General features: G+C 39.2%; 47 protein-coding genes and 1 CRISPR repeat array (2 of these 48 running past the window's edge). Of the genes, 20 read left to right on the forward strand and 27 right to left on the reverse strand.

Features of this window, described 5'->3' with window-relative positions; genetic code table 11:
* Together ACJJVX_RS01485 and ACJJVX_RS01490 are read right to left on the reverse strand one after the other, a co-directional pair.
* A protein-coding gene (locus ACJJVX_RS01485; protein ID WP_405629710.1) for an ATP-binding protein crosses the window boundary here: on the reverse strand, positions 1-707 show its 5' portion. The gene continues 1,711 nt to the left of window position 1, outside the view; only the first 707 of its 2,418 coding nucleotides appear in the window; it begins with the start codon at positions 705-707; the stop codon falls past the left edge of the window.
* 442 nt (positions 708-1,149) lie between these two features.
* Positions 1,150-2,037, reverse strand: a complete 888-nt coding sequence (locus ACJJVX_RS01490; RefSeq protein ID WP_054205008.1) for a cation diffusion facilitator family transporter — start codon at positions 2,035-2,037, stop codon at positions 1,150-1,152.
* 241 nt (positions 2,038-2,278) lie between these two features.
* Between ACJJVX_RS01490 and ACJJVX_RS01495 the strand changes: the two genes are divergently transcribed.
* Positions 2,279-3,694: a diguanylate cyclase domain-containing protein gene (locus ACJJVX_RS01495; RefSeq protein ID WP_405629714.1), complete on the forward strand. Its 1,416-nt coding sequence runs from the start codon at positions 2,279-2,281 to the stop codon at positions 3,692-3,694.
* 1,304 nt (positions 3,695-4,998) lie between these two features.
* Positions 4,999-7,268: a CRISPR direct-repeat array (repeat unit 32 nt; unit sequence GTTTCAATCCACGCGCCTGCGTGAGGCGCGAC).
* 181 nt (positions 7,269-7,449) lie between these two features.
* Here the strand turns inward: ACJJVX_RS01495 and cas2 are convergent.
* From cas2 to ACJJVX_RS01535, 8 genes are all read right to left on the reverse strand, one after another.
* On the reverse strand, positions 7,450-7,743 hold the full coding sequence (gene cas2 / locus ACJJVX_RS01500; protein ID WP_170174487.1) for a CRISPR-associated endonuclease Cas2: 294 nt from the start codon (positions 7,741-7,743) through the stop codon (positions 7,450-7,452).
* 36 nt (positions 7,744-7,779) lie between these two features.
* Positions 7,780-8,811 carry a type I-C CRISPR-associated endonuclease Cas1c gene (cas1c, locus tag ACJJVX_RS01505; RefSeq protein WP_405629716.1) on the reverse strand — a complete coding sequence of 344 codons (1,032 nt, stop codon included), beginning with the start codon at positions 8,809-8,811 and terminating at the stop codon, positions 7,780-7,782.
* Positions 8,808-9,431: a CRISPR-associated protein Cas4 gene (gene cas4 / locus ACJJVX_RS01510; RefSeq protein WP_405629719.1), complete on the reverse strand. Its 624-nt coding sequence runs from the start codon at positions 9,429-9,431 to the stop codon at positions 8,808-8,810. Before cas4 ends, cas1c begins: the two co-directional genes overlap by 4 nt.
* Positions 9,432-9,434: 3 nt before the next feature.
* Positions 9,435-10,304, reverse strand: a complete 870-nt coding sequence (gene cas7c, locus ACJJVX_RS01515; protein ID WP_170174484.1) for a type I-C CRISPR-associated protein Cas7/Csd2 — start codon at positions 10,302-10,304, stop codon at positions 9,435-9,437.
* Between the two features lie 12 nt (positions 10,305-10,316).
* Positions 10,317-12,293, reverse strand: a complete 1,977-nt coding sequence (gene cas8c / locus ACJJVX_RS01520; RefSeq protein WP_170174483.1) for a type I-C CRISPR-associated protein Cas8c/Csd1 — start codon at positions 12,291-12,293, stop codon at positions 10,317-10,319.
* Positions 12,290-12,994, reverse strand: coding sequence for a type I-C CRISPR-associated protein Cas5c (cas5c, locus tag ACJJVX_RS01525; protein WP_405629723.1), 705 nt, complete (start codon positions 12,992-12,994; stop codon positions 12,290-12,292). The genes cas8c and cas5c overlap by 4 nt, the downstream gene beginning before the upstream one ends.
* Positions 12,995-13,033: 39 nt before the next feature.
* The gene (gene cas3 / locus ACJJVX_RS01530; RefSeq protein WP_405629725.1) at positions 13,034-15,538 is read right to left on the reverse strand and encodes a CRISPR-associated helicase Cas3'; all 2,505 of its coding nucleotides are present in this window, start codon (positions 15,536-15,538) and stop codon (positions 13,034-13,036) included.
* 497 nt (positions 15,539-16,035) lie between these two features.
* The gene (locus ACJJVX_RS01535; RefSeq protein ID WP_054205018.1) at positions 16,036-17,241 is read right to left on the reverse strand and encodes a J domain-containing protein; all 1,206 of its coding nucleotides are present in this window, start codon (positions 17,239-17,241) and stop codon (positions 16,036-16,038) included.
* 74 nt (positions 17,242-17,315) lie between these two features.
* On the opposite strand from ACJJVX_RS01535, the gene ACJJVX_RS01540 reads away from it, so the two are divergent.
* The 8 genes from ACJJVX_RS01540 to ACJJVX_RS01575 all read left to right on the forward strand — a co-directional run bounded on the left by ACJJVX_RS01540 (position 17,316) and on the right by ACJJVX_RS01575 (position 25,211).
* The gene (locus ACJJVX_RS01540; RefSeq protein WP_054205019.1) at positions 17,316-18,269 is read left to right on the forward strand and encodes a slipin family protein; all 954 of its coding nucleotides are present in this window, start codon (positions 17,316-17,318) and stop codon (positions 18,267-18,269) included.
* A gap of 18 nt (positions 18,270-18,287) precedes the next feature.
* Positions 18,288-18,740 carry an NfeD family protein gene (locus ACJJVX_RS01545; protein ID WP_405629727.1) on the forward strand — a complete coding sequence of 151 codons (453 nt, stop codon included), beginning with the start codon at positions 18,288-18,290 and terminating at the stop codon, positions 18,738-18,740.
* Between the two features lie 314 nt (positions 18,741-19,054).
* Entirely contained in the window at positions 19,055-19,729 is a 675-nt protein-coding gene (locus tag ACJJVX_RS01550) for an ABC transporter ATP-binding protein (protein ID WP_054205021.1), read from the forward strand.
* Positions 19,723-20,694, forward strand: coding sequence for an HlyD family secretion protein (locus ACJJVX_RS01555; RefSeq protein ID WP_405629730.1), 972 nt, complete (start codon positions 19,723-19,725; stop codon positions 20,692-20,694). The genes ACJJVX_RS01550 and ACJJVX_RS01555 overlap by 7 nt, the downstream gene beginning before the upstream one ends.
* Positions 20,684-21,853 (forward strand): efflux RND transporter periplasmic adaptor subunit, encoded by a 1,170-nt coding sequence (locus ACJJVX_RS01560; protein ID WP_054205023.1) that lies wholly within the window; start codon positions 20,684-20,686, stop codon positions 21,851-21,853. Before ACJJVX_RS01555 ends, ACJJVX_RS01560 begins: the two co-directional genes overlap by 11 nt.
* Positions 21,850-23,049 carry an efflux RND transporter periplasmic adaptor subunit gene (locus tag ACJJVX_RS01565; RefSeq protein ID WP_054205024.1) on the forward strand — a complete coding sequence of 400 codons (1,200 nt, stop codon included), beginning with the start codon at positions 21,850-21,852 and terminating at the stop codon, positions 23,047-23,049. Before ACJJVX_RS01560 ends, ACJJVX_RS01565 begins: the two co-directional genes overlap by 4 nt.
* Complete coding sequence (locus ACJJVX_RS01570) at positions 23,046-24,281, forward strand: ABC transporter permease (RefSeq protein WP_054205025.1); 1,236 nt, start codon at positions 23,046-23,048, stop codon at positions 24,279-24,281. The genes ACJJVX_RS01565 and ACJJVX_RS01570 overlap by 4 nt, the downstream gene beginning before the upstream one ends.
* An 84-nt stretch (positions 24,282-24,365) precedes the next feature.
* Positions 24,366-25,211 carry a patatin family protein gene (locus ACJJVX_RS01575; protein WP_054205026.1) on the forward strand — a complete coding sequence of 282 codons (846 nt, stop codon included), beginning with the start codon at positions 24,366-24,368 and terminating at the stop codon, positions 25,209-25,211.
* Positions 25,212-25,354: 143 nt separating this feature from the next.
* On the opposite strand, the gene ACJJVX_RS01580 is transcribed toward ACJJVX_RS01575, so the two are convergent.
* Positions 25,355-26,980 (reverse strand): methyl-accepting chemotaxis protein, encoded by a 1,626-nt coding sequence (locus ACJJVX_RS01580; protein WP_054205027.1) that lies wholly within the window; start codon positions 26,978-26,980, stop codon positions 25,355-25,357.
* A 466-nt stretch (positions 26,981-27,446) separates the two neighbouring features.
* On the opposite strand from ACJJVX_RS01580, the gene ACJJVX_RS01585 reads away from it, so the two are divergent.
* Positions 27,447-28,253: a transporter substrate-binding domain-containing protein gene (locus ACJJVX_RS01585; protein WP_054205028.1), complete on the forward strand. Its 807-nt coding sequence runs from the start codon at positions 27,447-27,449 to the stop codon at positions 28,251-28,253.
* Between the two features lie 11 nt (positions 28,254-28,264).
* Complete coding sequence (locus ACJJVX_RS01590; protein WP_054205029.1) at positions 28,265-28,735, forward strand: DM13 domain-containing protein; 471 nt, start codon at positions 28,265-28,267, stop codon at positions 28,733-28,735.
* 11 nt (positions 28,736-28,746) lie between these two features.
* Here ACJJVX_RS01590 and ACJJVX_RS01595 read toward each other — a convergent pair whose 3' ends face one another.
* The 3 genes from ACJJVX_RS01595 to ahpC all read right to left on the reverse strand — a co-directional run bounded on the left by ACJJVX_RS01595 (position 28,747) and on the right by ahpC (position 31,531).
* Positions 28,747-29,151, reverse strand: coding sequence for a GFA family protein (locus ACJJVX_RS01595; protein WP_054453980.1), 405 nt, complete (start codon positions 29,149-29,151; stop codon positions 28,747-28,749).
* Positions 29,152-29,280: 129 nt separating this feature from the next.
* A complete protein-coding gene (gene ahpF / locus ACJJVX_RS01600; protein ID WP_405629735.1) occupies positions 29,281-30,852 on the reverse strand; it encodes an alkyl hydroperoxide reductase subunit F in 1,572 nt (523 codons plus the stop codon).
* A 109-nt stretch (positions 30,853-30,961) separates the two neighbouring features.
* Complete coding sequence (ahpC, locus tag ACJJVX_RS01605; protein WP_054205032.1) at positions 30,962-31,531, reverse strand: alkyl hydroperoxide reductase subunit C; 570 nt, start codon at positions 31,529-31,531, stop codon at positions 30,962-30,964.
* A gap of 251 nt (positions 31,532-31,782) precedes the next feature.
* Between ahpC and ACJJVX_RS01610 the strand changes: the two genes are divergently transcribed.
* The 7 genes from ACJJVX_RS01610 to ACJJVX_RS01640 all read left to right on the forward strand — a co-directional run bounded on the left by ACJJVX_RS01610 (position 31,783) and on the right by ACJJVX_RS01640 (position 37,188).
* Positions 31,783-32,202, forward strand: coding sequence for a DUF3429 domain-containing protein (locus ACJJVX_RS01610; protein ID WP_054205033.1), 420 nt, complete (start codon positions 31,783-31,785; stop codon positions 32,200-32,202).
* 56 nt (positions 32,203-32,258) lie between these two features.
* Positions 32,259-32,609 carry a hypothetical protein gene (locus tag ACJJVX_RS01615; RefSeq protein WP_054205034.1) on the forward strand — a complete coding sequence of 117 codons (351 nt, stop codon included), beginning with the start codon at positions 32,259-32,261 and terminating at the stop codon, positions 32,607-32,609.
* A gap of 77 nt (positions 32,610-32,686) precedes the next feature.
* On the forward strand, positions 32,687-33,535 hold the full coding sequence (locus ACJJVX_RS01620; protein ID WP_054205035.1) for a GGDEF domain-containing protein: 849 nt from the start codon (positions 32,687-32,689) through the stop codon (positions 33,533-33,535).
* Between the two features lie 304 nt (positions 33,536-33,839).
* Entirely contained in the window at positions 33,840-34,649 is an 810-nt protein-coding gene (locus tag ACJJVX_RS01625) for a class I SAM-dependent methyltransferase (protein ID WP_170174473.1), read from the forward strand.
* Positions 34,646-35,641 (forward strand): Gfo/Idh/MocA family protein, encoded by a 996-nt coding sequence (locus tag ACJJVX_RS01630; protein ID WP_405629740.1) that lies wholly within the window; start codon positions 34,646-34,648, stop codon positions 35,639-35,641. The genes ACJJVX_RS01625 and ACJJVX_RS01630 overlap by 4 nt, the downstream gene beginning before the upstream one ends.
* Before the next feature lie 197 nt (positions 35,642-35,838).
* Positions 35,839-36,717 carry a DMT family transporter gene (locus tag ACJJVX_RS01635; protein ID WP_054205070.1) on the forward strand — a complete coding sequence of 293 codons (879 nt, stop codon included), beginning with the start codon at positions 35,839-35,841 and terminating at the stop codon, positions 36,715-36,717.
* A 90-nt stretch (positions 36,718-36,807) separates the two neighbouring features.
* On the forward strand, positions 36,808-37,188 hold the full coding sequence (locus ACJJVX_RS01640) for a hypothetical protein (protein WP_054205038.1): 381 nt from the start codon (positions 36,808-36,810) through the stop codon (positions 37,186-37,188).
* 214 nt (positions 37,189-37,402) lie between these two features.
* Here ACJJVX_RS01640 and ACJJVX_RS01645 read toward each other — a convergent pair whose 3' ends face one another.
* Both ACJJVX_RS01645 and ACJJVX_RS01650 read right to left on the reverse strand, forming a co-directional pair.
* Positions 37,403-38,269, reverse strand: a complete 867-nt coding sequence (locus tag ACJJVX_RS01645) for a sensor domain-containing diguanylate cyclase (protein WP_054205039.1) — start codon at positions 38,267-38,269, stop codon at positions 37,403-37,405.
* Between the two features lie 578 nt (positions 38,270-38,847).
* Complete coding sequence (locus ACJJVX_RS01650) at positions 38,848-41,094, reverse strand: DUF5916 domain-containing protein (RefSeq protein ID WP_405629743.1); 2,247 nt, start codon at positions 41,092-41,094, stop codon at positions 38,848-38,850.
* A gap of 155 nt (positions 41,095-41,249) precedes the next feature.
* On the opposite strand from ACJJVX_RS01650, the gene ACJJVX_RS01655 reads away from it, so the two are divergent.
* Positions 41,250-43,301, forward strand: a complete 2,052-nt coding sequence (locus tag ACJJVX_RS01655; protein ID WP_405629745.1) for a transcriptional regulator — start codon at positions 41,250-41,252, stop codon at positions 43,299-43,301.
* A gap of 22 nt (positions 43,302-43,323) precedes the next feature.
* Here ACJJVX_RS01655 and ACJJVX_RS01660 read toward each other — a convergent pair whose 3' ends face one another.
* From ACJJVX_RS01660 to ACJJVX_RS01680, 5 genes are all read right to left on the reverse strand, one after another.
* The gene (locus ACJJVX_RS01660) at positions 43,324-44,628 is read right to left on the reverse strand and encodes an ABC1 kinase family protein (RefSeq protein WP_405629748.1); all 1,305 of its coding nucleotides are present in this window, start codon (positions 44,626-44,628) and stop codon (positions 43,324-43,326) included.
* Positions 44,629-44,729: 101 nt separating this feature from the next.
* On the reverse strand, positions 44,730-45,149 hold the full coding sequence (locus tag ACJJVX_RS01665; protein WP_054453966.1) for a hypothetical protein: 420 nt from the start codon (positions 45,147-45,149) through the stop codon (positions 44,730-44,732).
* A gap of 15 nt (positions 45,150-45,164) precedes the next feature.
* Positions 45,165-46,235: a lipocalin-like domain-containing protein gene (locus ACJJVX_RS01670; RefSeq protein ID WP_405629750.1), complete on the reverse strand. Its 1,071-nt coding sequence runs from the start codon at positions 46,233-46,235 to the stop codon at positions 45,165-45,167.
* Positions 46,236-46,238: 3 nt separating this feature from the next.
* The gene (locus ACJJVX_RS01675) at positions 46,239-48,638 is read right to left on the reverse strand and encodes an FtsX-like permease family protein (protein WP_405629753.1); all 2,400 of its coding nucleotides are present in this window, start codon (positions 48,636-48,638) and stop codon (positions 46,239-46,241) included.
* Positions 48,622-49,275 carry an ABC transporter ATP-binding protein gene (locus tag ACJJVX_RS01680; RefSeq protein ID WP_054453960.1) on the reverse strand — a complete coding sequence of 218 codons (654 nt, stop codon included), beginning with the start codon at positions 49,273-49,275 and terminating at the stop codon, positions 48,622-48,624. The genes ACJJVX_RS01675 and ACJJVX_RS01680 overlap by 17 nt, the downstream gene beginning before the upstream one ends.
* A gap of 520 nt (positions 49,276-49,795) precedes the next feature.
* On the opposite strand from ACJJVX_RS01680, the gene ACJJVX_RS01685 reads away from it, so the two are divergent.
* Positions 49,796-50,749, forward strand: a complete 954-nt coding sequence (locus tag ACJJVX_RS01685) for a hypothetical protein (protein WP_152960599.1) — start codon at positions 49,796-49,798, stop codon at positions 50,747-50,749.
* A gap of 27 nt (positions 50,750-50,776) precedes the next feature.
* Here the strand turns inward: ACJJVX_RS01685 and yidD are convergent, their stop codons facing one another.
* The 6 genes from yidD to ACJJVX_RS01715 form a co-directional block, all read right to left on the reverse strand.
* Positions 50,777-51,148, reverse strand: a complete 372-nt coding sequence (gene yidD / locus ACJJVX_RS01690) for a membrane protein insertion efficiency factor YidD (protein ID WP_054205047.1) — start codon at positions 51,146-51,148, stop codon at positions 50,777-50,779.
* A gap of 155 nt (positions 51,149-51,303) precedes the next feature.
* Complete coding sequence (locus ACJJVX_RS01695) at positions 51,304-52,311, reverse strand: RDD family protein (RefSeq protein WP_405629757.1); 1,008 nt, start codon at positions 52,309-52,311, stop codon at positions 51,304-51,306.
* 243 nt (positions 52,312-52,554) lie between these two features.
* Positions 52,555-53,331 carry an SDR family NAD(P)-dependent oxidoreductase gene (locus ACJJVX_RS01700; protein WP_405629758.1) on the reverse strand — a complete coding sequence of 259 codons (777 nt, stop codon included), beginning with the start codon at positions 53,329-53,331 and terminating at the stop codon, positions 52,555-52,557.
* Between the two features lie 68 nt (positions 53,332-53,399).
* A complete protein-coding gene (locus ACJJVX_RS01705) occupies positions 53,400-53,771 on the reverse strand; it encodes a MerR family transcriptional regulator (RefSeq protein ID WP_054205050.1) in 372 nt (123 codons plus the stop codon).
* A gap of 127 nt (positions 53,772-53,898) precedes the next feature.
* Positions 53,899-55,911: an ATP-binding protein gene (locus ACJJVX_RS01710; protein ID WP_054205051.1), complete on the reverse strand. Its 2,013-nt coding sequence runs from the start codon at positions 55,909-55,911 to the stop codon at positions 53,899-53,901.
* A 640-nt stretch (positions 55,912-56,551) separates the two neighbouring features.
* Positions 56,552-57,671, reverse strand: the final stretch of a protein-coding gene (locus ACJJVX_RS01715) for a methyl-accepting chemotaxis protein (RefSeq protein WP_405629761.1). It continues 1,628 nt past the right edge of the window; 1,120 of the gene's 2,748 nt are visible here — the last part of the coding sequence; its start codon lies beyond the right edge, outside the window; its stop codon occupies positions 56,552-56,554.

Consider the following 57,671-nt stretch of genomic DNA (forward strand, 5'->3'; position numbering starts at 1 on the left):
ATCAACTCACCGTCGTTTTCAAATATTATGGGTCTAAAACGAAAGAAAAAATCAAAAACAAGTGAGCCTTCAACAATACCTTGAAACTCGCTATTTTTGTAAATAGGAGCAGACACACCAACAATAGGCACATTGCCTAATCCCCGACTTTTAAATATATTTGAAATATACCCTTTAGGTGAGTCTTTGCCTTTTATATAGTAATCGCGATCGGCAATAGAGGGGGCATCATCTTTTAAGCTTTCTTTTAAACTCATTGGATTAAAAATACGTGCAATAGCCTTATTATCACTCACAATTGAAGAACGTAAGTTTGGGTACAGCCCCATTAAATGCTTCAGCGCAAGCTCCTCATCAATTCCTTGCTCAATTGCTTTTGCGGTAAGCACTACGCCTCGACGATAGTCATTCAGATACAAATCGATTTTGGCCGCAATATCTTTCGATTTTTCTCCTAATTGCGATTTAACTTCATATTCAATACGCGAGTAGTGATTATTCGTAAGCACGATAGTTGTTAAAATCACCACCAATATAATAAGTAAGCTAACGATATAATTAAGAATTTTGTACAGGGATAGGTCGCGAGTTTGCCAAGATTTTTTTAAAAAGAAGAAGCTAAGTAAATCAATCACACTTAAAACAATGGCAGCATTTAAAAAATATTTAACTAAAGCTGTGGCAATTTCTAAGGCTGGGAGCTTCACAAAAAAATAGCCAAAAACAGCTAAAAGGGGTGTACCTATTAGTAACCAGTATACAAGGCCCCTAACAAATAAAGGTTTAGCGCTGCGACAACAAAAAAAGTAAAGCCATATTACCTCGCCAGTAAAGACAAGTGATGGCCAACAATGCCCCCAACGATAAAATATAAATGCGGCACTAAATACACATGTGAGCAAGGCATAACGTAAGCCAAAGCACAATAATGTAAGAACAACAAAAAATTGACCAAACAAAAATTCAGAGCTGTCTAAAAACCAAAAAGGTAATAAGTTAACAGCCCCTGCAAGTAAACCCAGTACTACTGAACAACTAAAAGCAAAATATCGTTGCTGAAAAATCGGCAAAGGCTTACCCTATCAAAGATCCATACTAATAAAAGTAAAAGAAAAAACCCGTTTTGCCAAGCAAATAAGTCCATTTAATTTAGTGCGTACAACCATTACTTTCAATTTGCAGTACACTGGTAACCACATTAAATTGTTGCGCAAGCAATTGCTCCACCTTTAATCGGCACGCCTCGTCGTGTTTTTCTTTTGTACAATGTTGTTTTAAGACAACGTGCGCACCAACAACAAGCTCTTTTTCGCGCCTAATGACAGTTACATTGTGTACATTTTCAACGTGCTCAACTTTGCTTATCGCACTTTCAATATCGCCTACATCAGGCAATTTAGCCTTATTGAGCCATAACCCTTTAACACAGCTAATAATCACTTTTACACCGGTAAACATCACAAACAAAGCGATTAACATGCTTGAAAGTATATCAATCACTGTCCAGCCAGTAAGGTAAATCAATACGCCGGCAATAAAAGTAGACACCGTCGAAATTAAATCAAAGAACGAATGTAAGAAAACGGCATAAACATTAATACTTGCTTTGCGCCCTTTATATAAAACCCACGCAGCAGCGCCATGAAAAAGAAAGCCCGTTGCGGCTATTACAGACATCAAATAACTATTTACAGGTGCGCCTTGGCCCTCATGATGATGTAAAAAACGCTCCCCCCCTTCAAACAAAATAACCATGCTAATTGCTAAATAAAGACACCCATTTAACAAGCCACCACTTAACTCTGCTTTTTGATATCCATCATTATAGTTTTTTGCTAAATGAATAGCTAAACTCGAGGCGATAAGCGCGATAAATAACGAACTATTATGTACAAATAAGTGCCCTGCATCAGCCATAACAGCGAGAGAATTAGCATAGTAAGCCCCTATAACTTGAATGACCATAAAAGAACATGTGATAGCTAATGCTATTAGTAATCGACGTCTGGAAGCTTTGTGAGTTGTAATATCGGTCATGAAAAGCGGTTTTTACCTATGCTTAATGGTGCTAAGAGTCATCATTTTTAAAGATGCAGGAAAGAGTAATGATATACAATATCAATTGTAATACTTCCTATGACTAAACGCACTAAAAACTTAGTACTAACCCACAGCAATCTCGCAGCAATTTAAGTAACTATGCTATTTAAACAAAAAAGTACCATTCTCATTCAATTCACGTTAAGCTAAAAGTGTTAACAAGACGTTAGGGAAACCAGTGAACAACGCTTCTACAGGTACAATAGATTCAGTAAAAGACATATGGCATGCACTCCAGGCTTTGCCCATAACAATAGCGTTATTTGATCAGCGCACTGATTCTGTTTTTGCCAACCCATCAGCGCAAACACTACTAGGGATCCCCGCTTTAGTTACTTCTGCACATGATGCCTTATCCCATTTACATCTTTTTGAGACACTAGATACCAGCTTACCTTCAAGCGTTAAGCCACCAATCCATCTTGAAAACGGACAAAATATAAACGTTCGTTACAGCTATATTGCACAAAACCTTATCGCACTTATTTTTGAAGTGCAGTATGAACCTGATAATCAAGCTGATTTTGATGAGGTCATCGCGAAAATATCAGCTCAATTAATTGATATTCAAACTGAAAACCTAGATCAACAAATTGAAAGCGCTTTAGAGGCCATAGGCACATTCTGTCATGCTGATCGCAGCTACCTGTTTCAATTTAGTAACGATGGCAAAGAAATGAGTAATACCCATGAATGGGTTAATAACAACATCAATCCCTTTAAAGATGAATTACAAAATATTCCACAAAACTCATTGCCTTACTTTTTTAAAACTATGAACGAAAAACACGTATTTAACGTGCCTAACGTAAGCCTGTTACCCGTTCAGGCGGCCGCAGAAAGAGAAGAGTTTGAATCTGAAGGCATTAAATCGGTTTTATGCATTGGCCTACGGTCAGACAATACACTATTTGGCTTTATAGGCTGTGATTGCGTTAGCAAAGCACATAATTGGACTAATACTGATTTAATACGCATAAAGTTAGTAGGCGAAATAATTGCAAATGCACTTAAAAATGTTGTTTATAAACAACGTTTAGAACAAACCCAACATCAGCTGTTAATTGCAAACCAAGAACTTAAACTTCAAGCAAACATCGATAGCCTGACCGGCATAGCCAACCGACGCTGTTTTGATCAAACTTTAACGAATGAAATACAAAGAGCAACACGCACCTTGCAGCCCGTCAGTTTAATCATCTGCGATATAGATTACTTTAAGTTATACAACGATAATAACGGCCACCAAAAAGGTGACGACGTATTAAGGCAAGTAGCCCAAGCACTGCAAGCACAATGTAAACGCCAAGGTGATTTAGCAACCCGTTATGGCGGTGAAGAATTCGCCATTATTCTCCCGAGTATTGATACACAGCACTGCCTACAGTTTGCTGACTTATTACAGCAAAGAATACATGAGTTGAATATCCCGCACTTATACTCTGACATTTCACCACAACTTACTTTAAGTATTGGTTGCCATACCTGCTTTGTAAGTAAAGATACAACACCACAAACCATGATTAGCGCCGCAGACAAAGCACTCTACAACGCCAAAAATGCAGGCCGAAACCAAGTTCAGCAGATAGATTGAATCAAAAGTAAATCATCAACAATGATATTAATTCACAACCTAAACCATGTATATTGCGGGTCGTACTTTAGCGCGAAAAACCCCGAATAATCACGCTAAGCTAGCGATTTATAATCCATCCATGGAGCTTGGTTACATCGGTCACTCATCACCTAAATACCAGTAGCGTAGGTCGTGCTTTAGCGCGAGAAACCCCGAATAATCACGCTAAGCTAGCGATTTATATCCATCCAAGGGTTTGGTTACATCGGTCACTCATCACCTAAATACCAGTAGCGTTGGTCGTGCTTTAGCGCGAGAAACCCCGAATAATCACGCTAAGCTAGCGATTTATAATCCATCCATGGAGCTTGGTTACATCGATCACTCATCACCTAAATACCAGTACCGTAGGTCGTGCTTTAGCGCGAGAAACCCCGAATAATCACGCTAAGCTAGCGATTTACAATCCATCCAAGGGCTTGGTAACACAGGTCACTCATCACCTACCAGTACCGTAGGTCGTGCTTTAGCGCGAGAAACCCCGAATAATCACGCTAAGCTAACGATTTATAATCCATCCATGGAGCTTGGTTACATCGGTCATCCATGACCTCACTTCCTCAGGCTGCACTGTTTATTCGGTAAATCGTTTCGGTCCATCGTCACCTAAGCTGCCTGCGTGGCAGTGAACTAACGTTGAACCAACATTAGCGTGTAAATCCATCCATGGAGCTTGGTTACATCGATCACTCATCACCTAAATACCAGTACCGTAGGTCGTGCTTTAGCGCGAAAAACCCCGAATAATCACGCTAAGCTAACGATTTATATCCATCCAAGGGCTTGGTTACATCGGTCACTCATCACCTAAATACCAGTAGCGTAGGTCGTGCTTTAGCGCGAGAAACCCCGAATGATCACGCTAAGCTAACGATTTATAATCCATCCATGGAGTTTGGTTACATCGATCACTCATCACCTAAATACCAGTAGCGTAGGTCGTGCTTTAGCGCGAGAAACCCCGAATAATCACGCTAAGCTAACGATTTATAATCCATCCATGGAGCTTGGTTACATCGGTCATCCATGACCTCACTTCCTCAGGCTGCACTGTTTATTCGGTAAATCGTTTCGGTCCATTGTCACCTAAGCGGCCTGTGCGGCAGTGAACTAACGTTGAACCAACATTAGCGTGTAAATCCATCCATGGAGCTTGGTTACATCGGTCATCCATGACCTCACCTCCTCAGGCTGCACTGTTTATTCGGTAAATCGTTTCGGTCCATCGTCACCTAAGCTGCCTGTGCGGCAGTGAACGAAAAGCATCAATCCACGCGCCTGCGTGAGGCGCGACACTCAAAGATAATGACATTGCTTACTTATTATTCGTTTCAATCCACGCGCCTGCGTGAGGCGCGACTGATGAAGGCTTAAAAGGTAAAGAGCTAAAAGAAGTTTCAATCCACGCGCCTGCGTGAGGCGCGACGTAAAAGCGCCCCCAATTTCGAGAGCTGTTATCTGTTTCAATCCACGCGCCTGCGTGAGGCGCGACATCTTCAAATTGTAGATAATGTTCTTTTTTAGAGTTTCAATCCACGCGCCTGCGTGAGGCGCGACATAGCTATAATTCAGGCTCTTGCTCAAGCTCTGGTTTCAATCCACGCGCCTGCGTGAGTCGCGACCTGACCAAGCTGTTACTACAACGGCTGCAAGTGAGTTTCAATCCACGCGCCTGCGTGAGGCGCGACCTCAATTTTTTTTCCAGTGTCAAAAAAGCTATTGAGTTTCAATCCACGCGCCTGCGTGAGGCGCGACTTTTCAAAATCAACATTTACAAAACGGATGAGAGGTTTCAATCCATGCGCCTGCGTGAGGCGCGACAATTATCTAATATAGATTTAGCAACAGACCAAGCGTTTCAATCCACGCGCCTGCGTGAGGCGCGACATCACATACTAAATCCAAATGATGTAATACTACTTGTTTCAATCCACGCGCCTGCGTGAGGCGCGACATAGACGCATGTCTGACATTGCAGAATCTTACATGTTTCAATCCACGCGCCTGCGTGAGGCGCGACAAACTCAAGCAAAGTAACAACGCTAGGCTTCAGTGTTTCAATCCACGCGCCTGCGTGAGGCGCGACCGGCGATTTAGATGCAAATATGTATCAAGTTATCGTTTCAATCCACGCGCCTGCGTGAGGCGCGACCGACTTTTAAAACATTGTAATTTCAAATTCTTAGTTTCAATCCACGCGCCTGCGTGAGGCGCGACTTGTACAATCATATTCGTGAGCAACCCAAGCACGGTTTCAATCCACGCGCCTGCGTGAGGCGCGACAACAGTACATATTTCAACACTTTCAGAGAGTCAGTTTCAATCCACGCGCCTGCGTGAGGCGCGACTGGGTTTAAGTCGCGGCATGAATCAACGCTATAGTTTCAATCCACGCGCCTGCGTGAGGCGCGACATCTGATGCGTACTGCTTCTTTCCCCCGAAATAGTTTCAATCCACGCGCCTGCGTGAGGCGCGACGCTAAAGCCAGTTTACCACCCGTTATTAAATGCGGTTTCAATCCACGCGCCTGCGTGAGGCGCGACCTGGTAAAGCCATAATTTAATCCTTATTTCCACGTTTCAATCCACGCGCCTGCGTGAGGCGCGACTCTCATCTGCCCGTACCGCAATAGATTTGTCTAGTTTCAATCCACGCGCCTGCGTGAGGCGCGACCTTGGAGATTAACAGATGATGTTGATATATCAAGTTTCAATCCACGCGCCTGCGTGAGGCGCGACTGTCGATAATGTCAAGTTTAAGAGCTATTCTAATGTTTCAATCCACGCGCCTGCGTGAGGCGCGACCACAGTAATGACGCAACTCATCAAGCTTTTGCAGTTTCAATCCACGCGCCTGCGTGAGGCGCGACTTGATTCATGCCGCGACTCAAGCCTACGCTCTTGGTTTCAATCCACGCGCCTGCGTGAGGCGCGACGAAAAACCCCAAACAAAGCAAGCACGATCGTCTGGTTTCAATCCACGCGCCTGCGTGAGGCGCGACTTTTACCTGTGACTTTTGAAAGTAGATCCCACACCGGTTTCAATCCACGCGCCTGCGTGAGGCGCGACAAGTTATCTTTAAGTGATTGGTTTATAGAGTGAGGTTTCAATCCACGCGCCTGCGTGAGGCGCGACCTTATCATTGATGTAACAATCGGTGAACCATTTATGTTTCAATCCACGCGCCTGCGTGAGGCGCGACTTTTCAAAGTCAACATTTACAAAACGTATGAGCGGTTTCAATCCACGCGCCTGCGTGAGGCGCGACAAATATCAGTTGCACCGTAAGGTAAACCTACAGGTTTCAATCCACGCGCCTGCGTGAGGCGCGACCACTTGCAGCACTGGCGATTTTAGATGCAACTTGTTTCAATCCACGCGCCTGCGTGAGGCGCGACCAAAGGTGATCAATTAATAAAATCATCAACTCATAGTTTCAATCCACGCGCCTGCGTGAGGCGCGACTAAATAGCGCGCTCGGATTTGCAGGAATAAAAAAGTTTCAATCCACGCGCCTGCGTGAGGCGCGACTGCCTTAAATAAAAGGCATAGCTAGCCTAGCATAATTAATAATATGTCGCTAACCGCATAGGTAACATAGTAATAAAACAATCATTACTATGTTACTTATAATAAATTCCTTGTTTTCAAAGAGCTTAAATAATCGCTAAGGTCCCCACTTTTTAATGAGAACAAAGGGGGTAGCGCAGGTTTATAAAATTAATGTATCTCTAAAAATATCTATAGCTACTTTTGCACCATAATGCTCGACTTTATTTTGCCAACTTTTACCTAATTTATAAAACCTTAGGCTGTCAACATCAGGATCGTAGATTGAAAGTAGCTTTTCTTTGAAAATAAGCCATTGCGTTGAGTCAACCTCACATTCAAAAACAGAGTATTGAACTCGCATACCATAGTCTAAGCACACTTTAGCTAAATTACGTAAGCGCTTTTCTCCGCCTTCATTTTCAAAAGAAACATCGTAAGTTACTAATATCATCATTGTACTATTTCCTTATAAATGAATTTATCTGAGTGATTATTTTTGCACATAATAAGCTGGGTACTTAGCCAAATCACCACGAATATGACGTGCAAGCAACATAGCTTGTACGTGAGGTAGGAGCCCAACTTGTATTTTTTCGCCTAAAAAAGGGTGCGTTATTTCTTCTTGCTTTTTTTCTTGATAAGCCTGAAAGACCAATCGCCTTGCATCATCTTTGAGTGTAAAACCGCCTACGGCATCTTGAGTAAAATCTTTGCTACTAAGTTGCTTATTGTTGAATAACTTAATGGTGATGCTATCGACAATGCTCGCTCGAAATTCTTCAAGTAAGTCTAATGCTAAACTGTTGCGTCCAGGTCGTTCTTTATGTAAAAAGCCAATTTGAGGATCAAGACCTACACCTTGTAATGCGCCACTTATTTCCTGCCCAAGTACTGAGTAAAGTAGTGAAAGTACGGCATTAACTGGATCTTTGGGAGGCCTACGGCTGCGGCTTTTAAATAGTACATTCTCTTTATTTGACTTTATTAGTTCGCCAAACACTGCAAAATAATGCGATGCGGCTTCGCCTTCTAGCCCTAATACCGTTTGGTATTCATTTGTGTGGGGTAACTGAGCAATGATTTGTTTAAGTCGGTCTATTGCTTTGGTTAATTTTACTGAGTCACCATGATTTCGCCTATGTCGCATTAATAATACCCGAGATGAGCGAATTTTAGCCCCTACACAAGTTTTAGCAATATAGAGCGCCGGTTCATTTTGAATACTAAATTGTTGGCGTCTGAGTAATACATTTCCCATTTGTTTGCCGACAACATTTGCCAAAAACTTTCCATGCATATCAAAAAAAGCTAAGTGTGTACCACTCTCACCACAAAACCCAAGTAGTTGTGGTGATACCATGATATTGCCAAAGCAAAATATACTACCGATAGAGTGGATGGGGATTTGTAATAATTTCTCTTTTTTACCGGCGATTTTTTGCTCTATCAACAAGGTGTCTCGTTGCTTATGCAAATAAGCCCCATCCTTTGTGATGTATAAACAATTTTGTAATTTTTTCATTCATCATCCATGTTAAATAAACCCGTAATATAACGCGATGAGCTGTCTTTAGTTATGAGCTCGGGTTGGCAGATTTCATTTAAAGAACATGCTTTGCAATGCTTGCCAAATATTGGGGGTGGTGTTTTAGCACTATAAAACATGGTTTGAATATCTGAAATCAGCGTTTTGGTTTGCAAACGTAATGCTTCATCAATGTCTACAGTAAGACGTTTACGTGTTTGCCAATACCACAGCGCACCGTGTTGAACTTCTACACTTTGCATTTCTTCTATACATAATGCCTGTGCACACAGCTGTACTTTGTCGATGTTACTGGCTTTAGGCTTGCCGCGTTTATATTCAACGGGTGTAAATTGATTATTTGACGCTTGGTATTCTAATAAATCAAGTTTTCCCGTTAACCCCAATTTCGGTGCATTGACCGTTACTCCTCTTTCAAATCTTATGCCTTTGCGTGTTTCAGGCCCACCGTGATCTACCCTTTCGTGTAATTGGCGACCATGCGCCGTTAAAAAGTTTTCTTGCCATACTTGCTCTAAATGGATCAGCGCACATTGACGCTGACAAAATAGATAATGTTGTAGGGCCGAAATAGAAATCAAGCGGGCCTCATGCATATTTTAGAACCCTTCTATTACCTGAGTATCAAGGTCAGGTAGCGCTGGTTTTAATGAGTCATTTAATGCTGATGTATCCAGCGGTAAACCTTGTTGAATATGGTCGCGTAATGTTTGATGTACTTTAGCAGATGAGTATTGCCCTGACTTAGAGTTATGTTGCCACCATATTAAATGTGAAACTGCCATAGAACCTTCTGGACGTGCTGATGATGCATCACCTTCAAACAGCTTAGTAAGTACTTCTTTTATTTTTGTAGCATCTTCATCACTGAATGTTGTTTTTTCTGCGAGCTGTGGCGTCATTGCGCCAAAAGTAACGTATATTGCACTATCAACGCGGTGTTTCATTCCCATGGTATCTGATGATTTTTTACTGCCATCGCCTTCACCACTCACACTTTTGGTGATTTGAGTACTCGTGATACTTACAGGCTCTAAACTAAATGCACTTTGAATCGTCACAGGCCCACGGATAGGAATAGAAACGCCGTCTTTGTTAGCACCTTTAAACGCGAACACTTGTCCGAAAGCACGTACATCAAGCCACTTTTCACAGCACTTTTTGGCAGCTTCATCCACTGGCGTTTTTTTGCTATTAAAGGTGTCTTTACCAAGTCCAAAATCATCTGATTCAGCTCGATTACGAAGACTTGTCATGCCATCGTTTTTTTTCTCATCTGATTGAACAAAAATGCTTTCATCTGATTCTTGTAAGCGATCACGGATTTTACGCTTTAAACACACATCGGTAATTTCACCAAAGCCATCGTAATCTGTGCGTGGGCGATTGCCATTTAAAGGATCGCCATTGGGATTAGCATTTTGTACTTTAAAAATAATTGCGAAGTCGATTTTATTAGATAAACTCATTAGATAATCCTTTTATAAAATTTGTGTTGGTTGTTCTTCTGCTAATAATTCAGAGTCAGCTTTATTTACCCACTGTCCTTCAACTACTTTATGCTGTTCTAACCACAACATTTGGCTGTGAAAACCAAGTAAAAATTCCGGTGATAGTTTTTTATCTGATGTGAATTCATCGATTTCAAACATATCGGTGATCTTTGCAATTAATTGTTTTGTTGCAATATCGTAACCACGATAACGACTATGTAATCGTTGCTGATATGGCTGTAAAGCAGTTGAAATAGTTAACCATGTAGCAGCTGGTTTACTTACAAAACGGTTCATATAACGCTCTGCTGTGGTAAGCCTATTACCTTCGCCAATCGAAAGTGCCACTTGTTCAATTTTATTTGCTGTCGCTAACAATCTGCCAAATAAATAATCACGTGAGGCATAAGTCTCTTGTAATGCCATGTTATAGTCCTTTTTATGTATTAGATTTGCTGTACGCTTGCAATACCCTTTGTACAACGCGCACGCAATACCTAGGTTTTGTAACCACAGCCAAGTTTGATCTGATTTATAAGCAACACGATTAGTTGCCCGCTGAAAAGCATTATTTACAATGTCGATAGGAATGGGTTGCCCTTCAACAATACAGGGGTAAAGCCGTGCGACAAGATTCTTTTTTAGTGTGTCAGATGACTTTAAAACATCGCCATATACGCCATCGAGTACTTTGTATAAACTCGGTGCACACGGCAACCACGTGGCCTTTTCATTCTTTTTCACACGCTGCCACCAGCCTAAGTCCAATTGCCAATTATGGAGCTGATCAATAAATTCTTGAGCAATGGTTTCTCGGTAATAAATAATGCCCATTCGCCCTGGTGTTGCTGAATCTAAACCTAGTAATGCAATTTGCTCGTTGGCTTCCAATTTTTCATCGGCTCCTGATTTATTATGGCCAATCATGCCTGAGAAATAGCGGTTTAACTGGTCGGCGTAACTCTCTCCTAAGTTTTTTTGATGATCAACTTCCTCTGAATTGGCAAATAAATTCATAAAGTCTAATTCTGTAGGAGCAGGCGTTTCTTTTCCTGATACAGCCCATGCAAGGTAAACCTGTTCGCCTGTTCTATAGCCTTGCTTGGCTAACAGCCAACGCAATGCATTATGTGCTTTTTGGGTCACTTCAAAACTAACATTAGCAGCATCATTAACGGTTAAAAATTTTCCTCTAAACGTAAAACCGCTGGTATCATTTGCTGAAATTAGCTTTGCTTTATCACCACTGTGGCGAATTTTCGCAGGGTGATTAGTCGCAATAACTTGTTCATTTCCAGTAACAAAACACAATGCTTTTTCATCACTTTTTTGACTCTCATAGTCAATCCAGGATTGTTGGATTGTCTCATCCAACCATGTTTTGCTTTGCGCGATGCCTTTGGTTTCAACACTCCAACATACAAGCGCTGAGCCTTGATCGAGTTGACCTTTTTCTTTTGGTAGCACTTTAAATAATGCAGGTGCTTCCCCATCATCCAGCCACATTGTTAAAAGTTGATTATCATGAGCATACATTATTTTTGCAGTAATCAAATCTTTAACTAATTGGCCTTTTTCAACATAATTAAGTATTGCTTGCACTGCGCTATGTTTAAAATCGGATGCAACCCAATTACGTAACTGGGTTAAATACAAATCAAAACCCGGCTTTTTTATGCCACCAAATGCAGCGTAATCCCCAGCTACATATTGTATCTTGTCGGCTAAAGCATGTGCACATAAGCCGCTACTTCTACCTGCTGATTGCTCTGTGGCAGGTAATACTACTTGCGTTTTTTCTAACACTTGTGCTCTTAAAAATTCACCTTTATCGTTAATTACTACATGCACATGTGCATTTTGCAGTGTATGGCTGATTGGCATTACTTGCTGATCAATAGGTAAATCATCGTAGCGTATTTTTGCCTGTTCATAGGTTTCATAGAGTTTTGTAAGCCAACTCATAATTGTGCCTCCAGCTGCATGACTGGTTGCAAGTTCTGATCTAAGTCAAACTGCTTTGCTTGCATTTCTTTGACAAACCGCGTTATAGGGCACGCCTGCGTTTTAGGGTATTCGATTACGCCATATTTCATGTGTGCATGCCAAAACCGACTAATTAACTCATTGTTTCCCGTTTCATCTGGGTAACCAAAACTATGAAACATTAAGCCAAAGCCAAGTTCGTCAATCTGATCGTATGCACCTTCCCCATCACCAAATACACAGGGTTCAACATATCCCTGGCAATCTCGAGTACCTAAAAATATATCTTGGCGACCACCTTTTTCGATCATACGTTTTGCTATTGAAAAATGCTTACCGTCAACTCTATCCGCTGCAAGTTCTGGGCGATGTTCGTTCCACTCAAAATGTGCTTCAATTTGGTATTCCACCTCATGTAAAAAGGTATAGAATGCGAGCGTATTGCCGCCGCCCCAATTTAGTGGCTTGGTGCCCTTTGTGTGTGTTCGTAACGGTTTTATTACCCTTACTTTATCAACATGCCATATTAAGGTGGGTTTCCAATAAATGGATTTAAGTACACCTTTTATAGCCTCGTAAGTGGGTATATGGTATGAGCACTTTTCACCACCCACTTTAGTGATTGGATCGGTAAATAATGCATACCTTCCCCATAATCGAAAGCTAATGCTATTTTTCACTCAGTTCTCCTTGTTGTTACAAGCAGCTTTGCTTGTCCCTTATAAAATAAAATGTTCTTGTGTGTTACTTGTTTCTGTACTTAAACCAAAGTCATTACTATAAAACTCGTCTAACAGATAATACACTTGCTCATCATTACCTATTGTATAAACAGCCTGTATATCCACCAGCTTAGCCCATACATTTGGAAATAAATTAACGCTGTATTTTTGACTGCGTTTTAATAGTACTCGGTATTCAGCAGCATTAAAGCGGGTATCGAGCGCGCACAATTCGGTAATGATGGTTTTAGCTTCGTCGTTATAAGGTACGATAACTGAATTACTTGGTGCATCAATTGCTTTGAATGCTTTTGCGGCATCCATAAACGCATGTTTTAAAGGAAATGGTGAGTCACTAATATTGTTTTTATTACGGCTTAAAAGGTCTAACAATGTTTGTGTGCCTTTGGTAAACCCTGATTTTGTGATGTTGTATGGCATCTCACCTGCACGTTCATAAAAGTAATATTCAAAGTAACGAGTCATTGCTTGAGGAGAAAGTAATTGTGTCTCGTCAAACTCATCAAATATACGTTTCGTTGCGCCAATCCCGAGTTTAATATCGTGTAGCATGCCGATATTCTCTTTATCCGGATTTACCACAATCATTTTGGCGTTTTCGCGTAAGCCATGACGATTACAGCGTCCTGCAGCTTGAGCGATTGAATCAAGCCCAGCCATAAAGCGCACCACAGAGGAAAAGTCGACATCAACACCGGCTTCAATTAATTGGGTGCTGATGCATAGCGTTGGTAAACCATTTGCCAGCCTTGCTTTGACATCAGCTAGCATAGTTTTTCTATGTGCGGCACACATGCCGGTGCTCAAGTGATACACACTGACTTGCTCATCGACTTGCATTTGTAATGCTATAAAAAGGCGTTTTGCCCAGTCTTTAGTATTAACAATAACAAGGCAACTTGGCACGGAGTGAAGTTGTTCAATTATTAACTCTGTTAAGTCGCTCTCACACCAGCCATCATCACGGATTAAGTTTTTTACTTGTACACGTTCAAGTAAATTATAAAGTGATGTAATATCTGGGGTTAATTCGTTGGACAGCGTTAACGCTAATTGCCCTAACATTGCTTTCTCATTTGGGAGCTGGTGAAGTAAAGGCTGAGTAGCCGTACACATCACTGCAGTTGTTTTACAAAAACGAGTTAAGTAATTTATGGTGTTATTAAATAAGTGCACACAGCGAATAGGTAAAGTTTGTATTTCATCAAATACCAAGACTGCATTACTCATTTGGTGAAGTCTCCTTGCCCCTCGTGTACCACTGCCAAATGTACTTTCTAAAAACTGCACCATGGTCGTTAGCACAATTGGACGATCCCAATTTTGGGCAGCTAACTTTGAGCGCCAAGTTTGTAATTCAGGCTCTAAGTTTGAGTGATGCTCTAATACCCAACTTTGCTTATTTTCATCATCAAGCACCTTGCGTATTGCATCGGCATTTTGTTCGATGATAGAGGTAAAAGGAATAATGTATATAATGCGATCAAGGTTATGTTTTTTAGCATGGTGTAAAGCAAAGCGAAGGCTGGCATATGTTTTACCGCCCCCAGTAGGCACTGTTAGGCTATATATACCTTGTGGTTCACATGCACGGGCATAACAATTATTTGATATATCTGCACGTACACCATCAATGGGCCCTTTGGATGAAAATTGTGCTATAAAACCCTCAATTTTTTTGCAAGCATTTCCCCAATCAGCAACTTGATTACGTTCAGGTTTATTAGCTGGGTTTTCAAAATCAGCACTATCAATTCTGTCTGCGTCTATCAAACTGCTAAACAGCAATTTAGTGTACATCCCTAAATAAAAATCATGCTCTACAGCGCTTAAACTATAAGCGCCAAGTAATGTTTTTAAGTGGATGCTGCTGTTAAGCAAAAATTGCTTTGTTGCTATTTGCTGCGCTTTTTCAATAACAGTTACATCTGCATTTTTTACGCACTCAGTAAAATGCGCTTCATCTTCACTTTTCAACATTCTTTTTGTAAAGCCGCCTGTCGGCTCAGGCAAATTATTTATTAAACCACTATGATGCGAAACTACGCATAAACTAAGTATTTGCAAAATAGCCAATGCATATATTTGTATACTAGGATCATCTTTACAAACCGGTAGTAAATGCCCTTGTAACTCCTTAGTGATCCACTGTGCTCCCGCCGTTGAATGGTCAATAGAACCTTTTAATTGTTTTGCGCTTGCACCATCTAAATCAGGGTCATAATGGCCTAACAGTTCATTAATGATGATCTGCATATAGCGCTGAAATGCACCACTGTATTTGCCAAAATCATGTAATAGACCAATTAATGCAGCAGCATCTTCGCAATTAAACTTTTTAGCGATATTTTCCGCGATTTTACTGACGGAAAATAAATGCGTGCACACTGACTGATGGGCAAGATCAGTAAAGCTTGGGTGGGCAATCGCAACCTGCAGTGTTGCTTTTGTATTTAAATTACAGAGATTGAAGTCATCCATTCAAACCGACTCCGAAAGTAAGAGAAAATGCCGCTGCAAATGATTTGTGGTTAACCGCCCTTCCCAATGAATAATAAGTTCAATAAAATTAAAGCGTCTACGGGTTATATAGTCGAATTGTGGGGTCATGCATTCCCTGCACTTTTATTGTGACTAATTTAAGTTATCAGAAAAATTATTGATTACAAGCAGAATTCCTTTTCTGCTTGTAAGGGCGTGTTGACCTTTCAGGATTAAAATTTGTTCCAACAAGGGGCGATTTAATCGCGGCGCGAGATTTGTAACCTAGTGGGCTAAGTAAAAGTCGAGCAAAGCTTCCGCGTCCTGCTCACGCCCCTAGGAAGAACCCCGAAGGGCAGCGTGTGTTTGGCATTTATGCTGCGTTATCGCCTATTTATGGGGAACAACCACACACCATAGGCTCTGCCTTGCCTAAATACCAAACATACTGCTGCAAATTTAACCTCGAAAGATAAACATGCCCTAGCTTGTTTAAATCAAAAATTAAACATGCTTTCTAGCGCATCGTCAAAAGACATAGGCATATGGCGTTTATTATTAATCCGATCATTTAGCTCTTCTTTAAGTAGTTTTACTGTGGTGCAGTATCCTAAACGCTCGGATATTTCTTCACACTCACTATTTAAAGCAGCGATATGATTAGTAAAATTATGTTTAATTTGCGCTTTACTACGACCATTAAATTTACGCCATACGAGTGAATGCGGATCATTGCCTTCTTTTTGCTGGCGGTGCAGTTTATTTAACTCAACTATTTTATTTTGCAGTAGCGGAATTAAGTTAGCTTTAGTTTCTTCATCAAAATCTACGTCGTCATCAAAATGAGTTATGTATAACTGCAATAAGGTAAAGCCATCTTTTGCTTTACGGGCCTGCCCTAGTTGCTGCATAAGTTCGTGCTTTTCAGCCTTTTTGGTTGGATCAGGCTCTTTGTCCGGGTGAAGTTTTGCTGCTAAACGTTTATACATTTTGTTTAGTTGCGAGCTTTTAAATAGCTTTTCTAATTTTGCATCCGTCTTTTGTTGTTTAATTTCATCGCGGTCGAATCGTTCGAATTGATCAAAAAAATCATCCCAGTCTTCATCTTGTTCTGCATGTGCATTGCCTGGATTAAATGCATCGTCGTCGCTTTCTTCATCCTCACCAAAGCCTTGTTCATCAAGATGCTGATAAAGTTTTTGGGGATTGACGGCAATTTCTCTCAAGTCTTCATCTGTTAACTCTAAACCGGGGAAATCTTGTTGGAGCATAGTTCGTAAAAGATTCAACTGGGATGAATCAATTGCATTAACTGTATCGTGATTGTGCTTGCTTAAATGCGATTGAAAGATTTGCGTTACTTTTTCAATTTCCAACTCACCAATAAATGGGTGCCCTGATAAGTATTCTAAATCTTCGTTTATCCAATCTACAAGCTCATTGCGCTGCTCAATCGTCAGGCTTTTACGCTGAATAAATTTACTCAGATGAATAATTTGCTCTGCCATCATACGGGCTTGGTGGTGCTCGTGAGGCTCCACTTGCTCTTTAAACTGATTGAATAGCGTACTTTTTTTAATCTCAAAGTTTGCGTTACGCTTGGTGTGCTTATCTATTCGCTGCCATAAACGTTCTAATTCTGATGCAGGTTTCGCTGTCGCTTGCTGTTTTACATTTTGTAAAAAAGTTGTGTTTGTTTTCATTAAAGCTCGTATCTCATCATCTTTACACGCATAATCATTACTCTAGTCTAATAAAAAATCTAAGGAGAGTATACATGGACCCAATTGCGCAAATATTCAACATGCTGTTTACTGTTGAAGCGTTTTTACTCATTTTTGTATTAGTGCTGCTTAAAAGCAGTGTTAAGTTTGTACCACAAAACCGTGCTTGGTTAATCGAACGTTTTGGTAAATATCAATCAACTAAAGAAGCCGGATTAAACTTTATTATCCCATTTATTGATCGTATTGCCGCAGATCGCAGCTTAAAAGAACAAGCACAAGATGTGCCTTCTCAATCGGCCATCACTAAAGACAACATTTCATTGATTGTTGATGGTGTTTTATACTTTAGGGTACTTGACCCATACCGCGCCACTTACGGTGTTGACGATTATGTATTTGCTGTCACTCAACTTTCGCAAACAACCATGCGTTCAGAGCTTGGTAAAATGGAACTTGATAAAACCTTTGAAGAACGTGATCTACTCAATACCAATATCGTAAGCGCAATTAACCAAGCGGCTGAGCCGTGGGGTATTCAAGTATTACGGTACGAGATTAAAGACATTGTGCCACCGCAATCTGTAATGGAAGCGATGGAAGCGCAAATGAAGGCCGAGCGTGTTAAACGTGCACAGATTTTAGAATCAGAAGGTGATCGCCAAGCTAACATCAATGTTGCCGAAGGTAAAAAGCAAGCCCAAGTATTAGCTGCCGAAGCTGAAAAAGCAGAACAAATACTGCGCGCTGAAGGTGAAGCTAAAGCGATTATTGCCGTTGCAGAAGCACAAGCTGATGCATTACGTAAAGTCGGTGAAGCTGCTGATACTGAACAAGGGCAAAAAGCAATTCAATTAGATCTTGCGTCAAAAGCAATTGCCGCTAAACAAGCTATTGCTAAAGAATCTTCAGTTGTTTTACTACCAGATAACGGGACTGATGCCAGCTCAATGGTGGCACAAGCAATGTCGATTATTAATACGTTAAATACTAAACAAAAAAGCTAAACGACTAAGGGGATAATCATGGATCTCATTACTAATAATTTACCTGAAGTGCTGATGATTTTAGGCGTTGCAGCTCTCATTATTGAGGTTGCTGTATTAGGAATGTCGACTTTTATATTATTATTTTTAGGCATGTCGTTGTTTGCAACCGGTTTGATGATGAATTTTTCAATATTGGATAATTCATTAACGACTGCATTGTGGAGTAATACCCTTGTAACAGCGGCACTGGCTGCTTTACTGTGGAAACCTCTTAAGCGTATGCAAGACAATGTAGACACTAAAGAAGTTAAAAGTGATTTTGCTGAGCTCGATTTTATACTCAATAGCCATGTTGATGAGCAGGGTCTTAGTACACATTCATACTCTGGGATCAGCTGGAAGCTAAAAAGTCACCAACCACTATCCGCTGGTACGCATGTTAAAGTAGTAAAAAAAGAAGTTGGTGTAATGTGGGTTGAAACGCTTTAATTATCTCAATAAAAATCAAATAACGTGAAGCTATTTCACGTTATTTGCCTCTCATGTCTTATATATTTTTTGTTACAAAAAACATTTCTTTTTATTTCAAAAATCAAAGCAATTAAGTGCTTTAATCCATCAAAAATCAATTAAACCTACTCAGGGTTAATATAATAAATATAAAAAGATACAAATTTGTTAACCAGCTTTTATCTTTAACGGTAGCTTAATTTTATTCAATAAAGCAAAAAATCTTTTGCTTGTTCCTGTTACCTTTTCCCGTTAGTTTAATTAGCCATAATTATAAAAATAAAAGTCAGTATATGATCAGGGTCGAAAATCTTTGCCGTACTTATGGTGCAGGTGAAACGCAAGTAATTGCATTAGATAACGTATCGTTACATATTAAAGAAGGTGAATTTGTCGCGGTGATGGGCGCATCCGGCTCAGGAAAGTCTACTTTAATGAATATTTTAGGGTGTCTCGACACGCCAACTTCTGGCAATTATTTACTTTCTGATGAAAGTATAAAAGAGGTACATGACGAGAGCCTTTCTGCTATTCGCAATAAGAAAATTGGCTTTATATTTCAAACCTTTCACTTGTTAACACGACTAAGCGCACAAGAAAATGTTGCCCTACCACTGCGCTATACCGATATGCCAAAACAACAAGCTAGTGATCGCGCAATGGCGATGCTTGATAAGGTTGGTTTACAAAATCGTGCGCACCATAAACCATTTGAAATGTCAGGGGGGCAACGTCAGCGCGTTGCCATTGCCAGAGCATTAGTGAATAACCCGCAAGTAATTTTTGCAGATGAACCTACCGGTAACCTCGATAGCAAAACATCCCATGAAATAATGGAGTTACTGTGCTCGCTCCACCAGCAAGGACACACCTTAGTCATGGTGACACATGAAGAAGATATTGCAGCTTACGCTAAACGCGTAATTCGAATGAAAGATGGTGTAGTGATTGAGGACAGCGGATGTTAAAAAATAAATTGATTAAAACCAGCCTTATCTTACTTTTTAGTAGTTTGTCATTTTCAACTTTTGCCCAAAGCTTATTGCTCAGTGGCGAACTAAAAGCTAGTGAAAATCAAATATTCTACGCTCCCAAGTCAGATACATGGCGTGTGCAAGTCCAATGGATGATGGAGGAAGGCGAAATAGCGCAAAAAGGTGATACCGTTGTAGTATTTGATAGCGGCACAATTGCAACTGAAATAGAGCAAGATGAAGTTAACCTTGAAGCCGCACAAGAAGAGCTTATTAGGATCACCACCAGTAATAAAGAAAATCAAATTGAAGCTGAATTTAACTTTAAGCGCTCTGAGCTTTTATTAGAACGTGCGCGTATTGATGCTGCTATTCCTCAAATTAATTTAAGTACTTATGACTATCAAAAAAATCAGCTTGAATTTGAGAAAGCTTTAATTAATAAACAAAAAGCATCTGAAGAACTGTTGCAAGTAAAAACAGAGAATAGCGTTGCTTATAACAAACAATTACTAACTATTGAACAATTAAAAACTAATCTTGAATATAACAAAAATCAGCTTGCTAGTATGAGTATTCAAGCTCTGCGAACGGGGCCCGTATTATATGCCAACCACCCGTGGAATGGCGAAAAAGCGTTTGTAGGTATGACTGCGCAACCGGGTTGGAAAATTGCCGAAATACCAGCCATGAGTGAGCTTTATATTGAAGCATGGGTACATGAAATTGATTACCATCAGTTAAAGCTCGGACAACAGGCACAGTTACTATTTGACGCCTATTTACAACAGCCACTAAGCGCTACGCTAAGCGAAGTCTCAACTCAACCAGAAGAACGCTTACAATGGGGAAAAGACGCTTATTTTAGAACTCGTTTTAATTTTAGCGCTGTTGCATTAAATCTGTTGCCAGGTATGAGCGCAAAGCTAACAATAGGAGCAGATACAGATGAGGAATAAAGCCTTATTAGTATGTACAGTAATCATGTTTGTGTGTGTATTAAGCGCATGCAATGACGAGAGCCAACAAACCCATGTTGTTAAAAGCAGTGACATTGCTATTACCGTCAATGCTAACGGCGAGTTGGAATCTTCAACAACAGCAATCATTGCCCCGCCGTCTGTCGCCCGTATGTGGCAATACCAAATTAAAACGATGAAACCTGAAAATACACACGTTAAGCAAGGTGAAGTCATTGTCTCGTTCGACGACAAACAAGTTCGAGATAAACTAATTGAAAAACAATCAGAGTTACTACGGGCAAAAAAACAGCTAGAAAATGCCCAAAATAAAGAACTCATCAAAGAACAAGAGTTAACACTCTCCGTGGCTGAGATGAAAATGAATTACGATAAAGCTAAACGCAAAGCAGATATTGTCGATCATTCTCGTTCTGAAGTTGACCGTAAAAAATCACAAATTGATTTTACAATTGCAAACAATGACTTAACCCTTGCTAAAAGTAAACAAACCTTTCAACAACAAAGCAAAGAGTTAAATCTAAAAATGGCAAAGAGCAAGGTTGCTCGGCTACAGAGCGAAGTGGACGGATATTTACAAGATATTGATCGCCTTAAAGTAAAAGCCCCGATAGATGGCCTAGTAATTTACAAAACCAATTATCAAGGTGAAAAATCATCCATAGGTGAAAGCGTACAATTTGGCCAACCGGTTATGGAACTTGCTGTGCTGGAGAATATGCAAGTAAAAGCACAAATCGATGAGCCCGATAGCGGTAAAATAACGCCCGGGCAAACGGTTAAAATTACCATTGATGGTAGTACTGAGTTAGTTGTTTCAGGAAAGGTAAAAAGCTTAGGCCGTGTGTTTAGAGAAAAATCATACCAAGATAAACGCCGTATTGTAGATGCAATTATCAGTATTGATAACCTTGATATTAGCGCAATAAGACCAGGCCTAACAGCACGCTTAGAGATAACCACCGCATTACTTGCACAGGCTTTAAGTATCCCTTTAGCTAGCTTACAGTATGATTTACAAGGACCCTTTGTTGAGACTACGGAGAATAATAAACAATTGATAGAGATTAGCCATTTCACTGATAATCTCGCCGTGATTAAAAGCGGTTTACAACAAGGTGATGAGGTGAAATTATGAAAATCCGTTTTGTATTGAGCTTAATTACCACTGCGCTTATATTAAGTGGTTGTTCTAAAGAAAATAAAGTTCAAAATGCCCTGACTTATACCGTCAGCACACATAGCTTTAAAACCGAAGTTGAAGCCAAGGGCCATTTAGTTGCTGCAAACGAAACCCTTATAGTTGCCCCTGCATCAAGTCAAGGACCGCAAACTTTAGCGTGGTTAATGCCTGAGTATAGCCAAGTCAAAAAAGGCGAAGTGATTGCGCGTTTTGATGGGGAGAAAATGCGCCGTCAAAGTCAAAAAATTACAAATCAAACCGCCATGGCTGATGAAGACTTAACGCAAAAATCAGGCGCAATAGAAAAAGATAAAACAATTTTAAATCATGACATTGTATTGGTTAGTGAAGAAAAACAGTTTGCCGAAGACTATTCAATCGAAGATGAACGCATTATCTCCAAGCTAGAGATCTTAGAGTCACAACAAAATGTTGAGTTTTTAAATGCAAAACATAATTACTATGACTGGCAGGTCGAACGCTTTGAACAAGGCGCAACTGGCGAATTAATGCTGTTAAAAATGAGAAAAGATCAACATCAACAAAAATTAGCATCTTTAAATACTAACTTATCACAACTTGAAATAGTTGCCCCCCATGATGGCTTACTAACCCATGACACTAATTGGCGTGGTGAAAAACCCCGAGCTGGTGAAACGCTATGGCCAGGGCAAAAGATTGCAGCGTTACCCGATGTCAGCCAAATGCAACTAATCCTTTATGTATCTGAGCGTGAGGCCATTGATTTAGCAGTGGGTCAAACTCTAACGTTTAAGCTTATCGCTTTACCTGATCAACAATTTAGCGGTGAATTAATTGAAGTGTCTCCTTTTCCAAAGTCTATTAAACGTGGCGATCCACAAAAATATTACGAATTAAAAGCAAATATTAATGAACAAAGCGCTGCATTACGACCAGGTTTGAAACTCAATGCACATATTTTGGTTACCCCAGAAAGCGAACGCTTAATAGTACCAAAACAAAGCGTATTTACTGAACAAAATGCCCATTATGTTTACACCGAAGTACACAATGAGTTTATTAAAACCACTGTAAAATTAGGCAAACATAATTTAAGCCACGTTGAAATAGTTGAAGGTGTCGCCTCTGGTAATGTGATCTCCTTAATTAATATGAAGGACGCCCAATGAAATATTTGAGTTTATTTATCGACACCACGTTAGAGCTTGCGCAGCATAAATTACGTACCTTGCTGACTCTATTAGGAATGATTTTTGGTGTGGGTGCCGTTATTGCGATGCTCAATATTGGTGAAGGTGCAGAGCAAGAAGCAATGAAAATGATTGACTCTATGGGCTTGTATAACTTAATTGTTAATGCAAAAGAATTTGATGAAAAGGAATTAAAAGAACAACGTAAACACTCTGCAGGTTTGAACCTTCGAGATGCTCAAGTCGCTCATGCGTCACTGCCTTTCATCACTGATTATGCGGCGCAAAAAACAATTGAGACATACCATATCTTTAGTCAATACAATAAAAGCGATGCGTCCGCTGTTGGTGTTAGTGCAAACTTTTTTGAATTATCACACTTCCAAATTTTTTCCGGTCGTGTTTTAAATCAAAACGATCAACAACAGTTTGCACAAGTGGCTATGTTAGGCGCAAATACCGCCAAACAACTTTTTCCATTAGGTGACGCCCTTGGGCAACAAATTAAAATCAATCACCTCTGGTTTAAAGTCATTGGCATTTTACAATCTCCCTATTTAAAAAAGAAAGAGTTTCAAGGTGTGAAACTAGGCAATGAACAAAATCAAGTGTTTATCCCTCTAAGTACGGCGCTACACCGCTTTAAAAGCGGTTTACTCGATAGTGAAGTAACCAGCTTAAAACTGGCGATTGATAAGTCTGTAGACCCCATTATCGCAGCCCAAGCATTAGAACATCTGCTGCAAAATCGTCACAGTGATATTGATGATTTTGAATTAGTCATTCCAGCCGCTTTATTAGCACAGCAAAAACAAACCCAACAAATATTTAATATCGTTATGTCGTGCGTTGCAGGTATTTCATTGCTCGTTGGAGGGATTGGTATTATGAATATTATGCTTGCCACTGTGCTTGAGCGTACCAAAGAAATTGGTTTATTACGTGCTATCGGCGCGACACAAAAAGATATCCGCATACAATTTATTGCTGAAAGCTTCACTATTTCTATTTTGGGTGGTTTATTAGGCGTTGTCTTTGGTATTGGTTTATCTGAAATTATTTCAATCTATTCTCAGTGGGCTGTATCTTGGTCCATGACCGCTATTGTATTGTCTTTTAGTATTTGTGCATTAGTAGGGCTTATATTTGGCGTATACCCTGCAATTAAAGCGTCACAGCTTGATCCTATCGAAGCCCTACAAAGTGATTAATTACTGCAGGTAAACTCACATTCTCCCTCGCGAATTAACAATGAAATTGTTAGCATAGCGTTATTCTAAAAAGAGAGTAACGCTATGAATCATTCATCTCATGCTTTAGTTGTTGAAGGTGGCGCTATGCGTGGGATATTTGCCACGGGTGTACTTGATGCTTTTTTGACTGCCCAATATCAACCTTTTAACCGCTGTTTTGGTGTGTCTGCAGGCGCAACCAACATCGCCGCTTATTTGTGTAAACAACCCAAGCGAAATCATAAAGTAATTACCGATTACTCTTGCAGGCCTGAATTTATAAATTTATCACGATTTATTCGTGGCGGGCACTTGTTCGATTTAGATTGGTTATGGCAACAGACTATTAAAGATATTCGCCTTGATTTAACAACGTTTCATAATCAATCATGTGATTTTTACATTGTCGCCACTGCAATTGAAAATGGCGAAGCCCAATATTTAAAAGCCACAGCTAAGCAATTAGAACAACAACTTAAAGCATCATGCGCTATTCCAATTGCCTATCGAGATTTTCCGTCTATTGGTGGATTAAAGATGACCGACGGTGGAGTTGCCGATTCAATTCCTATTCGTAAAGCGTATGAAATGGGTGCTAATGAAGTAACCGTGATACTTTCTCAACCGCTTGGCTATCGAAAAAAACCAAATAAAACACCTTGGCTTACAAAACATATTTACAAAGATTACCCTGCACTTATTCGCGCTACGTTAGCACGCACTGAAAACTACAATGCCAGTATCGACTTTATTCACAACCCGCCAGCTAACTGTAAAATAAACATCATTGCACCACCTAAAAACTTCAAAGTTGGTCGTACAACCACTAACACAAAGAAATTAGCTGATGGTTATTTGATGGGCTTTAATGCTGGTCAAAATTACTTAAGCCGTATTTTAGTCACTTAAAAACCAAACTCTTTGTTAGCAACAAAATCCGGGGAATATTATCAATTAAGTGACGTTCTAAGTAGTTTTAGTACCAAATACACAACCGTGTACTTGGTACTCTATCGAGGTAATATTAGATTTTATGTTTAAGTTTAGGTCTACTATATTTTAAATTCATTTACTTGCTGCTGTAACGTCGCTGCCAATATTGCTAACTCCTGAGATGCTTGCGCATTTTGCTGTGAACTTTCACTAACAGACAAAATACTTGCGCTGAACTCATTAATATTACTACTTAGCTCATGCGCAACCATTTTTTGCTCTTCTGTCGCTGTTGACACTTGGGTATTCATATCTGCAATTTGAGTGACCTCTTGATTTATCTCACTTAATACTTGAGACGAATACTGCGCATGGTCAACACTTTCTTGGGCACTGCTTTCAGCATTTCCCATCGACGCAGCGGCTTGTTGCGCCATTTCCTGTAATTTAGTGATCATTTCATTGATACTTGCTGTTGCCTTTTGGGTGTTATGGGCAAGCTGCCTTACTTCATCCGCAACAACAGCAAAGCCTCGTCCTGAATCCCCAGCTCGTGCAGCTTCAATTGCTGCGTTAAGGGCTAATAAATTAGTTTGTTCTGCAACGCCTTGAATCATCATAACAACTTGATTAATATCGTTTGTTTGCGTATTTAATTCATTTATAAGTTGAGTATTATCATTGACTAAATGTGACAACGTTTTTATTGATTCTATGTTATCTGCAACTGCTTGTTGTCCTTGTTGTGCTTTAGTGTCTGCGTTTGTAGCTTTATCAGATGTTGCAAGTGCATTTTGAGCCACCTGCTCAATCGCACTACTCATTTGCGTGATCGCGGTTGCTATCATCGCTGATTGTTGCTCTTGCTCTGTTGCTGTCGTCGCTACTTGATCGCTAATCGAGTTCATTTGTTCAGCAGCAGACGATAAAGTCATTGTCGCGCCCGAAACGTCCGTTACTAACGTATGAATTCTTGCCACCATGTTATTAAAATGTGTTGCTGTTTCAGCAATTTCATCTTCACCCTGAACATTAGCTCGTAATCTCAGATCTGCATCATTTGCAATTTCAGATATTGTGTTACGTAATGACATAAGTGGATTATGAATTGATCGGTATATAAAATAGGCAATCGTCAATAAAATCAATACAAGTAATACAACTGACACTTCCATTATTAAGCTCGTCACTTCATAGCTGTCATTTGCTTGATCTTTGAAGCTATTGGCCTCGTGTAATTGTAATTCTATTAAGGCTTGATAACTTGTACTCAAAGGGTCAAATACATTATAGAGATCACTCACAAATTGTTGCTGAGACACAGATTGGAATTCTTCGTTTGTAATACTATCGAGTAGGTTTTTCAGGTGTGCTTGAACAGGCAAAAGTTTGTTTTCTACGACACTCACTAAGCGCCGCTCTTCATCCGTTAAGTTAGTACTAAGATATGCTTGCCATTCGCTATCTGCAGTATTTTTTGCATCGTTCACTGCACTCAAAAAGTCAGGCTTTGGAATATTTCCTGCTCTATACTTATGAAATAAGTCAACAATATTCACAGCATAATTATCTGACACATTCTTTATTTGCTTAAGTGGAACAACCCTGTCTTCGTATAAATCATCGATTCCTACAACTAAGCTTCCCATTGTATTTATAGAAAATACAGCCGTTAAAATAAATATCAGTACTGGCAGTATTGCCAGTACTCCTAATCGGGTTCGTACTGAGTAATTATTAAGCATAGCGTTCCAAATTTACTTCTATTATTAGAAAAGTATAATACTAATTTTAAAACACACTGGTTTTTTTGCTAATTAAATTATAATAAATTCAACACTAGGGCGTGTTGACCTTTCGTGATTGATTTTGCAGCAGGCTGTTTGGTATTTAGACAAGGCAGCGCCTATGCAGTGTGGTTGTTCCCCATAAATAGGCGATAACGCAGTATAAATACCAAACATGCGCTGCCCAAAGGGTTCTTCCTAGGGGCGATTAACTCTTTGTTACTCGATTTTTACTTATTCTCACATGGATGTGAGCCAGTAGAATAACGCAGGAGCAGTTATCGAGCCCGCTAGGTTACAAACCTCGCGCCGCGATTAAATCCCCCCTAGATTGAACAAATTTCAATCCACAAAGGTCAACACGCCCTAAACCTACGAATATTTTGCTATAGTATGTTAACTATTATTGACTTACGACTGAACTATGGCTTTCTCATCTTTATTACGCTATACGCTTTATTTATTGTTATTGCTCCCTTTCGCCGCGCAAGCTAATAATGCAGTTGTTAATCTTCATTTAGCCCGACCGAGTATTGTAGAATCACCCACAAATCAATACATTCATGCTTTACTAACACAAAGCTTTGCTAAGGTAGGCAAAGAAGTTAACTTTATTTACTCAATTAAGCCCATGAATAAAAAAAGGATCACTGGAGAGCTTTATAAGCCCGGTGGAATTAATTTAGCCTGGTTATCTATAGAGCCTAGCGCACACAATGATCTACTTCACACATCCTCCCCCTTGTATAAAGGGATACATGGCAAACGCCTATTGATGATTAATAAAAACCAGCAGGCAATCTTCAAAAGGATTTCGTCGCTTAATCAATTAAAGCCGCTCGTAGGGTTACAAAAACAAAGCTGGTCCGACTATAAAGTACTCAAACGAAGTGGCTTAACCGTCAATGGTGAACTAAGTTATAAAAGCATGATAAAAGCATTAGACACAAACCTTGGTGATTATTTCCCTCGCTCTGTGTCCGCAATTGAAGCCGAACTTGCAAAACAAAAACATGTAGATTTAATGATTGAACCAACAATTATGTTGCAATACCCCAGTCATTATTACTTTTATACACACAATAGAAATAAAGATTTATTAATATTACTTGAATCAGGCTTAACTCAGTTACAACAAAGTGGTGAGTTTGAGTTGCTTTATCAACGCTTTTTTGGCGAAAAGGAAAAACGCTTAAATTTATCATCAAGGAAAGTATTTAACTTAGAATAAAAGGCTTAGTTATGGTTACTACTTTGATACGTACGCTTTCCTATCTCGTTGTTTTTATATTAGGTTTTGGTTCTGGTATGTATGCTCTACCCATTATCACTGCGCCGACCTCTCCTAGTAAACTGGAACTAGCAACACATGCTCAAAAGGCAATTTATAGCGGTGAATTTAAAGAAGACCTAGAAGGATCTGATGCATTGCATTTTGGTACGGGTGAAGTTCGTTTAACTAAGCGGATGATTTCGTTTGCGGGCAAATTAAGTCCCGGACCTGACTACCAGCTTTACCTCGCTAATAAATTTATTGATAATGAAACTGAATTTTTAGCACACAAGGGAAGCTTCACACGGGTAGGCAGCGTCAAAACATTTGATGGTTTTATGGTCAAAGTGCCACAAGGCATTAATATTGCTGACTTTAATACCGTTATTATTTGGTGCGAAAGCTTCAATGAATTTATTACAGCTACGCAATATCAATAAGCTGCTAAAAATTAGCGGCTTGGTTCAAAGCCGTCGTAGTGAGGTAATTGTGCATCAAACTCCTCCCAATTAGCTTTAGAACTACAAAAATTGTGGCTAATAGGTCGCTGTGTTATGTCACTATCGAGAATACCTAAGCGTAGTCTTAGACGCGTTATATCGGCTAAGTTTTCACTGTAAACAGGTGAGCCACATTTACTACAAAAATACCGATTTCGACCCGGTTTAAACTCAAACATGCTCAGAGAGTCTTGCCCTTTAGTAATGGTAAAATCGCTTCGCGCTACAAACCCATTAGTTGCATATGCTGTTCCGCTTGATTTTCGACACAAAGAGCAATGACAATGAATAATGCTGCTGATAGGGCCATCGATTTTAATCGCTATTTTTTTACACAAGCAACTTCCTTTGTACATTTACTTTCCCCTATATTTTTTAAAAAATATAACATAAGTAATTATTTTAATGTACAAAAAAAGCCGCCTTTGGAGAGGGCGGCTTTGGAAAATAGCAGTCATGGGTGGAAACTGCTAAATCAAGAGCTTTTATGCCACAGCAGCGTCGTTATCACTGTGGCGAATTAAATAATCAAACGCGCCAAGACTCGCGGTTGCACCGCAGCCCATTGCGATGATTATTTGTTTAAAAGGTGTCGTGGTTACATCACCGGCACCAAACACACCGGGTAAAGATGTTGATCCCTTTGCGTCGATTTCTATCTCACCAAATCGTGTTAACGACACATCACTGTTTTTAAGCCACTCTGTATTTGGTATAAGCCCTATTTGCACAAAAATACCTGCAAGACTTATCATTTTGCTCTCACCCGATTCGCGATCAGTGTAGCTAAGCCCCGTTACACGCTTGCCGTCACCTAGCACCGCAGTAGTTTGTGCATTTTTTATAATCGTAATATTCTTTAAACTATTCGCTTTTCGTATGAGTACTTCATCAGCACGTAATGTGTTAGCAAATTCTAAAACTGTGACATGTTCTACGATATTCGCTAAATCAATTGCCGCTTCAATACCTGAGTTACCACCACCGATCACCGCAACCGATTTACCTTTAAATAGCGGTCCATCACAGTGCGGGCAATAAGCAACGCCATGTCCACGATATTGGCTCTCCCCAGGCACATTCATTTCGCGCCAACGCGCACCTGTTGCAAGTACTAAAGATTTAGCACTTAACACTGCGCCGTTTGCCAAAGTGATGTCATAGCCATTGTTATAACTTAGCCCTACAGCACGTTGATTATTCATTACATCCACATTATATTCTTTAACGTGTTCTTCAAGTTGGGCAACAAGTTTGGGGCCTTCTGTTGCTTTGATCGATATAAAATTCTCTATACTTAATGTATCCGCCACTTGACCACCAAAACGTTCAGCAACAATACCGGTATTCAAGCCTTTGCGCGCGGCATAGATGGCTGCAGATGCACCTGCAGGGCCACCACCGACCACTAATACATCAAATTGCTCTTTTTCGTTCAGCGATTGAGCTTGACGGACGCCTGCCTTACTATCAACTTTATTTAAAATCGTACTAAGCGTCATTGCCCCTTGACTAAATAGTTGTCCATTTAAGTACACTGCGGGCACGGCGAGGATATTTCGTTGCTCCACTTCGTCTTGAAATAATGCACCGTCGACCATAGTGGCGGTGATCAGAGGATTAAGAGCTGCCATTAAATTAAGTGCTTGCACGACTTGCGGGCATGTCTGGCAACTCAATGAAATATATACTTCAAAATTCAGTGGTTCACTCAACGAGCTTATCTGCGCACGCTGCTCATCAGAGACCTTACTGGGATGGCCGCCACTGTGAAGTAAAGCCAGCACTAAACTTGTAAACTCATGCCCCATAGGTACACCCGCAAAGGTTATTTGGGTTTCTTTTATGGGTGAGTACACCGTCATTGAAGGACGACGTACATCGTTATCTGGGTTATTTCGTACTAAAAATTGATTACTTAATGATGCGATGTCATTCGCTAGGTTTTCTAATTCTGTTGACTTTTTGCTGTCATCCAAAGCGATAAGCAGCTCAACAGGATCTGTTATAGATTCAAAGTGGCTTTTTAATTGATTTTTTATGTTTGTGTCTAACATGGCTTAGCCTTCGTTTTCAGCAAAAGGGTGCCCATCATCACGCTAATGTGCTTAATAAAGTTGTGATGATGGACGTTTTGGAACACATTAATTATGTGCAACCATATATTTAGATTTTGCCAACTAAATCAAGAGACGGCGCAAGAGTCTCTTCACCTGGCTGCCATGATGCAGGACAAACTTCGCCATCATGTGTTGCAATATATTGCGCTGCTTGTACTTTGCGTACGAGTTCTTTTGCACTGCGGCCAATGCCTAAATCATGAGTTTCGATGATTTTTATTTCACCTTCAGGGTTCATTACAAACGTACCACGTAACGCCAAACCTTCTTCTTCAATCATCACACCAAAACTGCGTGTAATACGCCCTGTTGGATCGCCAATCATTGGATAAGTGATTTTGCCGATAGTGTCTGACGTATCGTGCCACGCTTTGTGCGTAAAATGTGTATCTGTAGAAACAGAATAAACTTCAACACCCATTTCTTGTAATTGTGCGTAATGATCTGCTACATCGCCTAATTCTGTTGGGCATACAAATGTAAAATCGGCCGGGTAAAAGAAGAAAATTGACCATTTACCTAATACATCTTTCTCGCTTAGTTCAACAAAATCACCATTGTGATAAGCCGTAGCGTTGAATGGTTGTAGTTTTGTATTAATCAATGAAGTGCTCATAGTATTCCTCATGGGTATTTAAATAAAAAATAACAACACACTGTGTGTTGGCTTGAGACATACAATAGAGCGTTTGCTTAAATTAATAAAATTGATTGTTTGGATTGATGTAATCGAATATACAGATTGAACTTCCTGCTTATAACGATCGTATACGGGATATGGGCATGCTTTTAAGTTAGCGTTTTTCAATTTCTAAATGGTACAATGGTGTGTTAAATTTGTATTAATAACTCCGTGTAAGGTAAGCCATGAACAAATTCGTTAATCATATTCAGTTAGGTTATTTAGGCCTCGTGCCATTTTTAGGCTGTGTTGGATGGCCTTTACTCGTTGGTAGTAACCAATTTAACATGCAATTTTTTACCTTTTACAGTATTGCAATATTAGCGTTTATGGCGGGGAATTTATGGCATGCAGGAAATCAACGTTACAGCGATGCTTTAAAAGCCGTGATACCCGTTATACCACTTGGGTTTTTAGCTTTCGTACCACAAACAGTCACTTTAATATGGTTAGCTGTTAGTTTTTGGCTAGTGTTCTTTTTTGAGAAGTCGAACCCACAATGGCAAACCTACCATGCAGATTATCAAAAAATGCGTTTTGTGTTAACTTCTGTGGTTTTTGTCTGTCACACTTTTGTGATCGGAATAAGTTTATATCCTAACTAACTCGCCCTTCAAAGCGGTTTCATGTACCATCCTCGCACTGCTTTTTAGGATAACTTATGATAGATAAACTTCGTCAACAACTTGATCAACTCGGTGAAAACTACGTTGAAAAAAACGCCAATTTCAAAATTAAAGTAATCCCTTTCTTTTGTGCCATACACATAAAAAAAGACCATAAGAGTGAAGGCCGACTATCATTTTATTCTAATCAATGGCTTGAAATTGCTTTAGTGGTAATGTTTTTACTGTTTGGTTTGATGATTTTTGATACAGAATCCGGTTTTACAGACGGGCCAATCCAGATTGCGTTTGCTGTATTAATCACTTTTAACTTGATCATAAAACAAATTGCTATTGAAGGCTTAAAAACCCGACTCGCTTTATGCCCTATTAGAGAAAAACCATAATATTTGCTAAAGAGGCTTCGCGAAACAGACATTTTAGTACTATATATAATGTATAAAAATAACTTTTTTGGCTTTAAATGAAGCATACCAATTGGCTTATCTGTATTTGGGTTGTGGTGTTCATTTGCACATATTTTTTACTTTCTCATGAGCAATCACAATTCGACACGATTGAAGAGTTATTCTGGGCGGGTATCTCTGTTTCACTCACGTTGCAAGTTTATTCCTCTTTAGGTAATAGGGTCTTAATAGGCGCATGGATTTTATATTGCTCAGGACTGATATTTGATTTACTAGATGACTTGTTAGATGCGCAGATGTTTCCTTTTCTGATCTTTGATACTACGTTCAAGCATGTTGGTTTCCTATTAACGTGTGCAGGATTGTTTTCGTTAATCACAGAAAAACGCGCAACAATAAAAAAGCTCAATATTGAAATTCAAACCCGTCAAACTTTGCAAGAACAACTGGAATTTGAAGCAAGTCACGACAAACTTACCGCCTTGGGTAACCGACGCGCCTGCTTTGCACGCTTTGATGAACTTAAAGAACACTTTCATCTCATCTATTACTTTGATTTAGATAACTTTAAGTTTGCTAATGATAATTATGGTCATCAATGTGGTGATGAAATTTTAGTTGATTTTGCACAACGCCTTAGTAAGCACTTTACTAAACAAAATTGCTTTCGCCTTGGTGGCGACGAGTTTATCGCTTTTTGTGATGATGAAAATCCTAACATAGATGAACTAAGAATATACTTAACGGCTTTTATGCAACAATATAAAGTTGGTGTGAGTATTGGTTTCGCAGAGCTAAATAACGACGATAACCCCGATCATCTTCTGCATATAGCAGATCAAAATATGTATCGAGATAAAACCAGTAAATCAATGCGTCAGCGCTGTCGAGAAAACGACAGCTAACTTTGTTATATACCAAGCCACCTCAAAATGCAGAATTCAGCGTTTCACAGAGGCTTAATATCAAGGCGTTACTTTGTAGGAATGGCCGCCCCTTTTAAGAAGGAACAACGATGAGAGTAAGTCGCTGTGAAAAGCCCAACGGGTTGGTTTAAAAGCGATTTATACTGCGTTATTGATTTTAACAATAGAACCACTATTACTTGTAATCAATGCCTTGCCTAAATCGCTTTTAATTCCAACGACGCTCGCATCTTGAGGTGGTTTGGGTATACTGGCGCAATCTTGTGTTAAAAAACCATAATTCATGTATTTAAACCCTAACTGGCGTATTCTCACTGTAGGTGATGGTGACCTTTCTTTTTCACATGCGTTATATCGTGCAATTAAACCTAAGAAACTCATTGCCTCAACTTATGATGATGAGCATACAATTAAAACCAAATACACTGACAATGCATTCAGTGACCTTACTGATAATAAAGTAACCGTATTAACTCATTTTGATGTAACGAATAAAGATACATGGCGTCGTTTGAATAATGACACGTTTGACGTCATTATTTTTCAATTTCCGCTGATCCCAGCATTTGCAGGAAAAACTGCTTTTGTTGAAAATACTCAAAAAAATAGCCTAAACACATTAAACCGTGCGTTGTTACACCAATTTATTAAATACGCTTGCGAACTTGCTCTGGATAAATCAGGGCCGATGCTTTGCTATATTACCTCTAAAGATGTGAAGCCCTACTTACATTGGAATATTGAGGGCAGCTTAGTTGCTGGGCTAGATGCGAGTTACTTAGGTAAAATACCTTTTGATATTTCCAAATTCCCTGGCTATAAAATTCGCAATGTTGATAGAGATAAACACGTTAAAGATACCAGTGGTATCACTTATATTTTTAGCCCAAAAAGCAATGCAGATCTTAAGTCAATACTGACCTACCCTGACTACTTAACAGATAATCACTGTGATCTATGTCGAGCGGGCCCTTTTCATGGCAACGAAGATCACCAAAAACATATCAATGCAAAAAAACATCAGCAAATGCTAGCTTTAGAGCATGAATGGAAAAACTGGTTAACTCATTTTAATAACAAGGAAGAGCTATGAACTTTGTCATCGTCGGAACCAATTTTATCAGCGATACGCTACTGAGAGCGGCACAAACCCTACCTGAATTTAACTTATATGGCGTATGCTCAAGAGCAACAAGCAGCGGTGAAGCATTTTTAATAAAGCATAACCACCATAATGCAAAAGTGTTTACCACTATAGAGCAGGTTTGTAATGATGAAAATGTCGATGTAGTTTATATAGCTGCGCCAAATAGCCTGCATAAATCCTATGCCATTAGCTGCTTAGAATCGCAGAAGCACGTACTTGGCGAAAAACCTTCTGCGGCGAATAGTCATGAGTTAAAAGATATTATTTGCGCCGCTAAAAAACACAACCGCCTCTATATGGAAGCAATGATGACGACGCATCTGCCTAATTTTGAAATCATTAAAAATGCTTTACACAAAATTGGCACCCCTCGTAAATACATTGGTCAATACAGTCAATATTCGTCTCGTTACGATAGGTATAAAAGTGGTGAACGCCCAAATACATTTTTACCTGAATTCGCCAACGGCGCGCTTGTCGATTTAGGTATTTATCCGCTGTATATTTTAATTGCACTGTGGGGCGCACCCAAGAGTGTACAGGCTAGTGGGGTATTACTGGAGACTGGTGTTGATGGCGCTGGCGATCTATTACTCAATTACGATGATAGACAAGCGGTGATCAGTTATTCAAAGATCTCCCAAGGAGATAACTTTACCGAAATTCAAGGTGAAAAAGGCAGGCTACGCATTGAAGCCGTGTCGCAGCTTAAACGCGTTCAGTTTATAGCGAATGACGGTACTGTTGAGGAACTATCAAAACCATTTGATACACACTTTATGCGCTATGAAGTTGCCCACTTTATTAAAACGGTTAATTCGCAGTTGTGTGAGTCACCAATTAATACGCATCAATTATCGCTCGATGTAATGACCGTGCTCGATAATGCACGTAAGCAATTAGGTGTGAGCTACCCAAATGATAAATCAAAAGTGTAATCTAATCGGTTATCTTTTAAAGAGTTTATTGTTTGCTAGCGGTTTAAATTAACGCCGGGGCTAGCAGTACTGTGCCCCTTTCCTAGCCCCATTAATTACCGCCAAAACGGTCACCATTTTTAATCGCAAAACCTTACTACCACTAGTAAAAAAAAGGTAAAATGACTAAAACATTACTCTTTGGTTTAAGGATTGCAATGCCGCGTACAATCTCCCCTTTTTTTCTCGCTATTATTTGTGTATTACTGGCAATGGTCACTTTGCAATCTGGTATTTCTATTGCTAAAAACCTTTTTCCTATTATTGGCCCAGAAGGCACTACAGCTCTGCGCCTCGGTTTTTCTGCCATCATTTTATGCTTAGTGTTTAAACCATGGAAAGCATTTCCTCGTCTAGGTCAACGCCTTCCTATTGTTATTTATGGTTTAAGTTTAGGCGGGATGAACATACTATTTTTTCATGCTATTGAGCGTATTCCGCTTGGAATTGGTGTCGCATTGGAATTTACAGGGCCTTTAGCTGTCGCGCTATTATCATCGAGACGAAAACGCGACCTGTTTTGGGTTGGCTGTGCTATTGCCGGGATTTTTATGCTTCTTCCTGATATGACCGGTGAAGAAAGCCTTGATCCTATAGGTGTTTTACTCGCTCTTGGTGCAGGAGCATGTTGGGCGGGTTATATTTTATTTGGTAAAAAAACAGGTAATCAAGGCTCTGGAGGCATGACAGTAGCACTTGGAATGAGTGTAGCCGCCATTGTATTAGTCCCCTATGGTGCAATATCACAAGGTGCTGCATTACTCACCTGGGAAGTGATACCGTTAGGTTTATTAGTCGCAGTGATGTCGAGCGCCTTGCCTTATACGCTTGAGATGGTGGCATTACGTAACATGCCTGCACAGGGTTTTAGTATTATGATGAGTTTAGAGCCTGCAATTGCTGCAATGGCAGGGTTTATGATTTTAAGTGAACTCTTAAGCATTTGGCAATGGTTAGCTATTTTACTTGTCATTATTGCATCTGTGGGTAGCTCATTATCCGTTAAGCAAGAACCTGCACCTAAAGAGCAAGTATGATTGGCTAATCTGATACTATAATTTCTACTAATAGCACGATAATCTATCTGGAACAGGCACATACGACCAATTACATACAAGGATGTTAAAATGTTGAACTGGTTAAAAAACACATTATCCAAGAGTATCTGGCACACATTAGCTATGATAATCATAATGCTTGTTGCAGGCCCTGAAATCATGATTAGTATGGAGTTAATGGCTATAGTTGAAGTGTTAGGCGCCTCAACATTCGTTGCAATGTATTTTAGCGGGTTAAAATTATTTATTTGTAATTGTTGGAATAGGTTTAAGACATTTGAATCCCATTCTTTTTTCTTTATCCCGTCATTTGATGCTTTAAAACAAATGCCCTCTCTTTTTATTCACGCAATACCCGAGCGCACTATTGTAATTGCTTATCTCTGTGTTCTTATTGGCTGCACATTATGCCTTTATATTAATATTGCTTTCCCGACAACCACAGGCTAACCACATAAAAAGGCTCTAAGTGAGCCTTGATTAGGGTCTGTTGAACTTTGCGGATTAAAATTTGTTAAACCGCGAGGCGATTTGATCACGGTGCAAGGTTTGGAATCGAGTGGGCTAAGTAAAAACCGAGCAAAGCGTGTGCGTCCTGCTCACGCCCCTTACCTAAATACCAGACAGGCTGTCTGCAAATTTAACCTTGAAAGGTCAACAGACCCTAATAAACAATACGGTTTCCCCCTGCATTTTTAGCTCGATACATCGCCTGATCCGCATATTGAATTAGCTGCATATCGCTCGTTCCATTCTCAGGGTAGCTTGCAATGCCAATACTACTTGATAGATCTAAAATTAAGCTTTCAATTTTAAATGGGTGCTTACATTGCACACAGATTTTTTCAGCAATATTATAAATATACTCCCGTTCACTTATACCATTGAGTAACACAACAAATTCGTCACCGCCTAGGCGTCCAACGGTGTCAGAGCTTCTAACACAACTCAATAATCGCTGCGAAATACTTTGTAATAACTTATCGCCAATGAGATGGCCATGGGTATCATTAACATCCTTAAAACCGTCTATATCAATAAATAACAACGATAACTCTACTGCGCTGCGATCGGCCTTTGTTAAGGCATGTTGGATACGATCAAGTAATAACATTCTATTTGGCAGGCCTGTAAGTTGGTCGTGCCCAACCATATATTGAAGCTGCTTTTCAAACTCTTTACGCTCAGTAATATCATGCGCAACTGCAATTCTAACTTGGTGTAGCTCAGACCATCTAACAGACCACAGTATATGTAATACTTGCCCATCTTTACGCACCCAGCGATTTTCAAATCGTGGCCTTGACTCCCCCGATAATAAAACTTCAACCGTGTCGTGGGTGATATCATGATCATCTTTATAAACAAAATCGATCATTGGCTTACCTATCACTTCACTTGGAAGGTAACCAAAGATATTTTCAAATGCAGCACTAACAAAAACAAAATGACCTTTTTTATCAACAACACAGACCGCATCTAGCATCAACTCGAGTACATCTGTTAGACAAAATAATTCATTATTTTTCATTCAGCCATTTTTCCTGTTTAGAATTCGTAGTTTGGTCTACCGTAATCCATGTAGTAAGCAATGCGAAGCTAAGCTTATTTATAGTTTATTATAGAGTAAATTACATATCTTAAACGTACTTTTACTGTTTAACCTCATAATAAGAATCGAATTATAAAATAATGATATGTTGCTCTATATACCCAAGCCACCTCAATATGCAGAATTCAGCGTTTCAAAGGGGCTTAATATCAAGGCATTACTTTGCAATAATGGCCGTCCCTTTTAATAAGTAACAACGATGAGAGTGAGCACCTGTGAAACGCCCAACGGGTTGGCTTAAAAGCGATTTATACAGCGTTATTGATTTTAACAATAGAACCACTATTATTTGCAATCAATGCCTTGCCTAAATCGCTTTTAATTCCAACTGAAACTCGCACCTTGAGGTGGCTTGGGTATATACCTAAGCCACCTCAATATGCAGAATTCAGCGTTGCATAGCAACTTAATATCAAGGCATGACTTTGCAACAACGCAATCTCCTTAAGAAGTAGCAACGATGAGATAAAGTGCCTGTGCAACGCCCAAACGGTTGGTTAAAATAAATAACGCACTTTAAAGGTAAGCTGGTCTTGATCGCGTTCTTGCCATAACGTATTTAAGTTACGTAACCATTTATGGGAGCCTACATCATCATCGAAGCTCGCACCACCTCGGTTGTATACTAAATAAATATCAGAATACGCACCTAACTTATAACGTAGCTTTATTTGACTTGTAAAGCGTTGATCAGTAAAGCTATTGTCTATACCTACTTGTTTATTTAGCTGGTTTTGTGAAATATCGTATACTGAATCTGTTTTAGCATCTAAAATAACCCATTGGAAAATAAAGCTTAATTCCAAATTATCGGTAATTAAACCGGCTGCATTCAAATAGCTAACATAAAATTTACGGTCAAACTGCGTAACTTGATCTGGGTCGGTACCAATCACTAACCCATCACCAATTCGGTAAAATTGGTTGAATTTAACGCTCCAGTTATGATGCGGCATCCATGTCATATCAACGGCGTATTGCTGCGCTAGTCCATCAATACCTTCTTCGTCTAACTGAAAGCTGGCAGCCCAACTAAACTCCCCAGTATAAGGACTACCATAAAAGAGTCGGCTACTAAGTGTGCTGTTACTTTGATAAAGCCCTACACCACGACCAATTAAATCATCCCACCCTGATGTAAAGTACTTAAGTGATGCACTGGCCGTTGCACCATTATCTAAAATAAATGATGCTGTATAAGCTTGTAATGCAGGGAGCTTTAAACCGTTATCGGTACTTTGATAACTGGTATCAATGCTGTGTTTCACTTGGTTTATAAAACCGTCAGAGTAATTAACCGCATGATTATAATTAAGTTCAGTTACTCGCCAGTTATTACGCTGTTTATAACCTAAATCATTATTTTCAAATTGATCATCAAGGCGTAAATAGTCACCTGCAAAGCTTACATTTGGATTAAACTGGTATTTAACATTAGCGCTTAAGCCATAACCTTGTTGATCAATTTCTTGAGTACCATAATCAACTTTACCTTGTTGAATATCTGAAAATAACAGCGCACTTTGTAAAGACCACGTTTCACTTTGATATTGGCTGTCAAATGCCGCTGTTTTTGCTTCACGTGCTAACCAAGGTCGCTCTGTTTGTGTCACTAGCAGCCCTGATTGCCAGTTATCTTGGCGAAAACGTGCTCGACCCACATAAAATTCTTTGCCTGCATCTGATTCTAAATCGTCTTCATGTACCGCAAAACCTGCAAATTGCCAATGCTCACCTTGGTGGATAAAACGCCCGGCAGCATCAATCGGTGTTATCTGCTCTGTACCATCATCACTACCCGCACCAATACGACGCGTATGAATAAGCCGCGTATTTTGCTCTGCTGTTACATTTAGCACACCAATATCTTGAGTGAAAAACGCTCGTTTATCTGTCGTTAGAGTTTCAACTGTGGAATAGTTAACTACCAACTCATCGCTATCTACTTGACCAAAATCAGGGTTAACCGCCACACTCAATTTTTGATGATGATCGGGTTTGTAAATTAAATCAAAGCCGATATCGACATTATTGTCGTCAGCAATAAAGTTTTGCTCAGACGTTATGTAAGGCACAAATGACCACTGCTGAGAAGTAGGGATCTGGGCCAGTACTTTCGGCATATTTAAATAAAAATCACTCTTACCCGTAGTCTGCTGTTGCGACCCATAGATATGGTTTTTCGCTAATTCATATAATTGTAAAGACACCCCCACGCTCGCCAAATCTTGTTCATCACGGTTTGGCCTAAATGAAACCGTTTGCCAAGGGATAAATATTTCATTCGTCCAGTAATCAGGGTACTCATAAAAAGCTGACTGCCATACGCCATCCCAATCGAAGTCAGTGGTTAATTGCGGTGTTAATACAGCATCTTGAATGCCTCCACCTAATGTGGCCGAAAACTGATAGGCGCCACTGCCATCCCCTGAAAAATCTATCACAAAACGGTTAAAATCAGCTTGCATAAAGCCATCTTGTAGGTTGTATTGCTTTTTACGGTCGCCTTCTTTTTGAAAGTTTTTAAAACCAATATAAATGCCCTCTTCAGTGGTAAATACGAGTCCCTGTACTTTGTTTTGAGTTACTTCCAGTGTGGCGGGGACTACTTTAAAGAAGTCATGATAAGCCGTCGCGTTATGCCATTGAACCTCGTTCAACTGACCATCTATTATTATATCTTTTGCGATCACAGACTGGCTCACCAACAAGGCGGCCGACACACTTACTAACGTTTTCATCATTGCATCTACTTTGTGTAATTATTTTCTTTATAAGAACAAAAATACGTGCATAAAAATCTGATTTTTTACTGAATAAAGATGACTAGTCCCTTATCTTTATTGACTTTTATCTGAATAGCGGTATGTTTAGGTGGATTCAAACTGGTAACAAAAAAATGCAGTCAATAGATATAAATAACAACCAAGATCCAACAGCCGAGAAAGTAACTATCTATTATTTTGATGACTTTGCTTTTGACGCACAGCACGATGAACTTAAAAATATTGCAAGCAATCTTGTACATAAACTAGAGCCTCAAGTTGCGCATTTATTGCGGTTGTTTTTAGCCAGCCCAGATCAAGTGATCTCAAAAGAGCTGATCCAACAAAGCTTATGGCCTAACACGGTGGTTGAGCAAAACAGTTTGTATCAAATATTAACTAAATTACGCCGTGTCTTAAATGATTCAACCAAGTCACCTAAGTGTATTAAAACTGTGCCTAAAAAAGGCTATCGGTTTATTGCCAATGTAAGCACTGAGCTGCCAAAACCACTTGCAGATATAATTCCAACAACTAAAAATGAAAAATCTTTAAACCAACCCTCAACTCGATGGATGTGGTTACTCCCTGTAATAATTGTGTGTTTTAGTGCCTATGCATTTTTTAATAGCGATGAACCCGAAATAAAAGTACCACTTTATCATCTCGAAGATGTCAGTTACGCATTAGGGTTAGAGTTTGATGTAGACGCTCACCCACATGCAGATTTGCTCGCCTACATTAAAGATATAAAAACACTCACGATTAGTAATAAGCAAGGTACTGTGTTATTTCAGCAGCCAAGCACCTATCGTGCTGCAAAGCCTAGTTGGCAAAAAGAAGGAAAATTGCTGGCCTATTGGCAATACCGAGAAGATCAATGCGATTTAAAAATAATCACCCCGCAAGGCGCTATCGCACATAATGGCCCAGCCATATCGTGTGAATTAGCACAAAAACCTGTTTGGAAAAACAGTAAAGAACTTATTTTAACCATTAAACAACACGGTACTCTAGTCCCGTATTTATATCGATTAACTAATAATGCTCTTATTCCTTTGCCTTTAAAGTTACCTCAAAACAGCATCTATAAAGGCGCTTTAAATGCATGGAATGACAAAACATATTATTTATTAAATCATAAAGACCACACTAGCAGTTTGATTGAGCTAAGCGGTCGTACTGTACTCAACTGGGATTTTCCAATTTGGCTTGCAACGTTTGATCCACAACAACAAACAATTGTCAGTAACGATGTCAGTCAGCGTCACGGCTTAATAGCAACACGACTAGATAAAACACACTACCCGATATTTAGCACCGCGCAGGGCCTATTTAGCAGTATCTCAATTGATCATGCTGGTGATATGTATACTGCCATTGAGAGCTGGCAGGTAAATATTCGTGATAAAGACAATTTACCTATTTTTTCAACATCAAGCATTGACTACTTACCCGTAAGTAACGCTTTAGGCGAAACTGCCTTTATGTCGCGACGCAGCGGTATTTGTGAAGTCTATTTACACAGTGAAAATAACGTCACGCGCTTATCGCAACATAAAGGCTATGAGTATGTGCAATTTTTAGAATGGCGACCTGATCTATCCATGCTAGTTTCAAACCGTGATATGGATATTGCTCTGTACGATCGCCAAGGTATGGTACAACAATTTACCAGCGCACTTGATCAGTCAATTAAAAATTTAGGATGGTATAACGCGGACACACTCTATGCATTTGATGGTAAAACGGTGCATTTATATAATCTGCAAGGTCGCTTACTTTCATCTATTAGTCTTGACGCACAACTTGCTTACTATAATGTTTATAATTCAAGCTGGCTCATCCTTAAAAATAATCAGTTGTTCAATTTAACTGAGCTGACTAATAACATGTTCTTTGGTAATAAATTGACTGATAAACAGCTCGCAAACAGCGTTACTTTAACCAATAAACAAGTTAATCAATTTCATAATATACGTATAAAGAACAATAACTTGTATTGGCAATCATCATGGTCAAAACACGATCATATTTGGCAATTGAATTTAGCCACTCAACAGATAACTAAAGTGGCCAAAGGCAATTTGATTTGGCATTTTGATATAAACGCCAATGAGGAGCTCACTATTGCTAAAATGGAAGCGCTAGAGGGCGATATTAAACGCTTAACCACCGTTAATTAACTGATCTTGCAGTTAAAAGGACTTAGCGATACACCTGAAATAACTGCTTTACATTTACTTTAGCCTGTAACTTAGCGGCAATTAAATACAACCCAGCTAATTTTCGGTGTATAAAGAGCGCATCAACCGGCGGGGTATGCCACTGCTGTGCATCTGTACTCATTGCCATACCTGCATTTTTCAAACGCATTGCAAGATCACTACTGCCAAAATCATATGCCTGCTCACTTCGTAGTGGCTCACACGCTAACATAAACAAATCAAGTACGTTGTTTTTATAGCTATCAACAATGTCATCTTGAAAATAACCAATAGCCACTGCTGCACTAAAAGCACTCTGGCGATCATTATTACTGGCGGCACTTAAAAGCGCACGATACCCATCGCTGAGCTTATCAGGTACTTCTCGAGTTGCCCCAAAATCAAGTAGCACGATGCGCTCTGAGACTATTTGATACTGAAAATTAGCGAAGTTAGGATCTGTTTGCATCAGTTTAAAATCAAACAACTCATGGAAAAATAGCGAAATAAAATCACTCGCAATATGGTCGCGTTGAGCTTGAGTCAAACTGTCTAACTCCTCAATCGGCTGTGCCTCAACATACTCCATTGCTAAAATTTGTTTTGTACTGTACTGCTCATATAAAGCAGGCACAATATAGCGTGGTTCGTTCGCTAATAACGAGCCAAAACGTTGCAAATAACTGCCTTCTAGCTGGTAATCCGCCTCAGCGAGTAGCTGCTTTTTGGCTTCTGCCACTAAGGGTTTAATATCAAGGTCTTTAGGCAGTAAACGCGATAGAGTAAGCAAGGTCATCACATTATCAACGTCACTTTGTACGCTTTGTGCAATTCCTGGGTATTGAATTTTTACAGCCAGCTTATTTCCTTGCTCAGTAACCGCATGATGAACTTGACCAATTGACGCTGCTGCAAACGGCCGTAATTCAATATGAGAAAGGGTATCAATCCAATTATCGCCCCACTGCGTTTTTAAAACGCCAATCAGCTGCTTATGCGGCATAGGGTTAGCATCGGCTCTGAGCATCGCCAATAATTTCGCTAATTCAGGGCTCAGTAAATCACCGGCATCCATTGATAATAGCTGCCCCAACTTCATTGCAGCACCACGTAAATGTGCCAGCTGTTTAGCTAAATGCTCAATGTTCTTAGGTTGAAGCAACAAGTTTTTATTATTCCATGACTCGCCTTTGAGCGCGCCCTTCGCACCGGACACCAGCATATTACCAGCCACTTTTCCTGCCATTGAACCTAGTTTTGCAAACCGTGAAAATCGTGATGTGGGAATTGCACGCTCTTTAGTCATTATAAGTCCTAAAATTTTGTAGTCCTACGTTATTAATACACAAGCTTATGCTGTCGAAACACATTTAAAATTCCGAAAAATTAAAGCTCAGTGACTTAAGATCACGTTGATGTAGAAGGTAAAACATCTTTGTTTTTACTGGATAAATAAAATACCCACACAAAAAATATCATAAAAATTAAATCATTAAGCCCATAGATACTATAAAAAACACCAGCTAGAATATCCTCTGAGTAAACGGCCTTTACGCTGTTTTCACTATGCCACAAAATCCAAATAACAACATAAATCAGCTTTTCGACAGCAAAAACAGCCGAAATCCACTTCGCGCTTGAATTACTCAAACCAATGCAAAGATACGCAAGCCCCCACATTACAATCATGAGAAGCCCAAAATTAGACATCACTACGGGATCCGCACTATTAATTGCCGTATTTGTAAAACCACGTGAAAATACCACAACACTGAAGTTCATAAGTGCTGCTAATATAAACCCCCTTTTAATTAATGTATTTTCCATATTTTCCTCTTTCGTTTAATAGCCAGTGAGTTCGGCATAGCCTTTGCCATTAAAGCCGCCAGTCGCTTTAACTCGTCCTTCCCAATATTCTATTGATAATTGGTTTCGAGAGTCCTTTGTAATGCTTTCAATAATGATGGCTTCGCTATTAGCTAATTGGACTTGCCATTTACTTGGGTAATCTCGATTACCCAAACTCACAGTATTAATCACTGTCAATGTAATATCTTGTTGAGGAATTTGAGTTACCTTGCCATTGGCCGAAATTTTACTCCCACTGCAATAATCATAACCTTGATCATCACCACGAATGCAAAACAGCATTAAGCCTTTTTTGTCACCTGATTGACTGTCAACAAGGCTAAACCAATCCCAGCCGCGCTGTTGTTTATCTAGTAAACTGGCAGACCATTCTCTGTCATACCATGCATTTCCCGTGACGCTGTAATGATTGCCCGCAAAAGTTAGCTTGCCAGTTACATTCAAAAATGGGTAACTATAATAATACGATGCATGACCACTTTGCGTTTTTTGGCTGTAACCATTATCACCATGCAAAGTAAGTGGGCTTTGCGCTAATGTCAGTTCAACAGCATAACCCTCTTGCTCAGCTGATAAAGTTAAAGGCAAAAATGTGTTCTCATTACTTTTTAACTGCCAGTTATCAATTGAAGCATTAAACGGCGAGCTTGTTACACTCGCCTGACCTACTCGAGCAAAACGTTCAAAAGCAATATGCTCTTGTTTGTTCTGCATAGCAAAATGAGAAAAATAAAGGTTATTATCCCACCACTGTGAATTAATCTTGCTTGGCATTAACGTACGAAATAATGTCCATTGCACACCAAATGTTTCATTGTTTGCTGTTTTTAAATTAGCAGTGAGATACCACCACTCAATGCCCTGCTTGTTATGAATACCGTGGTCCTGAGGAAAACTAAGGATTTCACTTGGTTTAACAGGTTCCCCTATCGACACTTGTAATGCAGAGCCCATCTCTGTTTTCTTACTTTTTTGCTGTTCAGCTGGTTGGCATGCACATAAAATACATAAAACAAATACACTGAATAGTCTATTTTTTAGCATGCCTTAGTGCTCCTGCGATTCTTGTTTTATTATTCGTCGAATAGGTAAGTAAGCACATACAACTGATACGCCTACAAGCGTTAAACAGGTCAATAATAAATGCATAAAATCAACGCTAAAATGAATCGTCCACCCAAAGGCTATCGGCATGACAAATGCCAGTAAAGCATACCCAAGAGCAAACCCTAATGGGATCGCAAATAGAGTTGTAACAAGCACGACCCCACTAGTTTGCAGAAGTTTCATACCAAGTAACTGGTATTTTGTAACGCCCAAATGCCGTAAAATAGTAAGCTGTTTTAACTGATTAGTGCTTAAACTTAATAAGCTGGTACATAAGCTTAATAATGCAATCGCTAAAATAAAACTATTGAGTGCCTTAGTGACAACAAACGTGTCTTCAAATAATGTTTTGGCATAGCGCTTAAACTGCTTGTTATCTAAAATCTGTGTACTATCTTGGTTAAAATCTTCAATTAAACGTTCACTAAACGCCGCAACGGTGGTGCCGACTTTTAACCGAATTGAATAGCCAAAATAGTCACTGTTTAACGCCGTACTCTTGTGTCTTTTCTCTTGCGTTAATAAAGAAATAGCAGGATTACCATAATCATAGAAAAAGCCCGTTATGCGACAGGTGAAACGTGTAGCGTTTTGCTTAAATACAACCTTATTACCCAACGAAAAACCAAACTTAATTTTACTTTGCTCATTGGCTAAACAGCCCTCATTACTAAAGTCATCCTCAGTTACGAGCTTTGCTGAGGTCAGTGAAATATGCTGATAGTGCTGAGAACCTTCACCAAAACTTGCCAACTTAGCAGGAATTTGATCAACGTTGCCCTCACTTTGCATGTAAATACTCAGCAATTTAACGCCTGACTCGCTACTCAACGTGTCCCTTAATGTGCTATCAAGTGATGTTGAACGTAAATAAATGTCTGCGCTGAGTTGTTTTTCAAGATGGGCGTTTAAAGTATTACTAAAGCTTTTTACCATAATTTGCATGCCAATAGCGCTACCGAGTGCGACTAAAATAGCAACAACTGCAATATGTAAATCTTTTAAGTAATAGCGGGTATCACAATGTAGCCACTGAGCTAATGGGTTGCGTATATGAATTGGTAAACATGCAAGAGCAGATAATACTTTGGGAACCATTAATATAAACAAAACAAGAATAGTAAAACACACGAGTAAGGCTTGTAGTTCAGTGCTCGCGTAATTTAATAACCAAATCAACACCACGCACGTACACACTAATAAAGTATAAAAAAGCCGCTCGCCTTTCACTGTTATCTGTTTTGCTTGCGCTAATAATATAACAACCAAGCCTATGATATTTAGTGAAAAACCCAAAAGCACATTAAACCACTGCCAATTAATCACTAGTGCTTTATCCAGCTGATACAAGCCAACTAAGGTGCTGTTAATATCAAGCACAAGTGCATTGGCTATAACATATCCACCCGCGGTACCAAGTAAAGCTGTAAATAAACTCAAAGCCATTAGCTCGATCAGTAAGCTAATTTGAATACCTCGCGTGCTACAGCCTAATAAATGTAACTGCTGGAGTAATTTTCTTCGTGCAGATAACGTCAGCTTTATCGCGTTAAAACTTAAAAAAGCCGCCACAATATAGCCAAGCATCGCCAGGGCCGTTAAATTAAAAAAGAATGCCTGCGATAAAATATCAAACTCTTGTTGTTGCACATCTATAAGCTCAGCGCGCCCTGCAATTAACAACTGTATTTGCGCTTGTTGCTGCTGCGTTAAATTCGATAATTCAATAAAACTAAGCTGCCCTTTGGCATCTAATAAATAATCGGCGTTCGCAAGATCTGTAATTGCCCATAAACCAATATCATCGGCAAAATATATATTTGGTTGGTGGCGCTCATTTTGGAATATAAAAGGAAGACGTTCACCTGTTGTGGTCGTAAGACGATCTTTAAATTGGGAATCAACAAGTAGCGATGATAATGCAAAAGGCCCACCAGCCTGCCCGCTGCTAATCTCTGTTTGTTGATATGGTTTGCTGTTTAACCACAATAACGTATCAACACCTTGAATCCCTAATGTGCCTTCACTTGTTGCTATCCTACCTCGTAGTACTGGCTGTGCGGTTGTAATCCCTTTTTGACGAAGCTTAAGCCATATATTCCCGTTAATATATACCTTGCCTGCCAGTGGCTTAATTAGATGTGAAACAGGATTATTAATAAGTGCAGAGGAATTATCATAGCGGTTTTTTGCTTCTTGGTTTAGCCCTGCGATTGCGGTTAATAGTGCACTCCCTAAACTAAAGCCTATAAAAAACAAGGCTATTAACCATGGGTGACGACGATAAAACGCAATATGGGTGGCTAAAATAAGCTTTATTTCGTTATACAAAGCAACCATCTCTTAGTACTTTTACTTCATCAAAGTAGCTCGTTAATTCTTCAGAGTGAGTTACCATAACTAAGTTGATTTTTCTCCTGCGGCATAACTGGGTGAGTAACTTAACAACTTGATGTGAGCGTGTTTGATCTAAGTTGCCAGTGGGTTCATCGGCTAAAATTATTTGCGGTTTGTTAAGCAGCGCTCTTGCAATGCCGACTCGTTGTTGCTCTCCACCAGATAGCTGGTGCACTAAAGAGTCAAGTTTACCATCTAAACCTAACTCATTAACTAAAGTATCAAACCCTTCAACATCTTGATGTGGAAAATTAAGTTTATGCTGAAATAAAATATTTTGCTTCACATTTAAGCACTCAAGAAGTTGATAATGCTGAAATATTAAGCCGATTTTTCGCCTATACAAGGTCAGCTCGTGCTCGTTCATCGATGATAGAAGATGCCCATTAACACTAACGACCCCGCTGTGCGCCTTAATTAAACCCGCTAAGATATGTAATAAGGTTGTTTTACCCGAGCCACTATCCCCAAGTAACGCCAGCTGTTGCGAATTATCAATCGATAAATTAAGGTTATTTATAATACGCTGCTTGTTACTACCATCAGTGCGACTAAAGCACAGATCTTTAATTTCAATCACGATAACTCCTTGTTTATAAATAGCACATTAACGTAATGAGGCTCATAAAACCACCAAAAACCTCAACCTTAATAATCCCTCTTTTTAAACGTTAACCTCAATACGTTATACCAAAAGGTTTAACTCAAGTCCGCTTTGCCTTTTGAAAAGGGCTTTATTAGCAAGTAATCAACACCTGTTCAGACCAGTTAACTAAGTTAATGAAACCATTCATGTTACGTAAATATAATAGGCATTTCACTGTAAAAACAACCTAGTTAAAACGGCGTATTTTTAAATTAATAACTAGCAATAGTGGAGGGTTTACTGCTATAAATACCATACTTTAATTGCATCAATATACACACATACAATCATAAAGGATTTGGTTTGACGCAGTATTTACTTATACCTAATTAAAATTAGGCAACTTGTTGGACAATACATGATTCTTAATAACCGTTCTAAAAGTGCATATAGCTTACACACACCATTTACTTTTAATCTATTAAGCAAATTTGTATTACTACTGGTATGCTGCATGAGCCTTCCAAGTAAAGCGACAACGTTAATGTCTGGCGAGTTGTCTCGGCATTTAAAAGCAACTAACTATGGCGCTAAAGCGGATAACCGCTGGGCAATGCCCGATGCAAAAGAACAAGAAATATTTTATGCTGTTTTCAAGTCATTTTTTGCACAAAATTATCCACTTGCAAGTGAGTTAGCAAAAGACATCGGCTATCGGGTTATAGAGTTTAAAGATACGAAAACCGATAAAAAATATTACTTACTACAAGAAATAGCACAGCTACCTAGCCCTGACTTCAAAGGCGGCGGTACTTTTGTGTACAATCCAGATGGGCTCAATGCCACCTTGCAGGCACCTCATCCTAAAAGAGATACATTTACTGGCACTCAATCAATCGATGCATTTTTATACACTCAAGCAAAGTTATTAATGCTTGCTGGCACCCGAAGAGACAGCAGCCACACATTAAGTACTTGTACAAATGGTAAATACCAAGCAAGCGATGTGGCGCATCAAACAGATTCTTTCTTTAATATTGCGCACAAGTACATATCTGATTACGATGACAGTTCAGTATTTATTCAATATCACGGCTTTGGTAAAACCACGCTAGCCAAGTTGCAAAATCAATGTAATACCGATAATCCACTGATGCTTAATTTGAGCGAAAGTGTCAGATACGCGACCGCTGAGAATGAACATAGCCTGCTACATGAGCTAAAAAGAAACGTTGAAAAAGAGGGTAAAATTAAAGCCTGTGTTTACGGTAATGATACAAAAAGCTTAGGTGGTACGTGGAATGTACAGGCACGTTATACTAACGGTTCAAGTAATACTTGCTCTTCAAGCTCTGTCGCATCTTCAAAGCGTTTTATTCACCTTGAACAAAGTTACTCTGTCAGAAAGTACCACAGGGATGAAATGCAAATTCATTTAAAAGCAGCGCTTGAGGCCTATTTAAAATAACAGCAAATCAAACGCTCATTGTTTAAATTAAAACAATGAGCAATCACAGGCTGAGCTAGGCAAATCACACCCTTTTTTTGGTATGCAGCTCGATGTACCGAGTGTTGGATCGCAGCAATCAACGCTGCATTTATCTTTATCGTTTTTTTTAGGTTTATCGTTTTTCTTAGATTTATTTGCTTCATTTTCATGCAGTTGTTGATAAGCACCTTTACAGTCGGTGAATCGCATTTTGACCAAACGGTAACCACAAAACACGCCATGCTCTTCAATAATGTGTTTAACCGCTTCAGAACATGATACTCCTTGATGAAGAGCGGCATGCGCACACCGAAACCCTTTATAAGGAGAAATTCTTTTTTGATAAAAGCGGATCAATAATAATGCGAAGTATTTCATTTACTGTCCTATAAAAATAATAGCGATTAAAAGCCTGCTAAACGTCCCTTAAAATACAACCTAACACAATAGCCCACACAACTCACTGACATCAATGACGACCACTTAACCCTACTCAAATACTCCCAAGGTGAGTGCTTGTTGAGGTATATATATTAATCACTGACTATTTTAGTTATCGTTTCAACATTAACTTGTTGATTTAAGTCACCTCTAATAACTACTGTTGCAGATATTTTATCTTGAATGGCTTGCCTGTTTGGATCCCAAAAAATTTGTAAAAAGCCCAAAAGCCCAGTTGCAAAACCAGCTCCATATCCGCCATAACGGCCAAATGAATCCCATAAACTTAGGTAGTCTCCATTAAGTGCGACAACTCGAATATTACATAGCTTTTTACCGGGGGTTTGCCCTCTCCATAACAAGGAAAATAACGTAAAATAAACAGCCGCCCACCCAAAACCTAATCCTAAATCTTCAATTATTCCTTTACCCCATTGCAAAATGCTTGTTGATGACTGAGTTTTTTGCGAAGTCAGTACAGGCGGTGTTTTAATTTCTTTATCGAGCTCTTTAGCAGGTCTTTCAACCATAGCCCATAATACAACTCGCGTAATAACAGTGTACTCTTGCTCTGCGATTTCTTGTAATTTAGGAACATCTGCTATTAATTGCTCAAGTGCGCTTTGTTGACACAAAAAATCACAATTTTTTTCATTTTCGGTCTGCTCTAAATAATTCAAAACTTGTTGTTTTTCACCTGACTTTAAAACTATGTCTTGATCTTTATTCACCTTATTAACAACTCTATCTCCTTCAACGTAGTCAATCCCCTCCGAGAGCAATACCAATGAACAAGTAAACAATGCGCTTGCTGCGAGTATCTTTAATACTCTGTGCCAAAATGAAGACATATTCGGTAGATATTTACCTGCAGTTCCTTTATAAAAAGCCATTGCAGCAACAAATGCAATTAATGCAGCGCTGAGTTTAGCCGCTAAGAATATAAGCGCCACATCAATAATTATTGCCACAGCTCTACGCGTAGGGCTTGCCAAAGGTAAACCCAGCAATGCCTGATCAATTTTAAACGCAAACGGTGTTACGATCTCCCTCGTTTCGGTACTTGATAATTCTAATTCAACTATTTCTTTTGCTTTCATAAGCTGTCGCCTTTTATTATTTTTATTACAGCTAAAGCGCCGCACATTAATGTACTTCACATTTATAATAATTTTACCACGTTCAATTAGTAAAAAGAGACTTGTTTATTTACACCTCGAAGTGCAATCTAACAACATCCTTTAATTTAACTGCGTTGAGCTTAAAAACAAAAAACTCAATTTATTACACGCAGCTTAAAAAGTGATCGCCCTTAAACTTATCAGCCTAAGGACAATATCCCGCTAAATACTTTTCATCGCATTCTCATATATTTTTAGCACAACACTCCTTGGGAGTATTCGGTTGAGGAATACATAGAATTTATTTTCAAATAATGGAATTTCCCTGATTTTACCTTTAAATAATGCCTTTAACCCCAGCTTCGCTACTTTATTTGCGCTAATTCGATACTTAGCGCTAAATGTGCCTTTATTATTTTTTGAAGTATCTGCACCATCAAAAACAAAAAAGTTAGTATCAGTCCTCCCTGGAGATAAACACGTAACAGTGACATTATCAGCACGTACTTCCAGCGCTATTGCTTCACTAAAACTGGCTACATACGCTTTTGTTGCACAATACGCTGCCATATAAGCCTGCGGCTGATAAGCTCCCGTGGACGCAACATTGAGTATATGTCCACGGCCATGTTGCGTCATATGTTCGGCAAAATAGTGTGTAAGGGTTGTTAACGCAGATATATTTACAGCTATCATGGCGTTAATATCACTCACTTTAAGCGCTAAGTGTTTACCATATAAGCCAAAGCCTGCATTATTAATCGCTATATCAATGACAAGTTTTTGTTTTTCTAGCTCCTCAAGCATTGCTTTTACATCATTGTCATTAGCAAGATCAGCAACAAGTGTTAAGCGTACACTCGGTAATATGCGCGCTATTGACGTTAATTTATCTGCACTTCTGCCATGTAAAATAAGACTATATCCCAGAGCTGATAGTTCTTTAGCGAAAGCCAAACCGATTCCTGAGGTGGCACCACTTACAAAAGCTATTTTCATATTCATTCACCTTTTTTGATTAAGGTGAAATTCTAAAGTCTCCTCTATAGGGGAGAGTCAACGGCTTTTTAAGAGTCCTCTAATAAACATTGGTTATAACGGGCTACGCGAGCTTCCAAGTCAGTCAAACCAACCAGTTTTAACTCAATTTCTTGGATATGCTTAATATGGATCTCTCGTTTTTTATCGATTTCATTTCGTAAAAGATCAATAGGAATAAGCCCATGCTGTGCTTTTTCTGTGGCGAGCGCCGTTAACTCTTTTAAAGTAAAGCCGTAGGTTTTAGCCAACTTAATCATCGTTAATATTTCAATGTAGCTATCATCATAAACACGGTATTTACCGCTTCTTTGTGGGCGTTTTATGAGTGCTATTTCTTCATAAAAACGAATTGTTTTAACGCTAACACCTGATTTTTCTGATAATTTCCCTATAAACATATTATGTTCTCAATTTTACGTGTGGTGGTATTGTATTTTTCTTTCTATATAAACCAATGCGTTAAGGCCTAATCACTTTTCAGTATTAATATTTTTCAATCCACAAAGGTAAAAACACCCTAGGCAATTAATTTAGCTTTGCTATAGCGGTCACAACAGCATCTTCAATAGAGTGCAATTTAAATGGTTTTGAGATAAACATATCCATACCTGCTTCTTTACAAGCGACTTTATCTGTTGACGACGTATTTGCTGTCAAAGCCACAATTAAGGTACTTTCGTGGTTACAAATATTGTCAGCGCGCAAAATTTTAGTGGCTTCTAAACCATCAAGCTGTGGCATCACACAATCCATAAAAATAAGATCATATTTCCTTTGCTTGCATTTTAAAATTGCATCTTCCCCGTCCACCGCAAAATCAGCCTTAATAGCTAATTTTTCTAAAGATGCATCGAGTACAAACCTGTTTATTTGGTTATCATCAACAACCAAGACGGATAGATTGGTAGCGTCTATATCAACATTCAAACGTTGATTACTCTCAATTTGGGCTTCTCCGACAGCAAGTGGAATATCAATAATAAACGTAGTGCCACTATTAAATTCGCTATTTACACTGATAGTCCCATTCATGTAATCAATGAGTTCTTTAACAATTGCTAATCCTAATCCCGTACCGCCTTTACTTCTTTTTGCATCAACTTCTTGAGTAAAAGGTGAAAATAACGAATCCAGAAAAGGTTTTGTCATCCCTCTACCAGTATCACTTATCTCTATATGCAATGCATACTTGTCATCTAGGTCGCTAACATCAGCACTAAATTTCACTTCGCCTTTTTCAGTAAATTTTAAAGAATTACTTAATAAGTTTGAAACAATTTGGCTTAGTCTCGCATTGTCACAATAAGCCCAGCAATCATCAGGAATTGTTATGCATGTTTGAAAATTGACTTTATTATCTTTAAATAAAGGAATGTACAACGACCCAAGATCTACAAATATCGTTTTTAATAAAAAATGGTTTGGCTCAAGCTTCAGCTCTCCATGATTTATTTTTGAAAAATCAAGAACCTCATTAATTATACTGAGTAATATATCGGCGCTTCTCAGTGCTACTTTGAGCTTTTCAACTCTTTTCTCTTCACGATGCTCATCTAAAAGCGTTGTAAGCATGCCTGTAATGCCATTAAGTGGCGTTCTCAATTCGTGGCTTATTTTTGCAAGTAGCATACTTCTGTCTTCTAACATTCGCTCAGCTTCGGCTTTTTTATTCTTTAGCTCTTCGCGAAGCATGACTGATTCGGTAATATCTTGTAAGGTGCCGAACAACCTTATACAACAACCATTTGTAAATTCAGCCTCTCCAAATGTTGAAACCCATATCTCCTTATTATTTGCTGTAGTTAGTTCGAGCTCCAGATGCCATTTATCACCATTTTCAATTGCGGACTCCACAGCTTGGCTAATGCTTTCACGGCTGTTACCCACTTTAAAAAACGCTATCGCGGAGTCTAACTCTGGTACATATAAATCAGGCACCTCATGAATACGGCGAGTTTGTTCACTCCAGATAATTTTGTCTTTAACTAAATCAACTTCCCAAGAACCAATATTTGCCACATTCTCTAGTTTCAACAGTGTGTTATTGTTTTTTAATAACTGTTCATTGGCTATCTTTCGTGCAAATTCGCAGCCAAGCCACTGCGCAAATAACTCAACATAGTCATGCGCTTCTTGAGTAAAAGGCATTGAAGCATTAGGAGAAGAAAAGTTGACAGTACCAAATACTTTAGCGCCAACTTTAATTGGCGCACCAATATACGATTCAAGTTGAAAGTTTAAATAACAGGGATGATTTGCAATGCTGCTTGTTGAAGCTTTGTGGAAGGTAAGCGCCGCATCAGCTGTTAATGTATGTACGCAATAAGTGCCATCTAGATCAAAAACAGTCTCTGGTGTTAAAGAATCATCGGGTGTGATCACATACAGCACTTTATACGTGCTATTCTCAATTTCACTAATAATCGCAATATCTAAGTTAAAAACATCTAACCCAAATATAAGTAACTTATGTATTTTTTCATCAAAGTTTTTACTCTGATCAGATACGATATCATGGAAACGTCTAAGAAAATTCAATCGAAAATTCCTTATTTTTAATTTTCTTCAAGGTTACTCACACACCAATATGTATTGACTATTAAAACGTAAAGTTATTTATTCCTTTAGGGCGTGTTGACCTTTGTGGATTGAAATTTGTTCAATCTAGGGGCGATTTAATCGCGGCGCGAGGTTTGTAACCTAGCGGGCTAAGTAAAAACCGAGCAACAAAGAGTCAATCGCCCCTAGGAAGAACCCTTTGGGCAGCGCATGTTTGACATTTATACTGCGTTATCGCCTATTTATGGGGAACAACCACACTGCATAGGCGCTGCCTTGCCTAAATACCAAACATACTGCTGCAAAATCAATCACGAAAGGTCAACACGCCCTAATAGCGCCAAATAAAGAATTATTAAATTTTAATGTTCTCTAAGTCTACATCAAATCTAGTTATTTTTTAATAATAGCGCAACATACATTAAGTTTTACCTTTTTAAAGTTCATTTTGCCTAAAAAGCATTCTATTCATAGCTTTATATTGATAAGTGGATCGTCGTCCAAGTGGAAGCATAGTGTTATAGCTGCCTGATTGTATTGAATCATACTAAAATAAGCCAAATAAAAACGTTGTGATCCGTGCGTTAAAACTCTCACATATCACGACACTAAGCGACGATTAAACCGTAAATTGATACATAAGTTTCTTCAATTCTTCAGCATCTTGAGACAAGCTGTTACTTGACGCATTAGCGTTATCAACTAACCCGCTGTTCATTTGTATTATGCTATCCATTTGTTTTACTGCACTGTTAATTTGAGCAATCCCACTTGATTGCTCACTACTTGCTGTCGCAATATCATGCATCAAAGCAGCTAAATCTTTAATACTGGCAACAATACTGACTAATGTTTTTCCTGATTGTGACGCTAACTCCATGCCATGTCTTACTTTATCTGAACTATCATTTAAAAGAATTGCTATATTTTTGGATGCGTCCGCACTTCGCTGTGCTAAATGCCTTACCTCAGCAGCTACAACAGCAAAGCCGCGCCCTTTCTCCCCTGCACGTGCAGCTTCAACAGCGGCGTTAAGTGCTAATAAATTTGTTTGAAAAGCAATTTCGTTGATCACCTCGATAATATTTGATATCTCAGCAGAGCTTTTACTTATTTCTTGCATCGCATCGACGGTACTGGTGACAAGTTTTCCGCCTTGTTGGGCTTGACTATCAGTTAAAACGGCGAGCTCATTTGCTTTATGTGCATTTTGAGTATTAATTTGTACTGTTTCTGTGATCTCACTCATAGAAGAGGTTGTTTCTTCGATGGAAGCAGCTTGAGATTCTGTACGAATATTTAAATCACTCATACCTGAACGAATATTATGCGAAGAGTTTGTAATTGTATCTGCGGTTGCCGTTATTAAAGAGACCATTTGAGATAAGTTACTTACACTGATATTTACTGATTGCTTAAGCAGCTCAAATTGTCCCTCATAATTACCTTGCACTTGCTTTGTTAAATTACCTTCAGAAACAGCGTGCATAACCGCTATACATTCGTTTAATGGGGCTGATATTGCATCGAGTGTTCTATTAATACCTTTGACAATAACGAGAAACTCTCCTGAGTGCTTACTTTCTTCAGCTCTACAGTCTATATCACCTAAACTTGCAGCATTTGCTAATTGTGTACTGTCTTGCACCATATTGTGTATAGCTTCAATACTCGTTGCAAGGCTGTGTTTTATTTGTAAAAAATCCCCTCGATAATTAGTACTTAAATCAGTGGGTAGC

Origin of the sequence: Pseudoalteromonas sp. Ld20 (genome assembly GCF_045064175.1) — a bacterium.
Classification (GTDB): Bacteria; Pseudomonadota; Gammaproteobacteria; order Enterobacterales; family Alteromonadaceae; genus Pseudoalteromonas; species Pseudoalteromonas neustonica.

What these genes read in the sequence shown, in the direction of transcription:
- ACJJVX_RS01490 (WP_054205008.1), bottom strand. Translation starts at nt 2,037, where the DNA reads ATGACCGATATTACAACTCACAAAGCTTCCAGACGTCGATTACTAATA.
- cas2 (WP_170174487.1), bottom strand. Translation starts at nt 7,743, where the DNA reads ATGATGATATTAGTAACTTACGATGTTTCTTTTGAAAATGAAGGCGGA.
- cas1c (WP_405629716.1), bottom strand. Translation starts at nt 8,811, where the DNA reads ATGAAAAAATTACAAAATTGTTTATACATCACAAAGGATGGGGCTTAT.
- cas4 (WP_405629719.1), bottom strand. Translation starts at nt 9,431, where the DNA reads ATGCATGAGGCCCGCTTGATTTCTATTTCGGCCCTACAACATTATCTA.
- cas7c (WP_170174484.1), bottom strand. Translation starts at nt 10,304, where the DNA reads ATGAGTTTATCTAATAAAATCGACTTCGCAATTATTTTTAAAGTACAA.
- cas8c (WP_170174483.1), bottom strand. Translation starts at nt 12,293, where the DNA reads ATGAGTTGGCTTACAAAACTCTATGAAACCTATGAACAGGCAAAAATA.
- cas3 (WP_405629725.1), bottom strand. Translation starts at nt 15,538, where the DNA reads ATGGATGACTTCAATCTCTGTAATTTAAATACAAAAGCAACACTGCAG.
- ACJJVX_RS01535 (WP_054205018.1), bottom strand. Translation starts at nt 17,241, where the DNA reads ATGAAAACAAACACAACTTTTTTACAAAATGTAAAACAGCAAGCGACA.
- ACJJVX_RS01540 (WP_054205019.1), top strand. Translation starts at nt 17,316, where the DNA reads ATGGACCCAATTGCGCAAATATTCAACATGCTGTTTACTGTTGAAGCG.
- ACJJVX_RS01545 (WP_405629727.1), top strand. Translation starts at nt 18,288, where the DNA reads ATGGATCTCATTACTAATAATTTACCTGAAGTGCTGATGATTTTAGGC.
- ACJJVX_RS01550 (WP_054205021.1), top strand. Translation starts at nt 19,055, where the DNA reads ATGATCAGGGTCGAAAATCTTTGCCGTACTTATGGTGCAGGTGAAACG.
- ACJJVX_RS01555 (WP_405629730.1), top strand. Translation starts at nt 19,723, where the DNA reads ATGTTAAAAAATAAATTGATTAAAACCAGCCTTATCTTACTTTTTAGT.
- ACJJVX_RS01560 (WP_054205023.1), top strand. Translation starts at nt 20,684, where the DNA reads ATGAGGAATAAAGCCTTATTAGTATGTACAGTAATCATGTTTGTGTGT.
- ACJJVX_RS01565 (WP_054205024.1), top strand. Translation starts at nt 21,850, where the DNA reads ATGAAAATCCGTTTTGTATTGAGCTTAATTACCACTGCGCTTATATTA.
- ACJJVX_RS01570 (WP_054205025.1), top strand. Translation starts at nt 23,046, where the DNA reads ATGAAATATTTGAGTTTATTTATCGACACCACGTTAGAGCTTGCGCAG.
- ACJJVX_RS01575 (WP_054205026.1), top strand. Translation starts at nt 24,366, where the DNA reads ATGAATCATTCATCTCATGCTTTAGTTGTTGAAGGTGGCGCTATGCGT.
- ACJJVX_RS01580 (WP_054205027.1), bottom strand. Translation starts at nt 26,980, where the DNA reads ATGCTTAATAATTACTCAGTACGAACCCGATTAGGAGTACTGGCAATA.
- ACJJVX_RS01585 (WP_054205028.1), top strand. Translation starts at nt 27,447, where the DNA reads ATGGCTTTCTCATCTTTATTACGCTATACGCTTTATTTATTGTTATTG.
- ACJJVX_RS01590 (WP_054205029.1), top strand. Translation starts at nt 28,265, where the DNA reads ATGGTTACTACTTTGATACGTACGCTTTCCTATCTCGTTGTTTTTATA.
- ACJJVX_RS01595 (WP_054453980.1), bottom strand. Translation starts at nt 29,151, where the DNA reads ATGTACAAAGGAAGTTGCTTGTGTAAAAAAATAGCGATTAAAATCGAT.
- ahpF (WP_405629735.1), bottom strand. Translation starts at nt 30,852, where the DNA reads ATGTTAGACACAAACATAAAAAATCAATTAAAAAGCCACTTTGAATCT.
- ahpC (WP_054205032.1), bottom strand. Translation starts at nt 31,531, where the DNA reads ATGAGCACTTCATTGATTAATACAAAACTACAACCATTCAACGCTACG.
- ACJJVX_RS01610 (WP_054205033.1), top strand. Translation starts at nt 31,783, where the DNA reads ATGAACAAATTCGTTAATCATATTCAGTTAGGTTATTTAGGCCTCGTG.
- ACJJVX_RS01615 (WP_054205034.1), top strand. Translation starts at nt 32,259, where the DNA reads ATGATAGATAAACTTCGTCAACAACTTGATCAACTCGGTGAAAACTAC.
- ACJJVX_RS01620 (WP_054205035.1), top strand. Translation starts at nt 32,687, where the DNA reads ATGAAGCATACCAATTGGCTTATCTGTATTTGGGTTGTGGTGTTCATT.
- ACJJVX_RS01625 (WP_170174473.1), top strand. Translation starts at nt 33,840, where the DNA reads ATGTATTTAAACCCTAACTGGCGTATTCTCACTGTAGGTGATGGTGAC.
- ACJJVX_RS01630 (WP_405629740.1), top strand. Translation starts at nt 34,646, where the DNA reads ATGAACTTTGTCATCGTCGGAACCAATTTTATCAGCGATACGCTACTG.
- ACJJVX_RS01635 (WP_054205070.1), top strand. Translation starts at nt 35,839, where the DNA reads ATGCCGCGTACAATCTCCCCTTTTTTTCTCGCTATTATTTGTGTATTA.
- ACJJVX_RS01640 (WP_054205038.1), top strand. Translation starts at nt 36,808, where the DNA reads ATGTTGAACTGGTTAAAAAACACATTATCCAAGAGTATCTGGCACACA.
- ACJJVX_RS01645 (WP_054205039.1), bottom strand. Translation starts at nt 38,269, where the DNA reads ATGAAAAATAATGAATTATTTTGTCTAACAGATGTACTCGAGTTGATG.
- ACJJVX_RS01650 (WP_405629743.1), bottom strand. Translation starts at nt 41,094, where the DNA reads ATGATGAAAACGTTAGTAAGTGTGTCGGCCGCCTTGTTGGTGAGCCAG.
- ACJJVX_RS01655 (WP_405629745.1), top strand. Translation starts at nt 41,250, where the DNA reads ATGCAGTCAATAGATATAAATAACAACCAAGATCCAACAGCCGAGAAA.
- ACJJVX_RS01660 (WP_405629748.1), bottom strand. Translation starts at nt 44,628, where the DNA reads ATGACTAAAGAGCGTGCAATTCCCACATCACGATTTTCACGGTTTGCA.
- ACJJVX_RS01665 (WP_054453966.1), bottom strand. Translation starts at nt 45,149, where the DNA reads ATGGAAAATACATTAATTAAAAGGGGGTTTATATTAGCAGCACTTATG.
- ACJJVX_RS01670 (WP_405629750.1), bottom strand. Translation starts at nt 46,235, where the DNA reads ATGCTAAAAAATAGACTATTCAGTGTATTTGTTTTATGTATTTTATGT.
- ACJJVX_RS01675 (WP_405629753.1), bottom strand. Translation starts at nt 48,638, where the DNA reads ATGGTTGCTTTGTATAACGAAATAAAGCTTATTTTAGCCACCCATATT.
- ACJJVX_RS01685 (WP_152960599.1), top strand. Translation starts at nt 49,796, where the DNA reads ATGAGCCTTCCAAGTAAAGCGACAACGTTAATGTCTGGCGAGTTGTCT.
- yidD (WP_054205047.1), bottom strand. Translation starts at nt 51,148, where the DNA reads ATGAAATACTTCGCATTATTATTGATCCGCTTTTATCAAAAAAGAATT.
- ACJJVX_RS01695 (WP_405629757.1), bottom strand. Translation starts at nt 52,311, where the DNA reads ATGAAAGCAAAAGAAATAGTTGAATTAGAATTATCAAGTACCGAAACG.
- ACJJVX_RS01700 (WP_405629758.1), bottom strand. Translation starts at nt 53,331, where the DNA reads ATGAAAATAGCTTTTGTAAGTGGTGCCACCTCAGGAATCGGTTTGGCT.
- ACJJVX_RS01705 (WP_054205050.1), bottom strand. Translation starts at nt 53,771, where the DNA reads ATGTTTATAGGGAAATTATCAGAAAAATCAGGTGTTAGCGTTAAAACA.